Source organism: Microcystis sp. LE19-41.2A (assembly GCF_027530405.1).
GTDB classification, from domain to species: domain Bacteria; phylum Cyanobacteriota; class Cyanobacteriia; order Cyanobacteriales; family Microcystaceae; genus Microcystis; species Microcystis aeruginosa.
Map to the genome: position 1 here is coordinate 1 of NZ_JAPZQJ010000282.1, position 48699 is coordinate 48699.

At 39.8% G+C, this 48699-nt stretch carries 11 protein-coding genes; 8 read left to right on the plus strand and 3 right to left on the minus strand.

Features of this window, described 5'->3' with window-relative positions; all coding sequences use genetic code 11:
• The coding region (locus O9290_RS12000; protein ID WP_288059364.1) for a condensation domain-containing protein at positions 1-2333 on the minus strand (2333 nt) is incomplete at its 3' end.
• Positions 2334-2348: 15 nt separating this feature from the next.
• Positions 2349-10712 carry a non-ribosomal peptide synthetase gene (locus tag O9290_RS12005; protein ID WP_288059367.1) on the minus strand — a complete coding sequence of 2788 codons (8364 nt, stop codon included), beginning with the start codon at positions 10710-10712 and terminating at the stop codon, positions 2349-2351.
• A 722-nt stretch (positions 10713-11434) separates the two neighbouring features.
• Here O9290_RS12005 and O9290_RS12010 point away from each other — a divergent pair.
• From O9290_RS12010 to O9290_RS12040, 7 genes are all read left to right on the plus strand, one after another.
• Complete coding sequence (locus tag O9290_RS12010; RefSeq protein WP_288059380.1) at positions 11435-23140, plus strand: type I polyketide synthase; 11706 nt, start codon at positions 11435-11437, stop codon at positions 23138-23140.
• 166 nt (positions 23141-23306) lie between these two features.
• Positions 23307-33770: a non-ribosomal peptide synthetase/type I polyketide synthase gene (locus O9290_RS12015; protein ID WP_288087096.1), complete on the plus strand. Its 10464-nt coding sequence runs from the start codon at positions 23307-23309 to the stop codon at positions 33768-33770.
• Between the two features lie 31 nt (positions 33771-33801).
• Positions 33802-34557 carry an aspartate/glutamate racemase family protein gene (locus tag O9290_RS12020; protein ID WP_288056011.1) on the plus strand — a complete coding sequence of 252 codons (756 nt, stop codon included), beginning with the start codon at positions 33802-33804 and terminating at the stop codon, positions 34555-34557.
• A gap of 131 nt (positions 34558-34688) precedes the next feature.
• A complete protein-coding gene (locus tag O9290_RS12025; RefSeq protein WP_288056013.1) occupies positions 34689-42584 on the plus strand; it encodes a type I polyketide synthase in 7896 nt (2631 codons plus the stop codon).
• Positions 42585-42666: 82 nt separating this feature from the next.
• Positions 42667-44424 (plus strand): ABC transporter ATP-binding protein/permease, encoded by a 1758-nt coding sequence (locus tag O9290_RS12030; RefSeq protein WP_287692352.1) that lies wholly within the window; start codon positions 42667-42669, stop codon positions 44422-44424.
• A gap of 68 nt (positions 44425-44492) precedes the next feature.
• Positions 44493-45476: a hydroxyacid dehydrogenase gene (locus tag O9290_RS12035; protein WP_288031938.1), complete on the plus strand. Its 984-nt coding sequence runs from the start codon at positions 44493-44495 to the stop codon at positions 45474-45476.
• Between the two features lie 76 nt (positions 45477-45552).
• On the plus strand, positions 45553-46488 hold the full coding sequence (locus O9290_RS12040) for a class I SAM-dependent methyltransferase (protein WP_288056015.1): 936 nt from the start codon (positions 45553-45555) through the stop codon (positions 46486-46488).
• 764 nt (positions 46489-47252) lie between these two features.
• Here O9290_RS12040 and dnaN read toward each other — a convergent pair.
• Positions 47253-48401, minus strand: coding sequence for a DNA polymerase III subunit beta (gene dnaN / locus O9290_RS12045; protein ID WP_002761694.1), 1149 nt, complete (start codon positions 48399-48401; stop codon positions 47253-47255).
• A gap of 91 nt (positions 48402-48492) precedes the next feature.
• Between dnaN and O9290_RS12050 the strand changes: the two genes are divergently transcribed.
• The coding region (locus O9290_RS12050; protein WP_288087098.1) for a helix-turn-helix domain-containing protein at positions 48493-48699 on the plus strand (207 nt) is incomplete at its 3' end.

Sequence of the window (48699 nt, forward strand, 5' to 3'; positions counted from 1 at the left end):
GGCTGACAGCACCAGATAGTAGTCTCAACCGCTACTTCTGTTGGTCCATAAGCGTTATATAATTCACAGTTTAACTGCTGAAAAAATCGTTGATTGAGTTCATAAGATAAGGCTTCTCCCCCGACAATTACTCGTTTTAAATAGTGGCAATCTTTGCTCTTGGGATGTTGCAGAAAAACTCGCAATATTGAGGGAACACAAGTGAAATAAGTTACTTGTTCTTGCACAATTAAATCTATTAAATAATCTATATCTTTATACCCGTCAGGTTTAGCCACGACTAGAGAAGCACCAGATATTAAAGACGAAAAAATTTCCCAGACTGAACCATCAAAACTCAAGGAAATAATTTGGAGAATGCGATCTTCAGAGGTAATATTATAATGACCAATAGTATATGTCAGAGTATTACAAATTCCTCTATGAATATTCATCACGCCTTTGGGTTTTCCCGTTGAACCTGATGTATAAATAACATAGGCTAAATTCTCAGGAGTCGTTAGATTGAAGGGATTTTCTGGACTATAGGTAGCTATCTTTTCCCAATCCCTATCTAAACACAGTAACTCGGCCCCAGTTTGGGGAAGAAAATCCCCTAAAGATTCCTGAGTTAACACCAAAGAAACCCCCGAATCTGAGAGGATATCCCCCAAGCGCTCGGTAGGATAATCCGGAGCTAAAGGTACATAAGCTCCCCCGGCTTTTAATATCCCTAATAAACCGATGACCATCTCTAGGGAACGCTCCATAAAAATCCCGACCAAACTTTCTGGACCTACACCCTTATCTCGTAAACAGTGAGCTAACTGATTTCCCCGGTTATTTAACTGTTGATAGGTTAATTTTTGTCCTTCAAAAATAACCGCTATTCCCTGCGGATTCTGTGCAACTTGTTCTTCAAATAATTGATGTAAAGACTTATCTAAAGGATAATCTGCCTCGGTATTGTTCCACTCTACTAATAACTGATGTTGCTCTTGTGTTGTCAATATAGGTAATTGTGTTACCCGTTGCCGAGTATCAGTAACAATCCCTGTTAAAATAGTCTGTAAATGTGCTGCCATCCGTTCAATCGTATCCTGAGTAAAACGGCTAGTATCATAGACTAACTGAATCAGTAACTCTTGTCTAGGAATAGCAACCACCGTCAAAGGATAATTAGTTTCCTCAAAATTCTCCACATCCTTAACCCTTAAGGATTGACGAGAATCTCTCGATAACGCTTCTCTAGGATAATTCTCAAAAACGACCAAACTCTCAAACAGGGGAATCCCCGGTGGAATATCACTTAATCTCTGTATTTCAGCCAGAGAAACATAAGCATAATCCTGAATTTCTGCTTGCTTTTGCTGTAATTCCTGTAACCAAGATAGCAATAAATCTGATTCTCTGATGGAGACTCGCAGCGGCAATGTATTAATAAATAATCCTACCCTATGTTCTACCCCTGATAAATCATGGGGGCGACCAGAAACCGTAACCCCAAATAAAACTTCTGACTCCCCACTATAGCGACTGAGAAGAATCGCCCAAGCGGCCTGTACTAAAGTAGATAAGGTCAGATTATGCTTTTGCGCCAAAGATTGCAGGTCTTTGGAGTGAGAAGCCGATAAATGACAGTTATACTCTTTATAAGTCGGCTTACCTTCAGATTTCATTAACTGGAGTCTGTCCACCCTCAGGGGGGTGGGAGTCATAAACCCTTCAAGAGTTCGCTGCCAAAAACTCTCAGCAATAGATGGGTTTTGCTGCTGTAACCAAACAATATAATCTTGATAAGGACGCGGCAAAGGAAGATGATAACTTTTCCCTTGAATACCTGCCTCATAAAACCCTAAAACTTCTTGATAAATAATAGGCATACTCCAACCATCCAGAATAATATGATGATGATTGCAGAGGAATTTATAAGTTTGGTCCGATAGTTGAATCATCAAGCAGCGCATTAAAGGAGCAACTTTGAGTTCAAACCCTTGTTGACGCTCTGTTTCTAACAATAAATCTAAACGTTGTTGTTGTTCTGTGGGGGAAAGATTGCGCCAATCTTGATAATCCCAAGGCAAATCAACCTTTTTTCGCACAATTTGCAGAGGGTTTTCCCGTTTTTCCCAAAGAAATAGAGTCCTTAATACCGAGTGACGCTCTACAACTTTTTCCCACGCTTGCCTAAAAACTGCAAGGTTAATTTCTCCCTCCAGAGTAATTAGAGTTTGACTACAATAAATCCCTGAATCAGGAGTATAAAGACTATGAAAGAGCATCCCTTCCTGCATGGGGGAAAGAGGATAAATAGACTCCACATTTTTGGCGGGTTGATTTTTTGTGTCTGCCATGAAAGATTCTCCTTATTAGTCAATTTCTGCCAGAATATCGTCTAATTCCTGTTGATTCAAGTGCGCTACTGGAAAATCTGAGGGAGTGTAACCCCCAGCATCAGGAGATAAACAATGCTCAATCAATTTCAGCAAAGCTTCTTTATAGCTGCGCCCTAAATATTCTACCGTCGAACGTTCATAGATGAGATCGCTATAAGTCCAGTGTACTTGTAACTGTCCCTCTATAACTCTGGCCGTAATCTCTAATAAATGACTACGATGTCCCTTAAGACTGTGATTAGGCCCCTTAGACTCATCCGCTAATTTCCAATCCCCTTTTTGCAATTGTCCTTGCTCAAATTGACCTAAATAATTAAACAAAACTTCTCTGGCAGGAATTTCAGCTAATTGAGACTTAATATCAGCATCATCACTCAAATATCGCGAAATTCCATAGCCAATTCCCCTGTGAGGAATAGCTCGTAACTGTTCTTTAATAGATTTGAGCCGCTCCCCGGGGTGATTTTCGGGGGGGAGTCGCAAAATAACCGGAAAAAGACTGGTAAACCAACCTACCGTCCTCGATAAGTCAACCTCACTGAACAAATCTTCTCGTCCGTGTCCTTCTAAATCAAGAGATATGGTCAAATTTTCTGTCCATTGTGTCAAAGTTTCCGCTAAAGCGGTTAACAAAACCTCATTAATTTGAGTGTTATAGGCAGCGGGGACTTTTTGCAAGAGGGCCCGGGTTTGTTCTTCATCTAGAGTCACCGTGACATCATTTGCTGTCGCTACTGTATTGTATTGTTTTCCAGCCTCGTCATCTACAGGTAAATTTCTCGCCTCTAACCAAGGTTGAGTTAACCAATAGTCTAATGGCTCTTTCGCTTTTTCCCCTTGTCCATAATCCCTCAAGAGAAGCGCCCAATCCTGAAAGGCTATGGTTTTAGGTGGAAGTTCTACATTCTCCCCCCTTTCTAGCTGTTGATAAGTCATCAATAAATCTTCTAACAAAATTCGCCAAGATACACCATCAACCCCCAAGTGATGAATAATAATCAGTAACCGACTGGGTTGATAGGGTGCCAATTCCAATAGTACCGCCTTGATTAATAGTCCAGTAGAGAGGTTTAAACTTGCCTGTTGAGTTGTTGCCATTGCTAAGAGAGTTTCCCCTTGCTGAGATTGAGGAATAGAAGACAAATCAATCACTTCAAAAGGTACTTCCTCCGGCATTCCTTCATTAACTTGTTGCCATTGTCCTTCCTCCACAGTAAACCGTAACCGCAAAGCGTCATGATGTTCAATTAATTTTCTCAGAGATTGAGCTAACAAATCAGCTTTCAGGTGACGGGGAACTTCTAAGAGGACAGACTGATTAAAGTGGTGCATTTCAGCGCGATTTTGCTCAAAAAACCACAGTTGAATGGGAGTGAGAGGCACAATACCCGTCACTAAACCCTGTTTAGCTAATTCGGCTGTGGAATAATCGGCAACTGTAGCTAGTTCAGCAAGAGTAGGATATTCAAATATCTGTTTAGGGGTAATCTTCAACCCGGCTTGACGAGCGCGAGCGACAACCTGAATACTGAGAATAGAATCGCCCCCAACTTCAAAAAAGCGGTCATAACGACTCACTTGTTTAATTCTGAGAACATCTTGCCAAATACTGGCCAAAATCTTTTCTTTCTGAGTATGCGGGGGGACAAAATCCTGCTCAGATGTCCAAGGTATCTCAGGGAGGGGTAAACTGGAACGGTCAATTTTTCCATTGGGAGTCAGAGGGAGAGTTTCTAAGGAGACAAAAAGAGCCGGAATCATATACTCTGGCAATTTCTGTCCCAAGAAACGACGCAAATCCTCAGTATTTATCGGACCATTTTCTCCTACTAGATAAGCGACTAATCTCTTATTCCGATAGGAGTCTTCCCAAACCTTCACCACCTTTTGCTTAACTTGGGGATAAGTCCCTAGAGTTGCCTCAATTTCTCCTAATTCAATGCGGAAACCCCGCAATTTTACCTGATTATCACCCCGCCCCAAAAAATCAATATTTCCATCGGGTAAATATCGGGCTAAATCTCCTGTTTTATAGAGTTTGGCATTGGGTTCATTGCTAAACGGATTGGAGATAAATTTCTCGGCGGTTAATTCAGGTTGATTCAGATAACATCGAGCTAACCCTTTACCCCCGATATATAAATCACCAATAGTTCCTAGAGGAACCGGTTGCTTAAAAGAGTCCAGAATATAAACTTGAGTATTGGCAATAGGCCGGCCGATACTCGGTTGTCCATGGTGTCCTTTAGGCACTAAGCTAAAAGTGGAATAAGTGGTATCTTCTGAAGGACCGTAGAGATTATAAACATTCTTAATGTTTTCCTGCTGGTAAAGCTTCTGGACTAATTGATTAGACAAAGCTTCTCCGGCGAGGTTTACCGTTTGCACAGTCTCAGGTATTGCCTCAATTTCCAGCAGTTGAGCGATCGCTGTAGGTACGGTATTAATTAATGTTACCTCTTTGGCTGCACTTAAACTAGGCAAATCTAGAACATTCTGGGCCAGAATAATCTTACCCCCCACAGCCAAGGGCAAAAATAGTTCAAATACTGACAAATCAAAACAAATAGAAGTAGCTCCCAAAACCCCCGCTAATTCCTCACTGCTAAAGACTTCCTTGGACCAATTCAGTAAGGTTGTGGTGCTGTGATGCTCAATGACAACCCCTTTTGGTTTCCCCGTTGAACCGGAGGTATAAATCACATAAGCGGTATTACTGGAACTTACGGGTAAAGAGAGGTTTTCGGGACTTTCTAGGGCTATATTTCTGGCTTCTGCCTCTAATATCACCAGATTCCCTGGATAATTCCCTAATTTCTCTACTAATTTTGCTTGTGTTAGCAACAAGGAAACTTGAGCATCTTCTAAGATAACATTGAGGCGTTCAGTTGGATAAGCTGGATCTAAAGGTACATAAGCTCCCCCTGCTTTGAGAATGGCTAATAACCCTATAACCATCTCAGGGGTCCGTTCTAGGCAAATTCCCACCAAAGACTCCGTTTTTACCCCTTTTTTGCCTAAATAATGCCCTAATTGATTCGCTTTTTCGTTTAATTGACGGTAGGTTAATTGTTCATTTTCTGTAATAATAGCGATCGCATCAGGACTGCGCTTAACTTGCTCCTCAAACAATTGATGAATACACCCATCTGGATAGTGAACCTCGGTATCATTCCATTCTTTTAATAATTGATGTTGTTCTTGCTCAGAAAGTAAACAACAAGTTTCATAACGTTCTAACCCTTCCGTTGCCATAGCGAGGAGAGTTTTCTCGTAGTATCCTCCGATTAACTCCATCTGCTTTTCCCCTAGATAATTCCCATCATATTTAAGGGTAAGTTCTATTTGAGATGAAAGGGGATGAAGACTAAAATTAGCTAACAATGTAAAATTAGTTTGATTAAAAAACTTCCCTCCTAGGATCTCTAAATCTTTCACCCCGATGATACCTTGATAAACATGGAAATGAATAAAATTAAAAGCCGTATCAAACAAAGGTTGACCTGATTTTTGTAACTCAGCGAGGGGATATCTTCGCCAAGATAAGCATTCTCTTTCAACATCAAAAGCTTGCTTAACTAAATCGCTCCAAGGGCCTCCAGATAACTCTAAACGTAGGGGCAAAGTATTCAAAAATAAACCTAATATCTTTTCCCCATCGGCTGCTTCTAACCGTCCATTAGAGACTAAACCCGTAACAATATCCCTCTGATTATTCAGTAAACTTAATACCCGAAAATGAGCCGCCAATAAAACACTTTTTAGGGGGACTCCCACTTGTTTACCGAGTTGTTTTAATCCCTGAGATACCTGACTAGATATAGGAACTAACCAATCCCAATCTTGATTAACTTGATTAGATTTCGACCACTGAGGAAGTTTAGTCAGCGTCACATCTCTGAGTTTTTCTTGCCAATAATTCTGGCATTCTGGCGATTGGACAGTTTTCTTTTCTAAGGCAACAAAATCCCTAAAACTAAGAGCGGGAGTTGGAGAGAGAGGGAGAACTTTTTTGTCGAGAAGATAGAGATACTGTTGTAACAATTCTGTGAGCAACGAAGCCACACTCCAACCATCTAAAATAGAGTGATGAAAACTGAAAGTTAGGTTAAAGTTATCCTGACTGCGGCGATGGAGATGAAAGCGAAATAAAGGAGGACTATTCCAGTCAAAAGTGCGGATTTTTTCCCGCTCAATCCAATCATCAATAGCCGTATCTTGTTCAGAAGGAGATAAATGGGTTAGGTCATCTAATCCTAAAGGAACATCGATTTGTCGGTGAACTAATTGTAGGGGTTCCTGATATTCAAAGAGTGCGAAACTGGTTCGTAATACCGGATGCCGCTGGACAATCTCCTGAATAGCACTATGTAAAGCGGGAAAACTAAAATCAGCACGAATATGATAGGTAAACACATCATGGTACACCGATAGATTCCCCTGATATTCACTATGAAATATCATCCCCAATTGTAGAGCAGTTAGAGGATAAGCATCCTCCACTTCCTCCAGTAAATTGAGGCGAACTTCTTGAGAAATTAAACTAAAAACTTCCGTTTTTTCAGTCCCTAAAGTATCAATTTCATAGCTAACGCAATTGGCCAATTCTTGAATGGTTTGATGTTGCAATAATTGGGGTAAAGAAAAATGAAAACCCATTTGTCGCGCCTTAGCGATCACTTGTATGCCCCGAATCGAATCCCCCCCAAGTTCAAAAAAATTATCGTGAATACCAACCTCTTCGATGCCCAAAACTTCAGCCCAAATCAGTGCTAAAATTTCCTCAAGAGGGGTACAAGGTGCTACAAAATTCTCCGAATTCCTTAAACTGTTATAGCTTGGAGAGGGTAGGGCGCGACGGTCAATTTTTCCACTATTTGTCAGAGGAATAGCATCCAATTGCACAAAGGCATGAGGTATCATGTATTCTGGGAGTTGGTTTTGCAGATAACTCCGCAGTTGGGGAATCAGTTTACTGTTTAACTTAGACCTTAAAGGGTGATTTGCATAAAGTTGCCATTCAGGTTTTGCGGTGTGGGTGGGGGTAAAAGCGATGTAATTTCTACGGGAATTTTCCAGCGGGGCAAAAATCACATCGTAACGGTCTGGAGTATCCGACCAAGTTACCCCAACCGAAAGGGATAAATCCTCAGCTAAAGCCGAAAAATCTTCAGGTTCTACGGCATTTTCCGGTATAATGTCCGATTTAATGGCTTGAAATTCCTCGGTCGTCCCCAAGTCTTGAGAATTCCTCAACAATTCCGCACTTTTTAAAGGTCTGAACAAGCGAGAATTAGGGACACCTATCACCCTTAACCCCTCAGATTTCCCCAGTTGATTTCTTACCTCAGATAAAGTCAGCTGCTGTTCAGTCCAGTTTAATTCTGGAAAGTCGGTGCTAAAATCCAGAATCGTTTCAATCCGCAGAACAACATTATAACGGAATTGAGTTAATTCGTTGTGGTGTTGACCTCTCTCTAGATGAATCTCGACTTCAGTAATCTGAGGAAAATAGGACTGAATTGCTCTAAAAAAATCTGGGTCAATGAATAACTCATTTTCTTGCTCAATTTTTCTCTGTACACGCTGTTTAAAATCCTTAATCGAATCTTCAGGGTTAGCCTTATAAAGTTCTACATCAGCGTGAAAAGCTTCCATGAGTTGCAAGTTTCGCACATCTCCAAGGAAAATACACCCCCCCGGAGTTAGTACCTTGATAGCTCCCTCTAAAACCCGCAATAAGTAATCTATATGGGGGAAATACTGCACAACCGAGTTAAGGATAATTGTATCGAATCCTTCTGACTCCAAACCCTCAAAATTATCGGCTGTGCTATGCAATAGCCTGACTTGCTCTAGCTGAGGCCCTTCTTGATTAATTCGCTGAATATCGTCTAAGGCTACTGATGAAATATCGGTTCCCCAATAACACTGGCAATGGGGAGCAACTTGGAATAATATTAACCCGGTTCCACAACCTATTTCCAGAACTTTTTTAGGTTGTTGAGCCAGAATAACCTTAACTTTATCATCTAGCCATTCTCGCATCTGAGCAACTGGGATAGGTTCCCCCGTGTAACTACTATTCCAGCCAACAATATTAAATATACCCTCAGAATCTGCCGATGTTTGGCTGTAAATTTGGTTATAGAGGCTTTGCCATTGCTCGATTTGCTCATCGAATAATTGCCCTTTTTCTGAAGTCGCCAAGAGTTCCCCCTCTTGAGACTGACCCACAACATAAGCAATTAGTGTTTTACTCCCTGTTTCTGTCTCCGATGCAATGACTACCGCTTGCTCAACTGCTGGATGTTCACTGAGTATAGTTTCAATTTCCCCAAGCTCAATCCGGAAACCTCGAATCTTAACTTGATGGTCAATACGCCCCAAAAATTCAATATTTCCATCGGGTAAATACCGGGCTAAATCTCCCGTTTTATATAATTTTGCCCTAATTTCTCCCCCTCTTTCTCCTTCGACCTTAGCAAAAGGATTAGGGATAAATTTCTCGGCCGTCAATTCGGGACGATTGAGGTATCCACGAGCTAAACCTATGCCACCAATGTGTAATTCTCCCACAATCCCTATAGGAACTGGTTGTAAGTGCGGATTAAGAATATAAATCTGAGTATTGGCAATTGGTTGACCAATACTCACTAGAGCTTTTTGATTCTCCGGCAAACAGGGCCAGTAAGTCACATCAATCGCCGCCTCAGTCGGACCGTAGAGGTTGTGAAGTTCACAGTCAAAATGCTCAAAAAAGCGTTGTGTTAAGTCTAATGACAAAGCTTCCCCACTACAGAAAACCCGCTTGAGAGAACTACATTCTTTTAGCTCTGGTTCTTGCAGAAACACTCGCAACATTGAGGGGACAAAATGAAGGGTAGTGATTTGCTGCTTTTGGATCAATTGTATTAAATAGGTACTATCTTTATGACCTTCTGGTTTAGCGACCACTAGGGTTGCACCGGCTAATAAGGGCCAAAAGAATTCCCAGACTGAAACATCAAAACTAAAAGGGGTTTTTTGTAAAATGCCATCACTCTTAGTTAACTGATAAGTATCCTGCATCCACAACAAACGATTCCTAATCCCCTTATGATTATTCATTACGCCCTTAGGCTTACCTGTGGATCCCGAAGTATAAATAACATAGGCTAAATTTTCCCCCGTTACGCCACTGTCACAATTGTTCTGACTTTCTTGAGAAATTGCTGGCCAATCTGTATCCAAAGCAACAACAATTCCCCGGTATTCCCCCAACAATCCCCGCAGCGATTCCGCAGTAATGATCACTTTTACCCCAGTATCTTCTAATAGATAACTTAGGCGTTCTTGAGGATAATTAGGATCTAAGGGGACGTAAGCTCCTCCAGCTTTCAAAACAGCCAATAATCCTACTACCATTTCTAAGGAACGCTCTAGATAAATTCCTACTAATTCCTCTGGTTTTACTCCTAATTTTTGTAGGTAATGACCAAGTTGATTGGCTTTTTCATTTAATTCTTGATAAGTTAATTCTTGATTTTCAAAAATGACCGCCACTCTCTCAGGGTAAAGTTTGGCTTGCTCTTCAAATAGCTGATGAATCCATTGCTTTTCAGGATATTGAATGGCCGTATCATTCCAATCTCTCAGTAATTGTTCTCGTTCTTTTGTCGTTAATATATCAATTTCTGACAAATCTATATCGGGATTACTCGTCACTGTTTCTAAGATTTTCCGGTAATGTCCTAGCATTCTCTCGACAAAATCTCTGGGAAATTTATCTTTAATAAAAGTGACAGAAACACCACTATCATCCGCTGCTATGGCAAAAACTAATTGAAACCGATTTAAGGAAGAAATGTCGGCGCACAGTCCTTCTTTGATCACAGCAACGTCAAAAATATTCTCTAGATTTCCTCCTCTTGCTGCCAAGGTTTTGACCAAACTATCCAGAGTATAGTTTTGATGGCGATATCCTTCTTGTAAATCTTTACGAATGATTCTTAGTAAATCTTTAAATGAACTAAAATTCTGTTGATTGAATCGGCAGAATATCAGGCTATCTAATTTTTCTGTATTCAAAGCTCCTGTAGCCGTGGCAAACTCGACTTGAGCAGTATATTTAAACATTAAAACTTGGACAACAGCCAGATAAAATGCTAATTTATTAACGGAATTGTTTGCCGTTAAACTGTTGATTTTTTCCTGTAAATCTGTAGAGATAACTTCAATAACGCTATCTTGCTCCCCGGTTTTATTCTGACTTACATTACCAAATAGAGTAGTTACTGGATCTATTTCTTGAAGTTGCCGAATTTGGTAATCAATTGAAACCAGATGTGCTTCCATTGCTGTTCTAACTTTTTCCCTAAATAGTGGTTGATGGCGGTATTCAGAGTCATGGGGTACAATGCTTTTTTCCCCGTTCCCTTAAAGCGATAATTCCCGTCTCTGACGAGTGGGATTATTGCTATTTGAACTACAGGAAACCCGACTACGGCTAAGGTCGAGGTTTCTGTCGCTTGTTCAAAATTGTTCTGAGCCTCGACATCATAGCATATTAACCGACATTCTGCACATCTTCATATACTTTTACATATTTTTACATTCCCCAAGCTGTTTTGACGAAAAATCTTCATTGTAGAAACTACTGTGGGAGCAATAAATTAGTAAAAATTATTAATTGAATATTAAGAAGTGCGGAAAGTGTGACATTTAAAGATAGATTAGCGCAAGACTATCAGATCTGAGGATGCCACACCCCATAAACGTTTATTGCAGATGTCTATTGACAATTACTACCTTGATCAGGTACGATTAGCTGTCTGGTCGTAATAGCTGAAGGGGTGACAACGAGGTTGAAGTTTAAGTGAGGTGGGGGAAAAATTTCCTCACTGTGATCCATCAAATTAATCGACTTACTAGACAAAAACCAAATTCCCTCGTTATCTTTCGGCGAAAGTCTAAAGCTTTTTCCCTACACCCGACACTCTACACCCTGTTTCACTTTCCATCTGCTTGTCACCCCGTCAGTCGCAATAATTATTCTTTTCCAAGTCGATTCTAACACTATGGACTTTCAAGATAAAAAGAACTTATCCGAAAACGACCAATCAATCCAAACTAGAGTTTTTAAAGCTCTTAGTGAAGCTAAAGAAAAATTAAAAGCTTTCGAGTCTCAACAAAGCGAACCCTTAGCTATCGTCGGTTTAGGTTGTCGTTTCGGTCATAATATTGCGACACCTGAATCCTTCTGGTCTTTCCTCAAAGCGGGTAAAAATAACCTCAGAGAAATACCTAAGGAGCGCTGGAACCAGCAGGATTTTTATGATTCAGATCGGAATAAAGTGGGTAAAATCTATGTTTCTCAGGGGGGGTTTCTTGATGATGTCTCCCAGTTTGATGCCCATTTTTTCGGAATTGCTCCCAAGGAAGCCGTCGCTATGGATCCTCAGCAAAGGTTGCTTTTAGAGGTAGCCTATGAAGCTTTGGAAAATGCAGGAATGGCAACAACGACGGCTAGAAGGGGAAAAACAGGGGTTTTTATCGGGATTACCAACAATGACTATGCCCGTATTCTTACCTCAAATGAGGACTATAATGCCATCGGAGCCTATCATATTTCGGGTAATCATACTAATGCGGCAGCTGGGCGTATTTCTTACCTTTTAAATCTTAATGGTCCGAGTTTGGCAGTAGATACCGCTTGTTCTTCTTCCTTAGTCGCTGTTCATCTCGCTTGCCGTTCCTTACGTTCCCAAGAATGCAGACAAGCTTTAGTCGGAGGAGTGAACTTAGTTTTAACTCCAGAAGTGGTCATCGCCTTGTGCCGCAATCAGATGTTGGCCCCAGATGGCCAATGCAAAACCTTTGACGAAAGTGCCGATGGGTTTGGAATCGGCGAAGGATGCGGAGTCATCGTCTTAAAAAGACTCAGTGACGCTCTTCAAGATGGTGATCACATTTGGTCCGTGATTCGAGGGACCGCAGTCAACAACGATGGAGCCAGTGGCGGCTTTACCGTTCCTAATGGGCCTGTGCAGAGAGAATTAATCAGAGAAGCTCTGGCTGACGCTCGTTTAGATGCCGAGGCTATCGATTATGTTGAAGCTCACGGTACAGGAACATCTTTGGGAGATCCCATCGAAATTAAAGCCATAGCCGAGGCATTATGCGTCAATCGTCGCAAATCTAACCCTTTATTAGTCGGTTCTCTCAAAACTAATTTAGGTCATCTGGCGGCGGCGGCGGGAATTTCAGGATTAATTAAAACCGCATTATCGCTACACTACCGTGAAATTCCGGCTCATCTAAATCTCAAAAAACCCAATCCTCATATTAATTGGGATGCCTTACCGATTAGTATCGTCACGCAAAATTGTCCTTGGAATGTTAACAATGGCAAGCTCAAAGCGGCTGGAGTCAGTTCTTTTGGAGCATCGGGAACCAACGCTCATGTTATTTTAAGCGAACCGCCTCAACCGCAACCCCAAAAACCCAAAATATCCCCCATTCTCGTTACTTTTTCGGCTAAAGAACCCGAACGTTTACGTCTTTTTACGACTCAATTTGTGGATTATCTTGAGCAGAAAACATCTCTCAACGTCAAGGACATTGCCCTATCTTTAAATACCGGTCGTTTTCCCCATAAACATCGTCTCGCTCTTTTAGTTTCTAATCAAGAGAATCTGCGCCAAGGCATTCAGGCTTTTCTTAAGAGCGATGGGGATGAAAAGCAATTTCAAAATATTCAAAATAATAGCTTCGACATCATTTATGGAGAAGCGCAAAGCCATCCTAAAGTTGCTTTTCTCTGCAATTACGAGGAAGAAATTAGTCCAGAAATCATTGAAAACCTGCTTAATAATGAGCCAGTATTTCATGAGGCTTTTAGGCAGTGCGAGCATCTGTTTAAAAAATATTTAGAATTTTCTCTTCAGGAATTATTGTCATCTAAAAAAGCCTTAGAGCCTCAGATTTCTTTGTCTGTACAACCGGTATTATTTGCCTATCAATATGCTCTTTGTGAACTCTGGAAATCGTGGGGAATTTCTCCTTCTGCGATTTTAGGTTCTGGATTAGGGGAATATCTCGCCGCTCAACAAGCGGGCGTTTTTTCCCTTGAAGATACCGTCAAGCTGGTGGCGAAACGCGCTCAAATTAGCCCACAAAACCCCAACTCAGAAGACCTTTTATCCTTGCTCAAAAGCACCCCAGAAGTCGATTCTAACTCTCCCGATATTACCCTAATTTATCAGGGTGAAGTGGTGAAAAAATCTCTCAAAAATTCCGTGAATAGAGGGGAAAGGATTAGGCAAAAATCCGACGAAATCGCCCAGGGAATTTCTACTTTGCATCAAATGGGATATCAAATCTTCCTAGAAATGGGAATCAGTGCCAATCTCATTAATATAGGTCGTCAAAAGTTAGGGGTAAATTCAATTCTATGGTTATCTAGTTTAGGGGAAGATTGTCACAGTGATCAGCATGAGCAAAGGGTGCTAGGTCAACTCTATGTAAGAGGATTTAATATTAACTGGGAAGCCTTTCATCGCTCACATCCCGGGCAAAAAATTAGTTTACCTAATTCGCCTTTTATCCGCAAACGCTACTGGATAAATTCTGGCAATAAATCAGAGTCTTCTAGCTATAAAAACCCTAATTATTACTCTGGACATCCCTTACTAGGCGATCGTTTTCCTTCTCCCTTAGCTCTCCTTCAATATCGAGGGAGCATTAGTCAACATAAACCTGCATTTTTAGGAGAACATCAGGTTTTTGATCAGGCCATATTGCCAGCATCTGCCTTGATAGAAATGGCTTTAGCTGCCGGGGAGAATCAAAGAGTTATTTTAGAAAATGTTGAATTTAAGAAGGCATTAATTTTAAAAGATACGGAAGACACATTACAGTTAATCATTGAGCAAAAAAGCTTTAAAATTTACCATGAACTTGAGCCAAATTGGGAAATATTAGTTACTGGAAAAATTGAGGAATTGAAATCAACTAATTTAACCCATTGTCATCTAGAAGAAATCGCCAAAAATTGTTCCGAAGAAGTCGATATCAACTCCTTTTATGAAACTTATCAAAAATCAGGGATAAATTACGGGAGTAACTTTCGGCTCATTCATCAACTGAAGCGGGGGGAAAATACAGCTTTTGCTCAAATCAAATTAACCGATAGGTTAGAGCGGGAAAAATATCATTTTCATCCCGCTATGTTAGACGCTTGTTTTCAAGGGATTGCTGCCATTTTATTTAAAGAAGAATCCTCAGTAACTTATGTTCCTGTTCGCCTTGGGCAATTGGCATTTTTTCACCCTCCTGATGAGCAGGTAATCAGCGCGGTTCGACTGAAAAACTCCTCCCCTAACCCTAACATTATCATCGCTGATATTGATATCTATTCCCCCCAAGGTCAACCCTTAGCATCCCTCACCAACTTAGAACTAAAAGCCGTTCAATCTCAAGAGATTATCCCCCAAGAAATCCCCCCTCAAATCTATCTAGAAGAATGGATACCTTGCGAGGAATTATTAGGGAATGGCAGAGACACTTTAGTAGCTCCCCAGGTGATTAAAAATCAAATTCACCCCGCACAGTTAGAACAACAACTAGGGGAAAAATTGGCGCAATATGAGCGCTTAATGGAAGCTTTGGAAAAGTTAAGCGTTGTCTATATCTGGGAAGCCTTAACAAAACTTAATGGACAGCCAAAATTAGGTCAAACTTATTCCGAAGCACAGATAGCAAATCAGGGTCAAATTGTCGATTTTTACCGACCTTTATTATCTCGATGTTTAAGCATTTTAGCTGAAGAAAAAATCGTTAATCAGACAAAAGATGGCTGGTTATTCGTCAAAGAATTAGAAGCACCTTCATCGCCATCGCAAATTAAAATTCTCCGCCAAGAATTTGCCGATTATCCAGCAGAAATTAGTCTCATGGAGCGTTGTGGCTCTGCTTTGGCAGCAGTCATGAGTCGTCAAGTTGAGCCATTAGAATTACTCTTTCCTCAAGGGGATTTAGAAGCGATCGCATCAATTTATTCGGAAGCTGCCGGAGCTAAATTGATGAATCAGTTAGTCGCCACCACAATCCGCCGTGCTATTGAGAATTTCCTCCCCCATTATCCCCTAAGAATTCTCGAAATTGGAGGAGGAACAGGAGCCGTTACTGCTGGCATTTTACCTCACTTACCCACAGAACATATCGAATATGTATTCACCGATATTTCCTCTAGTTTCTTAACAAGAGCCAAGGAAAATTTTAGAAACTATCCCTTTATTAAATATCAAACTTTAGACATTGAAAAAAATCCCTTTACTCAAGATTTTCTCCCCGGCAGTTTTGACATAATCATCGCCGCTAATGTTCTTCATGCCACAGCCAACCTTCAAAAAACCCTGGAAAATGTGCGCTCTCTCATCGCTCCTAAGGGACTACTAATCCTCTTAGAAAGTACAGGGGCAAGACGTTGGGTAGATTTAACCTTTGGCTTGACAGAAGGATGGTGGTTATGTAGTCAAGATCTGCGGCGGAATGGTTATCCGTTAATCAGCACAAAAGATTGGCAAAATTTACTGATTGAGAATCAATTTGAAGACATTAATATTATCGAACCAAGCCAAGCAAAAACCCGAAATTTATTAAAACAAAGTGTCATCATTAGTCGAAGCAGTGAGCAATTACCTTCTCTTCTGGCAAAATCTTACTATCATCAAATAATCTGGGCAGATAGTCAAGGAATTGCTAACGGTTTAATCCCTCTATTCCAACAGAGAGGAATAAGTTGTTCTTGCGTCTTTTCCCAAGATATTAACCCAGAGATGGCTGAAGATTACCTATCAATATTGAGAAACTCGATAACTTCAGAAACTCGTCAAATACTGTACTTCTGGGGCTTAGAAAAAATCCCTGGAGAAATGGATCAACAAGTCGAGATTCATTGTCAAAGATTTCTCTTTTTCTTACAAGCCTTATTGCAGCAAGAAAATCCGCCGGCTCTGATTTTAGTGACTCAAGGAGCAGTACCAGCAAAAGCCATTAAAACCCTGACCTCTCCCTCTCAAGCATCCTTATTAGGAATAGCCTTCAGCCTAGTCTTAGAACATCCTGAACTTAATTTTAAGGCGATTGACCTAGATCCAGATGAAGTAAACTCAGCCGACAAACTGCTGCAAGAAATCTACAGTAATCCCCAAGAAAACCGGGTTGCTTTGCGGGGGGAACAGCGTTTTTATCCCCGTTTAGTGCAGAGAAAACTTGAAGATGGAAATATCAATTTTAGTCCTGATGGCTATTATTTAATCACAGGAGGCACAGGGGGGTTAGGATTAGCAACAACCCGATGGATGATTGAAAAAGGGGCGCGGAATTTAGTTTTGTGTAGTCGTCGAGGGGCAGAAGGAGTTAGCCCTGAAATATTAGCCAATCTCTCCTCTAGTGGGGCAGAAATTACCCTCAAAAAACTTGATATTACCGATGCTGAAAAACTGCACACTGTCTTAGAAGAATGCCGTTCTAAATATCCTGTACGAGGCGTTTTTCACATTGCTGGAACCTTAGACGATACCACCTTATTAAGACTAACACCAGAGCGCTTTAATTATGTTTTAGCTCCCAAAGTTAAAGGAACTTGGTTGCTTCATCAACTCACCCTAAATGACCCATTGGAATTCTTTGTCTGTTATACTTCTGCTGTATCTTTAATTGGCTCGGCAGGACAAGCTAATGCTGCGGCAGCTAATGCCTTTGAAGACGCTTTTATCTATTATCGTCAGGCGCATCATTTACCCGGAACGGTCATAAATTGGGGTCCTTGGAGTGAAATAGGTGCAGCAGTAGATCGCAATGTTTTGGAGAGATTAGCCGCTAAAGGATATGGGGCTATGAAACCCGATTTAGCCCTTAATGCTCTGGAAAAAATTCTTCTAAATCAGATTATCCGCGCTGGTGTAATTAAGATTGACTGGCAACAATTTCCTTATATTCATCAAAGCTTTTATAAAAACTTTCTGCCTCAAGGAAAACCCCAAGCTGCCCCCTCATCTGAGTTTTTAAAACAATGGCAAAATTTAACCTTAAAAGAGCGTCCTAATTGGCTAACTAATCATATCATCATGCGTGTTTCTACTGTCTTAGGACGCTCAAATGATGAAACTTTTTCCCCTCAACAAGGCTTTTTTGATTTGGGGATGGACTCTCTCACTTCTACAGAGTTACGAAATCTGTTACAAACTGACTTTAATTGTTCTCTCCCTTCGACAATTACTTTTCGTTTTCCGAATGTTGAAGTCTTAGCTAATTATTTACAGCGAGAAGTTCTAGATAATTGTCAACCGGTATTTACCCCTCAAATAAAAGCAGAAATTTCTCAAAAACAGCCAGAAAAATCACAACTCGATGATGATCCTATTGTTATTGTCGGCATGGCTTGTCGATTCCCCGTCGGTGCTAAGAATTTACAATCTTTCTGGGAACTTTTAGAACAGGGAAAAGATGCTATAACAGAAATTCCTCAAGATCGCTGGGATCAGGAAACATGGTATGATCCTAATCCCGATGTCCCTGGCAAAATATACGCTCCTTACGGTGCATTTCTAGAACAAATTGAGGAATTTGATGGAGAATTTTTTGGCATTATTCCTAGAGAATCTGTCGCCATGGATCCTCAGCAGCGTTTACTCTTGGAAACTACTTGGCAAGCTTTAGAATCTGCTGGACAAAATCCCCAAAAATTACGCAACAGTCAGACGGGAGTTTTTATCGGTTGCATGACTCAAGATTATGCCCAATTAAGTTATTCTCCTCAAGCCATTAATGCTTATACTGGTTCAGGGACTTCTGTTAGTATGGCGGCGGGTCGTCTTTCTTATGTCCTTGGTTTACAGGGTCCATCAATGACTATTGATACCGCTTGTTCCTCCTCATTAGTAGCGATTCATTTAGCTTATAATGCCTTACTTAATGGTGAGTGCGATCTGGCTTTAGCCGGAGGGGTTAATATTATTTTAACTCCCATTATTTCTTTAATCGAAAGTCGCGCCCATATGCTTGCCCCTGATGGACATTGCAAAACCTTTGATGAGAGCGCAAATGGCATGGTGCGAGGAGAAGGCTGTGGAATAGTTGTTCTGAAAAGATTGAGCCAAGCAGTGAAGAATGGAGACCAAATTTTGGCGAAAATTTATGGCACAGCCGTCAATCATGATGGTCCAAGTAGTGGGCTAACTGTTCCTAATGGTCAAGCTCAAGAAAAATTATTACATCAAGCCCTTAAACGTGCTAATCTCAAGCCTGAACAAATCGATTATATTGAAGCTCACGGCACTGGAACAGCCCTTGGTGATCCGATTGAATTAGAAAGTATGTCAGCCGTTTTTGGTCAACGCTCCCCTAATCGGCCTTTAATTATTGGTTCAGTAAAAACAAATTTAGGCCATTTAGAAGGTGCTGCTGGAATTGCCGGATTAATTAAAACCGTTCTAGCGTTACAACACCATAAAATACCTCCTCATCTTCACTTTAAAAATCCTAATCCCCGCTTTGATTGGAGTTCTCATATTTTTGAAGTTCCTGTACAAGGAAAACCTTGGGATATCAGCGAACGTCCAAGGATTGCTGGAGTAAGTTCCTTTGGATTTAGTGGAACGAATGCTCATATCATTGTTGGGGAAATTGACGCTGATTTACCTCAACCTTCGGAGAATAATTTTTATCTATTACCCCTTTCGGCTCGTTCTGAAAAATCGCTGCAAGAGTTAGCGAGAAATTATCAAGATATTTTGACTGAGTCTATCAATTTAGCTGATGTTTGTTTTACCGCCAGTACAGGGCGGGGGATTTTTCCGCAACGAATCTGTATTTTAGCAGACTCAATAACCACGGCACAACGAGCATTAATTGATTACCAAGATGGTGAAAATTCTGACTCATTAATCCGACCGATTTTATCAGAGACTCCGCCAAAGATAGCTTTCCTCTTTTCTGGACAAGGCTCTCAATATTCCGGCATGGGAGAAACCCTTTATAACCGAGAAGTTGTTTTCAAGGAAACATTAGATCTTTGTGATCAAATTCTAGAACCCCTTTTAGAAAAATCTCTCTTAGATTTAATCTTTGAAGAGCAAAATAGTGAGTTATTAGAGGAAACCCAAATCACTCAGCCGGTGATTTTTTCCCTTGAATATGCACTCGCCAAATTATGGCAATCTTGGGGAATACAACCTTCAGCCCTTTTAGGACATAGTATTGGGGAATATGTGGCGGCTTGTTGGGCAGGAGTCTTTTCTTTAGAAGATGCCTTAAAATTAGTGACTCAACGGGGTAAATTAATGGGAAAATTGCCCCACAATGGCAGTATGTCCGCTATTTATGCTGATTATGAGACGGTAGCAAACGCTCTAACTTCGTATGAAAATCAAGTTAATATTGCTTCAGCCAATGGCTCAATTACCGTCATTTCTGGATTTAAAGAGATTGTTGAGCAACTCGAAAAAGACTTTATTGATCAAGGGCATAAAACTAAACGTTTAGCGGTATCTCATGCTTTTCATTCGCCTTTAATGCAGCCCATTCTTGATGATTTTTCCCAGGTCTTAAAAACAATTTCTTTTCATGAACCTAGCTTAACAATTATTAGTAATCTGACAGGGAAAGCTGTAGGTTCAGAAATTACAACTCCTGATTATTGGGTAGATCATCTGCGTAATACTGTACAGTTTAGTCAAGGATTTCAGTCTTTAATTGATCAGGGTTATCGTTGTTTTCTAGAAGTCGGTTCTAAGCCTGTATTACTGAGTATGGCTCGCCTTATTGCTGCCAACCAGGATCTATTATGGTTGCCTAGTATTGTACCCGGGCAGGATGAACAGGCACAAATGTATAGAAGTTTAGCGACACTTTTTGTTAATGGTTATTCTGTAGAGTGGACTAAAGTATTTAAACAAGGTAAGCGAATTAGTTTACCGACTTATCCTTTTCAAAGAGAACGGTATTGGCTATCTAATTCGGAATTTTCTCTAGGGTCAATCAAGACTCAGTTACATCCTTTCATTAGAGATTTTAAAAAGTTAGCAACGGGAGACATGATCTTTGAAGGTGAGGTGAGTTCTCTTAACCCTAGTTATTTAGAAGAACACAAGGTATTTGAGAACATTGTATTTCCAGCTACTGGTTTTATTGAAGCTATTTTAGCCGCAAGTCAGAAAATATTCAATGGGCATTTTGTCACCCTTGAAAATGTCTCTATCCATCAGGGATTACTCTTATCTCCAACTCCCTCAATAATCCAAATAATTTTTAGACCTAAAAAATCATCTCAACTGATTTATACTTTTGAGATATTTAGCAGTGATTCTGCACAAGAACAATGGGTTCTTCATGTTACAGGTGAAGTCAAACCTAAGGATATACAAAGCTTGGCTGTCTCAGAATTAACCCAAACTAAATTAGAAAGGGAAAACCCTAAAGAATCGATTTCTATTCGTGAATTCTATCAGCTTTATCAGCAGATGGGTATCAGGTATGGGGAGCAGTTTAAAGCGATTCAAGAGTTATATTCTTTCAAAAAAGGCTCTCAAGCTAAAATTAGTATTAACCCTAGTTTAGCGGATCGGCGTTATTATTTTCATCCAGTTCTTTTGGATGCTTGCTTACAGAGTATTGGGGCAGCTTTCCCCGAAATTCATGGTCAAGAATTGCATCTACCTTATGGATTCTCTTCCTTGGAAATATTCCTAAATCCAACTTCGCAAGTTTGGACGGAAGTTCAGGTCATCTCAGATACTAATGGTGAAATGAGAGTAAATGTTAATATTTATGATGAACAAAGACAGCTTTGCGCTCGCTTTACTGACTTAACAGCACGGCGCATAAATCCAGCTATTTTACAGAGTTTATGGCAAGAAAAGTCAAATAATTGCTTTTATAAAGTGGAATGGAAAAAACTTTCTTCAATGCCAACTGTTGCCGTTGATCCTCAAAATTCTTGGTTAGTCTTGGTTCGTCCAGAAACAGACTTAAATTCCCTAATTAATTTATACAAAAAGGCGGGAGAAAAAGTAATTACTGTAGAAATGGGGCAGAATTATCAATGTTATTCTCAAGATTCTTTTGTCATCAATGCCGCTCAAAAATCTGATTTTCAGCGTCTCTATCAAGAAGCTTATCCATCTGGAGAATTTCCGACTGGTGTTGTTTTTTGTTGGGAATCTTCAGAAGCTGAAGAAGTTCTAGATACAGTATATCAGAGTTCTCATGCCGTCTTAAATTTAGTGCAAACCCTCACTAATAACTGGGAGAAATTACCCCATTTATGGCTGATTACTCGCGGGGCTAATAAGATTAGCAATGATACGGCTTTATCTCCTCAACAGTCCCATTTATGGGGATTAGGAGCAGTCATTAATCAAGAGTATCCTAAAATGGGTTGTGTTTGTTTAGATTTACCAATCCATAAAGAAGCTAATGAAGCTGCACTTTTATTCAATGAATTAAAGTGTTTCCCCCATGAATTCCGTTTGGCTTTACGTCAAGGAAACCGCTACGCAGCCAGGTTAGTTTCTGCATCTCTTCCTACCTCAGAAAAACGACAGTTTATTAATCAGTCAGGGGCTTATTTAATCACGGGAGGGGGAGGAAAACTCGGCGGATTAGTGGCTCAATGGTTATCAGAAATGGGAGCAAGTCACCTAGTTTTGTGTAGTCGCCATGTTAAATCTTCAACAGAATTGATAGCCCCATTAGTAGAGAAAGGAACAAAAGTAACCTTGATTGAAGCTGATATTACTTCCCCCACAGATATGAAAAATTTATTCTCTCGTTTTGGAGCAGACTTGCCCGTCTTACGAGGAATAATTCATGCAGCAGCGGTCTTAGAAGATGGGCTTATCAGTAATCAAAGTTGGCAAAAATATCAAAAGGTAATGAGTCCAAAAGTAGCAGGAACTTTATTATTAGATCGTTATACTCGCTCTCTATCTTTAGACTTTTTCGTAAGCTTTTCTTCTGCGGCTGTCATCCTTGGTTCACCGGGTCAAAGTAATTATGCGGCGGCTAATGCTTTCATGGATGCTCTAATGCAGCAACGGCAAAGTTTAGGATTACCTGGTATTAGTATTAATTGGGGAGCTTGGGAGACGAGCAACCAAATTGATCAACAACGTTTCGCTAATTGGGGTTTGCAGATGATGCCTTCTGAGCAAGCGTTTCAATATCTCAACCAGATAATTTTAGATGATATTACCCCAGGGATAGTTCTCGATATTAATTGGTCGATTTTTAATCAAACTTTCAACATTAGTCAACCCTTCTTTAGCGAGGTATTAACCCTAAACAATCAAAAACAAACAAGTCCAGCAAAACTATTAGAACAATTAAAATCTGTCTCTATAGACGAACGAATAACCGCTTTAGTAGAAGGACTGGAGAAAATATTAAGAGAAGTGACAGGGTTAAATGAGAATAAGGTTATTCCTCAACAAACATCATTCTTAGACTTAGGTTTAAACTCTCTAATGGTCATAGAATTTAAAAATCGCTTAGAAAGAGATTTAGGGTGTAAATTGCCATCCTCGATCATTTTCGATTATCCTAATCTTCTCAGCTTAAGTACCTATTTAAGGGAAGAAATTCTAGCCAATCATCTCGATTTTGAGATTAAAATAAATCCAATTCCTGACAATCATAATCCCTACGACAGCCTCAGTGAAGACGAACTCGCAAGATTACTTAATCAAAAATTAACGGAGCTTGATCAATATGGAGGTTAAACTTTAAAAATAATGTTTCAAAAGCCATGAGATGTGGTAGGATAGGTAGATGAACATGAGTAAGCTTAACTCTCTGGAGTTAAATTTGGGTTTATATTTACTGATAGCACAGCATCCTAATTTATGTTTAACGGCTTATAAACTTAGAAATTATAGAGAATAGGGCATGGTTGAGAGTATAGATTACAAAAAATTAATGGCAACGACCTTAAGCAAAATGGAGGTAATGCAAGCTCGTATCAATGAATTAGAGACGAGACAAAGTGAAGCTATTGCGGTGGTTGGGATGGCTTGTCGTTTTCCTGGAGGTATTAATTCCCCAGAAAAATATTGGAGTTTTTGTCAAGCCGGGCTTGATGCTATAGTAGAAGTTCCTAAAAGCCGTTGGGATATCTCAAAACTGTATTCTCAAGAACCAACTTTAGGAAAAATGAACACCGCTTATGGTGGATTTCTTCAAGAGAATATCACAGAATTTGATGCCCGTTTCTTTTCGATCTCAGCAAGAGAAGCATCCTCCATGGATCCTCAACAAAGGTTACTCTTAGAAGTTGCTTGGGAAGCGTTAGAAAATGCCAATTTACCTCTGAAAAATTTAGCCGATAATAAGGTAGGGGTATTTGTGGGGATTACTAGCATTGATCATGCTCTGAAGGTTTACGGCACAAACTATGATCAAATTGACTCTTTTTTTGGCACCGGCAATGCTCTAAGCGCAGCCGCCGGAAGGCTATCTTATTTTCTCAATCTTCACGGTCCTTGTCTCTCGATTGATGCAGCCTGTGCATCCTCATTAGTAGCCGTCCATCAGGGGATTCGTAGCCTGAGAAATCGTGAATGTGAACTCGCTTTAGTGGGTGGGGTAAACCTCATTTTAGAACCCGCAATTACGATTAGTCTTTCTCAGTCGGGAATGATGTCCCCCGATGGGCGTTGCAAAACCTTCGATGCCTCTGCTAACGGATATGTGCGAGGGGAAGGCTGTGGGGTTTTAATCTTAAAAACTTTATCAGAAGCCCAGAAAAACGGGGATCACATTCTTGCCCTGTTGCGAGGTTCGGCGGTGAATCATAATGGGGCTGCTGCCGGTTTAACCGTACCCAGTGGACCCGCCCAGCAAGAATTGCTCCGTCAAGCTCTAGCTGATGCCAGAATAGTCCCTGAAGATGTCAGCTACATAGAAGCTCATGGCACAGGCACTTCTTTAGGAGATCCCATCGAATTGAATGCCATTGCCTCAGTTTATGGAAAGCGCTCCGACCCCCTTTATGTCGCCTCAGTCAAAACCAATATCGGTCATCTTGAAGCCGCAGCTGGCATGGCTGGAATAATCAAAACAATTCTGATTCTTCAACAGGGTGAAATCCCCTCCCATCTTCACTTCCAAAGCCCTAATCCTCTGATTAATTGGGAAGATCATCCTATTAAAATTCCTACTCAAAATATACCTTGGCCGAATAACAATAAAGTCCCTATAGCTGGGGTAAGTTCTTTTGGTTTTTCAGGCACAAATGCCCATGTCATTGTTCAACAGGCACCCGTCAGCAAAATCTCAGAAATTCAACAACAAATTCCCAGTCATCTCTTAACCCTTTCAGCCCACAACAAAACCGCTTTAAAAGAATTAGCCACACGCTTCCATACCCTCCTAGAATCTCATCCTGAAATTGGAGATATTTGTTATAGTGCAGCTGTCGGAAGGATAGATTTACCTGAACGTTTAGCCATTGTTGGCGATACTTGTCCAGAATTACAACAAAGATTAACCGCTTTTGCTGAAGAAAACCCGCTTGATGATTTGACTTTTTATCAACGTTTTACATCGGAAAAATCCCCTAAAATTGTTTTTCTTTTTACAGGGCAAGGGGCTTGTTATCCTGGCATGGGACATCAACTCTATCAAACTCAGCCGACATTTCGTCAATATATTGATCAATGTGCCGAAATATTAGCGAAGTATTTAGACCATCCTTTAACTGAAATATTATTTGGTGAACAGACCGATTTACTCAATCAAACTGCTTACGCTCAACCGGCTATATTCGCCCTAGAATATTCCCTAACAATGCTATGGAAATCTTGGGGAATTACCCCCAGTTTACTGATTGGCCATAGTGTGGGAGAATATGTAGCAGCTTGTATCGCAGGAGTATTTAGCTTAGAAGCTGGACTCGCCTTAGTTGTCAAACGGGGGCAATTAATGCAAACCACGACCTCTGGGAAAATGGCTTCAATTTTTGCTGATGAAGAGACAGTAATTTCCCTAATTAAAAATTATACTCAAACAGTTTCAATAGCTGCCATTAATCACCCTCAACAGATTGTTATTGCTGGAGAAAGTGCCAGCCTTGAGGAAGTTATTAGCACCTGCAAAAAGCAAAAAATTCCCGCTCAATATCTCCCCGTTACTCAGGCTTTTCATTCCCCTTTAATGGAGCCAATTTTAAAAGAATTTGAAAAAGAGGCTCGTCAAATTTCTTATCAACGCCCCCAAATTCTCTTACTTTCAGGACTTGATGGAGAGGTTTTAGAAAATGCACCAGATGCCACTTACTGGAGCAAACAATGCCGAGAACCAGTAAGATTTTTGTCGAGTTTAATAACCGCTTTCAACAAGGGATATAACCTATTTTTAGAAGTGGGACCAAGACCAATACTAGCAGAACAAGGTCGTCGTTATAAAGATGAGTTCATCTGGTTAAGTTCCCTCAATCGTGGCTTAGATAACTGGCAGACAATTCTTTCAGCCTTGGGACAACTCTACCTAAATGGCGCACCTTTCAATCCAGAACAATTCAATCGAAATTATGGCTATAAAAAAGTCAGATTGCCGAACTATCCCTTTCAAAGGAAACCTTTCCAATTTCAGCCTAATCCTCGAACAGAAAATCAGAGCATTGACAAAATATTCCTAGACGCACAAACCTCTAACCTTACCGATACCGAAACCACAGTTTTCAATATGCAAAAACATCAACAGGAAATCCGTAATCAATTAAAATCAATTTTGGCTTTACTTCTGAAAGAAGATGAGAACGAACTGCCGGAGGATGAGACATTACTAAACTTAGGAGCAGACTCAATTATCTTGACTGACTTTTCTCGCAAAATTGAAGAAAAATTTCAAGTCAAAGTGAAAATAGATCAACTCTTTACCGATTTACAAACTCTTGTTGATATCGCCGAATACCTCTGCCAATTTGTCAAAGAAAAACCCTTAGAAAATGCTTCAGAAATAACAGCTAAAGTTATCGATGACGAGACAGAATTAAGCAATTATCTGCAAGTCATTGATCAATTGCAACCCATCGCTACAGCCTATATCATCAAGGCTTTAGAGTCCTTAGGGAAAAAACTTAATCAAGGGGAACAATGGACAATAGAAACCCTAAGACAAACCTTACCTGTTGCCCCCAAATATCACATTTTGCTCAATCGTTATTTGCAGGATTTAGAGCAAGCTAATATTCTTCACAATCAAGGGAATATTTGGACTGTCAAAAACTTGCCTGAGTCTTTTTCCTTGCCCCAAGCCCTACAAAAGCTAGAAAAAACTTGTCCATCTGCAAAACCTGAATTAGAAATGTTGCAACGCTGCGGCGAAAATTTAGCAGAAGTTCTCAAGGGAAATATGGACCCCTTGACATTAATTTTCCCAGAAGGTTCCGTTGCTCATGCAGAAAGTATTTATGGCAATTCTCCCGTATCTCGATTGATGAATCAACGAGTTGCCCAAGCTATTAACCAGATTTTAACGAACTTTTCTAATAGTGATCGCCCCTATCAAATTCTCGAAATAGGAGGAGGAACTGGTGCCACTTCAGAAGCAATTCTTCACCACTTAAACCTCGATCATGTCACTTATTCTTTTAGCGAAGTTTCTCCCTTCTTACTGCATCAAGCTAGGCAAAAATTTCAGAAAAAATATAACCTAAACTTTCATCAACTAGACATTGAAAAGTCCCCCATTTCTCAGGGGATACCTGCCCATAATTATCATATTGTTGTCGCCGCTAACGTCCTTCATGCGACCCGAAATATTACAGAAACTCTAACCCATATTCGGGAACTTCTGCGCCCCGGCGGTTACTTAGTTCTCCTCGAAACCGTAGAAAATAACTCATGGCTGAATTTAACCTTTGGATTAACCCCCGGATGGTGGCGCTTTCAGGATCAAGAATTACGCTCAGACACTCCCTTATTAAGGGGTGAAAATTGGTGTTCCGTTTTAAAAAGTTGTGGGTTTGCTACGGCGAATAGTTTCTCTAAACAAAACAATATTCCCATTAACAATGGCCAAGAATTAATTCTTGCTTGTGTGCCAGATGAACCCCTCTCAATTCCTGCAAGGACTAAGCTTACTGTCTCCGGTGAAAGCTCCGGTAAAGAAGCCTTAATGATGGCTCAATTACAATCTTTAAAAGACCTAAAAGACCTCCATGAGAAAACCATTATCAAGCAATTAGAAGTTCTTCAAACTGCCACCGTCTCCCCCAGTATAGCCCCCGAAATATTAACGAATCAGACTCAAATCATTCCTGCCCAAAGCTCTAAAATAGAAACTTACCCGCCGGTTTCTCAAGAGAAGCCCAAATCTCCTGAGAAACCTAGTTCTCCCAATTTAAACCCCTTAGCCTTAAAGCTCACTGAGAACAAATCCTTAACCGAACAACAACAAGCCTTTATTCAAAATTTACAGAGTATTTATAACCAGAAAACCGCCAAATCAAAAGCCTATTCACAAAATAGCCGTAAGACAATGGTAGATGTTAAACCGACCATTGACTTCCGCATGGCCTTAAAAGAATTTCAATATCCGATTGTTTCAGAATCCGCTCAAGGGGCTTATTTTAAGGACATTGATGGCAATAATTACATTGACTTAGCTATGGGGTTTGGGGTTAACTTTTTTGGGCATAGTCCTGATTTTGTCATTGAAGCAGTTCAAGAACAAATGAATCGAGGAATAGGCTTAGGAATGCAGTCAAATCTGGCCGCCGAAACCGCCGCTTTAATTAGTGAAATGGGCCGAGTCGAAAGAGTCGCTTTTAGTAATACGGGAACCGAGGCGATTATGGCGGCTGTTCGCATTGCTCGCTCCCGGACAAAACGTCAAAAAATCGTTATGTTTGCCGGCTCCTATCATGGAACTTTTGACGGCATCTTAGCACGAGTAGGAGAAGATAAAACCACTGCTCAACCCTTAAGTCTAGGCACCCCTTTAGGAATGGTTGAAGACGTAATAGTCTTGAGTTATGGAGTTGAAGAAAGCCTCGATATTATTGCTACTCATGCTGATGATTTAGCCGCCGTATTAGTCGAACCAGTTCAAAGTCGCAAACCCGATTTACAGCCTCAAGAATTTCTGCAAAAACTACGACAAATAACCCATAAAAAAGGAATCACACTCATTTTTGATGAAATTATTACCGGCTTTCGGATTGCTCCGGGAGGAGCGCAAGAATGGTTCAATGTTGAAGCTGATATAGTCATTTATGGTAAGGCCATTGGAGGAGGTTTACCAATTAGTATGATCTGCGGTAAAGCAGATTTCTTAGATACCGTTGACGGCGGTTTCTGGCAATACGGAGATGACTCTCATCCGCAAACCGAGTTAACCGCTTTTGGGGGAACTTTTTGTCGTCATCCTTTAGCCCTTGCTGCTTGTCGTGCTGTGCTGTTACATCTTCGGGAAAACAGCCCAACGATTCAAGAAAAAGTGAATCAATTAACTCATCGATTAGCCACCCAAGTCAATCAATTCTTTCAAGAAATAGGCATTCCGATTCGGGTTGTTAATTTTGGGTCTTTATTCCGCTTTGAACCCTTTGGAGCTTATAGTATCTTTTTACAACCCATCGAATTACCCCTCTTTTATTACCTATTAAATCTTAAAGGAATCTACACATGGGAAAAACGAGTTTGTTTTCTCTCCACCTGCCATACTAATGAAGATATAGACAAAGTTATAGTAGCCGTCAAAGAAGCGATTACGCAATTGCAGCAAGCCGGTTTTTTTGCTGATGCTAAACGCCCCCAAGTCAAGAAAGAAGAAAAAAAGCCGCTTTCTGAAGATGAAGATGGTAGGGGACATTTACCATCTTTAAATCAATCCTTTCCCACCAGTGAAGCTCAACGTCAGCTTTGGTTATTAGCTGAATTAGACCGTAATGCTTCAGCATCCTATAACGTCACAACATCTCTAGAATTACGAGGTTCTTTAGATGTTTACATTTTAGAAAAAACGATTAATCAAGTTATTAATCGCCATGAAGCTTTGCGAACCCAAATTATAGAACAAGGAGAATTACAGGAAGTTGTCAATCAAGTTAAAATTAAATTAAACTTCATTGATTTGAAGGATGAAGATAATCCCGAAGCGACGGCCTTAGCGTTAAGATCTCAGTTTTCCCAAAAACCCTTTGACTTGTCGATTGCTCCCTTATTTGCTGTGATTTTAATGCGCTTAAAACCTGACCATTATCTGCTGTCTTTAAAAACTCATCATATTGTGGCAGATGGTTGGTCACTAGGATTAATTTTGCAGGAAATTGGTCAACTTTATTCATCCCAAAATAACACAACTAAAGAGGTTCTCACACCACCGATGCAGTTTCGGCAATATTTAACTTTGCGAGCGCAAGAGACGCAAAGTCCACAAATGTTAGAGCATCGGGATTTTTGGTTGAAAACCTATCAGGAAGATCTCCCAACCTTTGAGCTTCCCACCGATTTTCCCCGTCCCGCCGTTAAAACCTACACTGGCGGACAAGAAAGTCAAGTCATTCCCTCGGAAGTTGGGCAAAATTTGCAGAAAGTAGGACGCAAAAATAAAGCTACATTATTTATGACGATGTTCGCCGCTTATACTGCTTTTTTGCGTCGAATTTCTGGTCATAAGGATTTAGTCATTGGTATTCCTATTTCTGGGCGACAAATAGAAGGCAGTGACAACTTAGTAGGCTTTTGTTCTCAATTTTTACCCCTGCGGATACAAGTCGATGCTACCACCTCTTTTATTGAACATTTACAACATACTAAACAAACCCTGATCGACGCTTTTCGCCATCAGAGTTATACTTTAGAGGATTTATTAGCAGCTTTACAATTACCTAGAGATTTTTCTCGTTCTCCTCTCATTTCTGTATCTTTTAACATGGATCCTAGTTTAACTCTGCCTGAGTTTAAAGACTTAAAAGTATCCTTGCCACCGTCACCAATTAGTTACACCCCTTTTGATCTAGGATTTAACTTAATTGAACTTAATGATAACCTCATTATTTACTGCAATTACAATACAGAACTATTTAAAAAAGAGACAATTAAACAATTTCTTGAAAGCTTTGAAATTTTGCTGAGGGGAATCATTGACGATGCTAATCATCTCCTTTATCAGTTACCTTTATTAACCCCAGTCCAACAAGAGAAGTTACTCAGACAATTAACGGGAAAAACTCGCAAACTCCCAGAAAAAGCCACCATCATTGATGACTTTGTAGCTCAAGTTAAATTAACCCCTAATGCTCCCGCCTTAATTGCGGGAAAAATTAGCCTTAGCTATCAAGAATTAAATGAAAAAGTCAATCGTCTTACTCATTATTTACAGCAGGAATATCAGCTAGGTGTAGGAAAAGTGATTGGGGTCATGCTCCAGCGTAATCACAACTTAATCATCGGGATTCTGGCTACCTTTAAAACTGGAGCGACTTACGTTCCTATAGACTCTCAATATCCTAACAGTCGCATTGAGTTTATTTTAAAAGATAGTGGCTGTCATGTTTGCCTAACGGAGAGTAATTTTATCTCTAAGTTACCTGAAAAAATGGAAAAAATTTGCTTAGATAAAATTGATCCTATTGTTGAAAAATATGACAAAGATGAGCCTAAAATATTTCGCAATTATAGCCAAACCGCCTATATTTTTTACACTTCAGGTTCAACTGGTAATCCTAAAGGAGTCATGGGCCGTCACATCTCAATTTTGAATGTTATTCAAAGCTTACGACTTACCTTTGATTTAGATAAACATCCTGAATGGCGCTATATTTTCACAGCTGCTGTTACTCATGATCCATCTATTCGTAATATTTTTCTCCCCTTAACCATAGGTGCATCCCTATATATGTACGAAATAAAATATATAGGACATTTGGTTTCTTTCCTACAGGAAAATCAAATTAATGCCCTACACACCACCCCCTCTATCTATCGAGAAATCTTGGGGCTACTTGAACCAGGAGAAACCATTTCCAGCTTAAAATATATCTCGGTAGGAGGGGAAAAATTAGATCGGGAAACTGCCTTAGCTTTGCGGAAACGTTTTCCAGCAGAAATTATTAGCAATGTTTACGGATCTACAGAAACTTGTGTAGGAGTATCCCAGTATGAAATCAAGGAAAACTTAGACAGCGAAATCCCCCTCGGTCAAGTTTTCCATAACAATCGCTTAGGGGTTCTTGATGAATTTAATAATCCCGTTCCCCTCCATGTAATCGGCGAAATTTGTGTAGAAGGTGCCGCCCTAGCATCGGGTTATCATAACCAACCCGAAATGACTCAAGAAAAATTTAAACCTAGCTTTCTTGATGAGACACAAACTCTCTTTAGAACCGGCGATTTAGGCAAGCAAACTGCTCCGGGTATCATTGAGTTTATGGGACGAAAAGATAATCAAGTTAAGGTCAATGGTTATCGAATTGACCCCGGAGAAATTGAATATCAATTGACTCGTTATGCTCCCATTGAAAGAGCGATTGTTTTACCCGTTCAAGTTAATAATCAAACTCAATTATCTGCTTACTGTCAAACAGACAAAACTCTAGAAATTGCTGAGATTCGAGAATTACTTGCCAAATTTTTACCAGTTTATATGATTCCGAGTTACTTTATTTTTTTAAAGCAATTCCCCTTAACTCGACATGGGAAACTTGACCTGCACTCCCTGAGAGAACTCAGAGAAACTGGTAAATCTCTGGTGAATTCTAATTATGTTGCACCCCGGAATTATTTAGAATCCAATCTCGTTAGTATCTGGGAAAAAATTCTCTCTAAACATCCTATCGGTATTTTTGATAACTTCTTTGAAATTGGCGGTCATTCTCTACTCTTATCAAGGGTTGTAACCCGGGTTCATAAAGAACTAAATGTATCCGTAAAATTGGCTGACTTCTTTAAAGTTCCAACCATTGCTGGATTGGCGACTTTAATCTCCCAGACTCAATACAATTATCAAGAACCCATTTCGGCAATTCCCCCCCAAAAATCCTATCCGATGTCTCATGGTCAGCGTCGTCTTTGGGCTTTAGAATTTCTAGCTCAAAATCATAATGCTTACGGAATGCCCAGTGCTTATCAATTCAAGGGCAATCTCAATATTGATGCTTTTGAAAATGCCTTTCAACAGTTAATTCAACGCCATGAAATTTTGCGAACCACCTTTACTTTAATCAATAATCAACCCCGTCAAGTTGTCCATAATCAAATGAACTTTGTCATTAAACAAATAGACCTGACAGCTTATGTTAGCACAGAACAAGAAAACTTGATCGAAGAAGCGATCAGCCATAATGCCAAAACGACTTTTGATTTAGAAGTCGGACCGTTACTTAAAGTTAACTTACTTAAACTAAGCCAAGAGAATTACATCGTCTTGTTTAATATGCACCATATCATTTCTGATGGTTGGTCAGCCGGGGTTTTAATTAAAGATTTCCTCAGCCATTATCACGCCTATGGACAAGAAAATTCCCAATTAATGCCCCCTCTCAGAATTCATTATAAAGACTATACTTCTTGGCAAGAAAGTCAATTAGAAACCTCGAAACTTCAAGATCAACGGGATTACTGGTTAGCTAAATTAACTCCTGTCCCTGTGCGTCTTAACTTACCTGTTGATTATCCGCGCCCACCTGTTAAAAGTTTTCAAGGAAATACAATTACATGGCAACCTGAACCCGAATTGATCGATACTTTTGAGAAGTTAATTAAAGCACAAGAAGCCAGTTTATTTATGGGTTTAGTTAGTTTGGTTAAGAGTTTTCTATTCCGTTATACTGAGCAAAATGAAATTACAATCGGCTCTGCTATCGCCGGCAGAAATCATCCTGATTTAGAAGATCAAATCGGATTTTATGTTAACACTCTCGTCCTGCGGGATCAGATAGCAGATCACGACAGTTTTACGGATGTCCTTAGCAAAGTAAAAACCACCACTTTAGAGGCTTATGATAATCAAGACTATCCCTTTGATCAGATAGTATCTGATTTGAATTTACAACGAGATCCTAGCCGGAATGCTCTCTTTGATGTGGCAATTGTCCTGCAAAATAATCAAAATATAGATCTGGCATTGAACGGAATTACAGTTAACTCCATTGACCCCAAAATGATGACCGCTAAATTTGATTTAGAATTTATCTTTGTTGAGGAAGAAGAACTTTATCTCAAGCTAATCTACAACACAGATATATTTATCCATGAGCGAATTTTATTGCTCATAGATTTGTTCAAAAACTGGCTAGAGCAAGTTTTAAAATTTGCCCATGAACCTTTGATCAACTTATCCTTAGCTTCCTCAGAAAATCTTATTCAAGAGGGGCAGGATCTGTTCACAGAAGATTTTAATTTTTAGTCAACAGCAATTATACGAGCAGGAGATTTTAATGAAGACAAAACTACCGATTCTTGGCGTTTTAGGGGGTATGGGACCAGTGGTTACCGCCGAATTTCTTAAGTCGATTTATGAATATAATCCTTTTATTGATCAGGAACAAGAATCCCCTAATGTCATCGTTTTTTCTTTTCCCTCTGCACCCGATCGCACAGGTTCTATTGATAGTGGAAAAGAAAGAGAATTTATTGATTTTATCCAAGTCAATCTGGAACATCTCAATAAACTGGCTGATTGCATAGTCATTGGCTGTTGTACGGCTCATTATGCTCTACCCCAGATCTCCGAAAATCTGAAGGATAAACTTCTTTCCTTAATTAAAATAGCGGATCAAGAACTCCAAGAATATAATGAACCTACCCTTTTACTTGCTAGTACAGGGACTTACCAGAAAAAATTATTTCAGGAAGGCTGCACCACCGCAGATCTGATTATTTCTCTCTCAGAAAGCGATCAAAAGTTGATTCATGAAATGATCTATAAAGTGCTAAAAAGAGGACACGATCCGTTAAGTATTCTTAGGGATATAGAAGCATTATTAGAGAAATATAACACTCGCTCCTATATTTCTGGGTGTACCGAATTTCATCTCTTAACAAAATCTCTCAAACTCAAAGGAATTGACTCCATTAAAGCGATCGATCCTTTAAGTACCATCGCTCAAAACTTTTCTCAGTTAATCATCAAACAAGCTCAGGTAGACCGAGGGACCGACTGCCATCAACCTTCAACCCCAAAAAGCCCTTGACCATCGCAGCCCTAGGAGGTACAATTCAAACTTGAATTGGCCACTTCTGACTTTTAACTTGCGCGTAGCGATATACTGATTCATAGGGTTTTCGAGATTGGTTCTATTTTTGATCAAGAGGTGTAAAAAAAGTGTCTAAGCATTCAATCAGTTTTGGAGGACAATTGGAAGATAATTGGCGGACTCTGTCAGAAGTCTTAGAAACTGCCACTAAACATAATAATCATGGAATTACTTATATCAAAAATGACGCAACTGAATATTTTCAGAGTTATCAAGACTTATATCAAGATGCTCTGGTTATTTTAAATGGACTGGAACAAAAAGGAATAAAATTAGGGCATAAAGTCATTCTACAAATTGCCAAAAATCAAGACTTTATTCCCGCACTCTGGGCTTGTTTTTTAGGGGGAATTATTCCAGTTCCTTTGACCGTTGCTCCTAGCTATGATCTGGAAAATTCTGCCGTCAAAAAACTAGAGAATGTTTGGAAAATTTTAGACAATCCTTTGATATTATCCGATAGTGAACTAATTACTGAAATTGAAAAATTAGGAACTTCCTCTCATCTAGAAGGGTGGCAAGTTATCTCAGTTAATGAACTCAGAAAAGCCCCCTCTAAAGTCCATCAATTGCCGATTCTTGATCCACAAGTTCCAGCCTTATTACTCTTTACTTCGGGTAGTACAGGTATGCCCAAGGGAGTAATATTAACTCATCATAATATTCTGTCCATGACTGCTGGTACAGTGGCAATGAACCACTTTACCCAACAAGAAGTTACCCTTAATTGGATGCCCTTAGATCATGTAGGAGCTATCGTATTTTTAGGAATTATGGCGGTAGATTTGGCTTGTCATCAAATTCATGTTCCGATGGAATTAGTCCTACGCCAACCCCTCCAATGGTTAGAACTCATTCAAAAGCATCAAGTAAGCATTTCTTGGTCCCCTAACTTTGCATTTTCCTTAATTAATCAACAGGCAGAAGAACTTAAGCACGCCTCTTATAACCTCTCCTCAATGAAATTTTTAGTGAATGCTGGCGAGCAAGTTTCAGTAAAAACGATTCGCCTATTCTTAGAAATTCTTGAAAAACATCAACTACGGGAGAGAGCGATTAAACCAGCTTTTGGCATGACTGAATCCTGTTCTGGGATTACTTGGTCAGCCGGTTTAAGTAAAAATGAACTCACCGAAGAAAATAGTTTTGTCTCTCTAGGAAAGCCGATTCCTGGAGCAACTATCCGGATAGTCGATCAGGAAAATAATCCTTTACCTGAAAGAGAAATTGGAAAGCTTCAAATTCAAGGTAATTCTGTTACTAAAGGATATTACAATAATACTGAACTCAACCAGGAAGTTTTTCAAGAAGGGTGGTTTACTACGGGAGATTTGGGGTATTTATTTAAGGGCGAACTCTTTATTACTGGGCGAGAAAAACAAGAAATTATAATTAATGGTGTTAATTACTTTGCCCATGAACTTGAAACAACAATCGAAGAATTAGAAGGGGTTAAAGTATCTTATACAGCCGCCTTTGCCGTCTTTGATCAAAGTCGAGAAACTGACTTATTAATTATTACTTTTAGCCCAGAATCTGATCAATTTGAACACTGGATAAAAGTTGTTAGAAAAATTCGCAGTCATTTGACCCAAAAATTCGGAATTGCTCCAGCTTATGTCATTCCCTTAGAAAGAAATTTAGTTCCTAAAACCTCTATTGGCAAAGTTCAAAAATCCAAATTAAAAAAGGATTTTGAACAGGGATTATTTAGCAGCCGTATCCAAGAAATAGATCAATATTTAGCAAAAGAGCGTCAGAAAAATCAAACCTTACCTCAATCAGAAAATGAACGTCAAATAGCAGCAGTTTGGAGTGAAGTTTTACAGTTAACCTCAGTTGGTTTAGAGGATAACTTCTTTGAACTAGGGGGACATTCTATACACTTAATCCGAGTTCAAAATGAACTTGAAAAACTTTTTAACCGTCAGCTATCCCTTGCTGAAATGTTTAAAAATCCTACCGTTGCCACCCTAGCCCGTTGCTTAAGCGAAGAATCAAATACCACTCAAGTTATAGCACAAAAAAGCCGTCAACGTGCCGAAAATCGGACCCGTCGCCATAATGAAACCCATGACATTGCAATTATTGGTATGGCGGGGCAATTCCCGGGAGCTAAAAATTTAACAACCTTCTGGGAAAATTTAAAAAATGGAATCGAAACTATCTCTTTCTTTTCGGAAGAAGAATTACAAGAATCGGGAGTGTCTCCAGAACTCTCGAATCAGCCTAATTATGTTAGAGCTAGACCAATTCTCGAGCAAGTTGAATACTTTGACAGCGAATTTTTTGGCTATACAGATAGAGAGGCAGAATTACTAGACCCTCAGCAACGTTTACTTCTTGAATGTAGTTGGGAATGTTTAGAAAACGCCGGTTATAATCCCAGTAATTATCAAGGATCAATTGGTATATTTGCTGGCGCAAGTATGAACACCTATTTGATCAATAATTGTTATCCTAATCGGGGTCAATTAGATAGTAATGACGAGTTACAACCCTTCACACTAGATTCAACGGGAGGGTTTCAAACAATGGTAGCTAATGACAAAGACTATTTAACAACGCGAATTTCTTATAAACTAAACTTACACGGCCCAAGCGTTAATGTTCAAACTGCTTGCTCTACTGGATTAGTTGTAGTTCATCTCGCTTGTCAGAGTCTAATTAGTGGAGAAAGTGACATGGCTCTAGCTGGAGCTGCTTCAATTAATTCTCCTCAAAAAATTGGTTACTTATATCAAGAAGGACTGATCATGTCTCCTGATGGTCATTGTCGCGCCTTTGATGCGGAAGCAAAAGGGACTATTTTTGGCAGTGGAGTAGGAGTAATTCTGCTCAAAAGATTGTCAGATGCTTTAGCCGATCATGACCATATTTATGCAGTTATTAAAGGCTCTGCTATTAATAATGATGGTGGCCAAAAATTAGGATTTACTGCGCCTGGTGGAGAGGGTCAAATTGCTGCCGCTACGGAAGCCCTAGCCTTTGCCGGTGTTGATGCTAATACAATTAGTTTTGTGGAAGCTCATGGCACAGGAACCCCCCTTGGAGATCCCATTGAAGTTGATGCTTTAGCTAAAGTTTATCAGGGTGCAAATGAGGGAGAATGTGCTTTAGGTTCAGTAAAAACCAATATCGGACATATGCAGATTGCTTCCGGTATTGCCGGTTTAATTAAAGCGACTTTAGCCCTCAAATATAGAGTTATTCCGCCTACATTACATTTCCAAAATCCTAACCCTCAAATTAATTTTTCTCAGACTCCTTTTTATATTAATAATGAAGCTATTTCTTGGACTACTAAGCAAGACAAGGACGAAAAATTACCCCGACGGGCAGGGGTAAACTCTTTAGGTATTGGCGGGGTTAATGCTCATGTTATTCTAGAAGAAGCTCCTCCCATTATTCCTCAAGACAATCAGAGCAAACGTCCCTATCATTTGCTCACCCTTTCCGCTCGAACCGAACCGGCTTTGAAAGAGTTAGTAAGTCGCTACATAGACTTTTTAGAAAGTCAACCTGAAAAGGATATGTCTGATGTAGTATTTACGGCAAATACAGGCCGAGTTCATTTCTCAAATCGTTTAGCCTTAACTGGCTATAAAAACAGTGATTTTATTGAACAATTACGTCAGTTCAAGCAACTAGATTATCAGTCAACTATTCATGGTATAGCTGATGAAAAAAGACCGCCTAAAATTGCCTTTTTATTTACAGGACAAGGGTCTCAATATGCAGGGATGGCTCATCAACTCTATCAGACTCAACCCACCTTTAGAAAAACTTTAGACGCAGGGGAAAACTACTATCAAAAACTAACGAGTAAATCCCTGCTAAACGTCGTATTTGCTGATACAGATGACCCCTTAAACCAAACCGCTTATACCCAACCGGCACTATTTCTGATTGAAGTTGCTCTCGCTCAATTATGGCATTCTTGGGGAATTCAACCAGCCGCCATTTTAGGGCATAGTTTAGGAGAATATTCTGCTGCTTGTTTTGCTGGCGTTTTTGATCTTGAAAGTGGCTTAAAACTGGTCACCCATCGAGGCAACTTGATGGGGCAATTACCCCAAAATCAAGGGGAAATGGCCGCTATTTTTCTCGATAAGAACTCAGTTATTGAGCAGTGCCAAAGCCAAGGCATAAAAATCGCTATTGCTGCCATTAACGCGGAACAACATACCGTTATTTCTGGAGAAAAAAGCGTAATTCAAGAACTCTGTAACCATTTCACTAATGCCGGGGTGAAAGTTCGTCAACTCAAAGTTTCCCATGCTTTTCACTCCCCTTTAGTAGAGCCAATGGTTGCAGAATTTAAAACGATTCTTCAAGAGATTTCTTTCAGTCAACCTCAAATTTCTCTGGTCTCTAACCTAACAGGAGAAATTGCTGATGACAGCATTATGACTCCTCAGTATTGGCTTCAACATTTACTAAATACGGTACAATTTCATCCAGGGGCTTTATTCCTACAATCTCTCGGATGTGATACCTTTATTGAAATTGGACCTCAACCTATTCTCTCAGGAATTGTTCAATCATCCCTATCTTCATCTGAACCTCTAACTCTACCCAGTTTACGCTCAGGATTTTCTGATTGGCAAGTTTTATTAGAAAGTCTGGGCAAACTTTATGTTCGCGGTGCAAAGATAGACTGGTTTAGTTTTGATCAAGACTATCATCCTAGACGATGTGCTTTACCTACTTATCCCTTTCAAAAACGTCAACACTGGATTCCTTTAAAAACCCCATCTGCAACTGTTCCACAGGAATCTAATCTAGTCAAAATGTTATCTGAAAAGGACAAAAATACTTTGATGCAAACCCTCTTAGAAACAGGTCATTATTCTGAAGATGAAAAACCAACAATATCCGCCATTGTTCAACAGTTGATTAAACTCTATTATCAGGAAAAAGAGGACTTTAATTTTGCCAAATTACTTTATCAAGTAGCTTGGCTTCCCTGGGATTTAGCCAACGGTAAGCTACAAAATTTGACCCCCCTTAAAACTGATTTAGAGGTTTACTTAGAACCCCAATTACACTCCTCAGAATTGATGGGAGTTTCTCGCGCTTTTTCCGAAATGGAAAAACTGGCAGCTGACTTTGTTGTTAAAGCTCTGAAAGATTTAGAACTCTTTCAAATGAATACCTTTCTTGATCCTGATCAAAGTTTTATTCAAGCTGAACTTAAACAAGAATATAAATCTTTCTGGAATCATCTTCTAGAAATATTAGCGAAAGTCGGCATTTTAGAAAAGCAAAATACCCTATGGAAAATTGTTAAAGAACCCGAACAGTCTAATCCTGATTTAGCGGTAGAGGATTTAATCAATCATTATCCTAATGCTCAAATAGAACTCAATCTATTTCGACAAGTTGCCACAAATTTAGCAGCCATTATTACGGGAAAAATATCTCCTTTATCTATCCTATTTTCTCAAGATGGACAAGGAGGAGCCAGCGAGTTTTATAAAAATACATCTTCGGCAAAAATTCTCAATCTGGGTATCTCTAAAACCGTTGAACTTCTCCTCTCAAGTTATGCCCCCTCAGCTTCCATCCGCATTCTCGAAATTGGCGCGGGAACTGGAGCTACAACCCAACAGGTTCTTAAAGCTTGTAAGTCTCGTCAAATTACCTACACATTCACTGATGTTTCCCCCTTCTTTCTAGAGAAAGCTAGAGATAATTTGGCTGAATTTTCTGGACTAGAATACAAAGTACTCGATATTGAAAAAGAGCCGAAATTACAAGGGTTTTGCTGTTATTCTTATGACTTGATTATCGCGGCTAATGTCTTACACTCTACCGCCAATTTACAAGAGGAAACCTTGCCTCATATTCAAAGTTTACTACGTCCAGGCGGTCATTTATTACTGTTAGAATTAACTCAGCAATCTCCCTGGATTGATTTAATCTTTGGTGTGACTCAAGGTTGGTGGCGTTTTAGCGATTATCATTTGCGCCCAAATCATCCTATAATTACAGCATCGACTTGGGAATCTATTCTGCTTAAATCGGGGTTTTCTCAGGTAGAATTTGTTTCTCCTGATCAAAAAATAGGTACTGCTTTATTTCAGCAAAGTATTATTCTGGCTCAAAGTTTAGAAATCTCCCCTAACACCGCTAAAAACTGGCTAATTTTTACTGATATTGAACCCCAGCAAAATACTTTTGTCTTAGGGATTCAAGAGCAACTACTGAAAAAGTGTGATTCCTGTCGGATAATTTATCAAGGGGAGAAAAATACACAAATATCATCTTCTGAGTCTTGTTTGAATGCTAATCAACTACAACAATTAGAGGAATGGTTTGCGTCCAATCCATCTCCAGATCGGATTATTTATCTTTTGAATAGTGATGGCAAAGAGCAACCAGAATCCATTTTATTGAATCGCTGTAACTATCTTTTAAATCTTCTCAAAGCTATTCAAACAATCCCTAATCCCCCTCAATTATTCCTTGTCACTCAGGGCGCCCAACCCTTTGAATTAGAACAGCCTTCTTTAGGGTTTCAGTCTCCTCTTTGGGCAATGGGGCGTGTTATTGCCCTAGAAAATCCGCAATTATGGGGAGGTATGCTGGATCTTGATCCCGACGTTGATATTAATCAAAATATTACCGCATTACTATTAGGATTAACTCATGCTCACGATGAGGATCATTTGGTCTTCCGCAAAGGTCAAGGCTATATTGCTCGTCTGCTTCCTCTCAAGTCTCTAGAGACAAAAACCGTTAAGATTCAACCTGAGGCTACCTACCTAATTACGGGAGGAATAGGACATCTAGGCTTAGAATTGGCGGAACATTTAGTCAATTTAGGAGCAAAACATCTCATTTTAACGACACGCCGCTCATTACCGGCTCGCTTCCTGTGGGATTCAGCAACCGAATTAGCCCAAATATCAGAAAAAATCAGAAAATTAGAGGCAAAAGGAGCATCAATCGAAGTTATTTCGGCAGACGTTGGCAATTTTGAGGCTATGCAGGCCATATTTACCCAGATTGAAAAAACCGCTTATCCCTTGCGTGGCATTTTCCATCTTGCTGGAATCTCAGGCCGACAAGCTCAATTAAAAGACTGTACTTTGCAGGATCTCGAAGCAGTTTTTCAGGCAAAAGTTAAGGGTTCTTGGAATTTACATCAACTATCTTTGGGTACTCAATTAGACTATTTTGTGCTGTTTTCTTCGGCGGGTGCAATTTGGGGGGCAAAGGAACAAGGCTTATATGATACTGTTAGTCATTGGCTGGATGCTTTGGCTCATTTCCGTCATCTTCAAGGGCTTCCTGCAACGGCTTTAAATTGGGCATTATTGGCGGGTAATGGTATAGTGTCTCAAGACTATGAGGACTGGCTCAAACAGATTGGGATCAGGGAAATTGCTCCCGATATGGCCTTGAGGGTGATGGATGCTATTATGGCTTCTAATCAAACACAAGTTTTAATCGCTGATGTGGATTGGGTTCGTTTCAAAAATATCTATCAATTTAAAGGCGAGAAACCACTCCTAAAAAATTTAGGACTCTCAGAAATTCCCATTAAGTCTGTTCAAGAATCAGACTCTGTACTGCATCTTTTAGAGGATATTCCTTTAGGAGAACGTCGGGAATATTTGTTAGAATATGTTAGCAAACAAGTCAGAATTATTTTAGGGATTAAATCTATGCCAGATTCAGAACAAGGATTGATAGAAATGGGGATTGATTCCTTATCCTCTATTGAATTGAAAAATCGTTTAGAGAAAGGATTAGAAGTTCTCTTACCAACTTCTTTAATCTTTGACTTTCCTAATATTAGACGCTTAGTTGATTATCTGTTTGACCGTATTTTCGGTGAAAAAGTTCAAAAAACAGCCGAGAAGATGATTAACTTCACTGAAGTCCAGCAGGAGATTAGTGAGGATTTAATCTTACAAGAACTTACTGATTTGGAGGCTTTTTTAGGAGATTAAATAATCCTAAGCCTTGAAGTTAGAAAGCTTGAAGTTAAAAAAAATTCAAGGCATTTCCTAAAAGTTACCCTATATTCAAACTATGCAAACTCCATTTTTTCAACAAGAAACCGTTAAAAGTTCTCATCAATTTTTTGATAATTTGAAATTGATTGCCGCTCCTTACTGGTATCCAACCGATCCTAAAGGAAGGACATTTTCAGAGGTAATAAGTTCATGGGGAATGCTGTTTCTCCTTGTTTTAGTAATTGTTGGACTGGTGGCCTCTAATGCAGTTAATAGCTTCGTTAATCGCTATTTGGTTGATGTCATTATTCAAGATAAAAATGCCTCTAAGTTTATGACAAGTTTATTACTTTATGGCTTAGGATTACTTTTAATTACCCTGTTTACTGCATTTTCTAAATTTGTTAAAAAAAGAATTATTCTGGATTGGTATGAATGGCTAAATCAGCAGGTTGTTACCCAATATTTGAGCCATCGCGCTTATTACAAAATTAATTTTAGATCCGATGTGGATAATCCGGATCAAAGGATAGCCCAAGAAATAGAACCCATTGCTAGAAATGCTGTTAATTTTGGAGCTATTTTATTAGAAAAAGTCTTAGAAATGACTACTTTTTTAGTAATTCTTTTCTCAATTTCCCGACTAGCCGCCTTGATTCTAGTGGCTTATACAATTATCGGCAACCTAATTGCTGTTTCTTTAAGTCGAGAATTAGATAAGATTAGTCAAGAAGAATTGGAATCCAAAGCTAATTACACCTACACTTTAACTCATGTTCGGAATCATGCTGAATCTATTGCCTTTTTTCAAGGCGAAAATCAAGAGTTGAAAATCATTCAACGTCGATTTAATAATCTCGTCAGAAATTCTCTCAGTAAGATTGATTGGGAGAGAAATCAAGACATTTTTAGTCGAAGTTATCGCTCAGTTATTCAAATATTTCCCTTTGTCGTCTTTGCTCCAGCCTATATTCGGGGGGAAATTGATTTCGGACAAGTTAATCAGGCTATCATTGCTTGCAGTATGTTTGCTAATGGTTTTTCTGAGTTAATCCTTGAATTTGGTTCTTTGGGCAGATTTTCCAGTTATGTTGAGCGTCTATCTGAATTTTCGTCTGCCTTAGAAGAAATGGACCGACAACCCAAGGATGCTAGTACCATTAAAACCCTTGAACAAAATGAGATCGAGTTTGAGGATGTTACTTTACAAACACCGGATTATGAAAAGGTAATTGTTCAACATTTATCCCTATCTATCGAACCAGGCGAAGGTTTATTAATTGTCGGACCGAGTGGACGAGGTAAAAGTTCTCTATTAAGAGCTATTGCTGGCTTATGGAATGCAGGAACTGGTTGTTTAAAACGACCTCCCTTAGAAGAATTTCTCTTTTTACCTCAACGTCCTTATATTATTTTAGGAACTCTAAGAGAACAGTTACTTTATCCTAAAACAACCCGTGAAATGACCGATGGAGAACTTGAATCCGTTTTACAACAAGTTAATCTTCAAAATATAGCCACAAAAGTTCATGGCTTTGATGCGGAAGTTCCCTGGGAAAATATATTATCTTTAGGAGAACAACAACGCCTTGCTTTTGCCCGATTGTTAGTAACCCATCCCCGCTATGTAATCTTAGATGAAGCCACAAGTGCTTTAGATTTGAACAACGAACAAACCTTATATCACCAGTTACAAAAAGCACAGACAACTTTTATTAGCGTAGGTCATCGAGAAAGTTTATTTAAGTATCATCAATGGGTCTTAGAACTTTTAGAGGATTCTAGTTGGCGACTTGTTTCCATAGATGATTATCGAGCCTCAAAATCTCTGTAACTGTTTCATTGCTAAAACTCAATTTAGGAAAAATTACGATGACTACTACTTCACCAAAAACTCTGACTATGGATATTCAAAAACACAGGGTTCTTTTAATCGGAAAAATGTATGATGAAGCGGGGCAAAAACTTCTTGAAGAATCTACTAATATAGAGATTTTGTCCAACCCTACACTGGATAAAATTAATGAGGCCATTCAAGAAGTATCTGGCGTATTTGTGCGTTATCCTAATAAGTTAGAGGCTTCATCAATCCGATTAGCAAAACAATTAAAAGTAATTAGTACCTCTGGATTTGGCACAGATTCTATTGATATTATGGCAGCAACAGAACAGGGGGTTATCGTTGTTAATAATCCCGGAATGTCAACTACAGCTGTAGCAGAACACACCTTATCTATGATTTTAGCCCTTGCCAAAAAGCTCCCTTTTTTAGATCATTGTGTGAAAAAGGGTAACTATTTAATTCGCAATCAGATGCAACCGATTCAACTCGAAAACAAGACCCTTGGTATTGTAGGTTTAGGAAGAATTGGTACTCTGGTGGCTCACAAATGTAACCTAGCACTGGGGATGAGAGTATTAGCTTATGATCCCTATGTTCCAGCCAGCAAAGCGGAGACAGTAGGAGCAACTTTGGTCAAAGATTTAGATGTTCTTCTGGCTGAATCGGACTTTGTTTCTTTGCATACTGAACTAACAAGTGAAACGCGGGAAATGTTTAATATCTCAGTTTTTAAAAAGATGAAACCAACAGCTTTTTTAATTAATACCTCCCGGGGAAAAGTCGTTTGTGAAAAGGATTTAGGGATCGCCCTTAATCAAAAATTGATAGCTGGATGCGCCCTCGATGTCTTTGAACCAGAACCGCCGGCTTTAGATAATCCTTTATATAATTTTGAGAATGTCATTCTCTCACCTCATTTAGCCGGAGTAACCCCTGAAGCGAGTCTAGCGGCTGCTGTTTCGGCGGCGAATCAAATATTACAAGTGCTTCAGGGAGAGAAGCCTCCTTATATGATTAATCCGGAGGTGTGGAATCTTTTTTAAAGCATCTAGAGAATCTCAGGGATTCGGTTAATTAAAAATGGCAATATTTCTGCAAAATCCTTAGGAGGATAATAATTTGGAAAACATCGGCAAAATTCCCCTCAAAGATGAATGGCGTAATCGCTGGGCAACCATCAAACAATTTATCCTTAATCCAGCTCGAGAAATGGCGTTTTTGCAAGATCAGTTTCAAGTTTCTGAACTGTATACTAATATAGCGAAACGCGATCCTCATCTTCATGATCCTAATTTTCCCCAATGGCTTAATTTTGGTTATTGGCAAGAAGAAACAACTTATAACGAAGCTTGTGCCGCTTTAGCGCGTAAATTAGCCGAAGTAGCCGAACTTAAAGCCGGAGATCACCTTTTGGATGTGGGTTTCGGTTTTGCTGAACAGGATTTACTCTGGGTAAGAGAAAACAATGTTGGCTCAATTATCGGTCTAAATACAACCGAGTTACAAGTAGAAATTGCTCAAGAAAGAGTAGCTAAAGCAGGTTTATCGGACAGGATAAAACTTCAAGTCGGCTCGGCTACTCAAATACCTTTTCCTGAGAATTCTTTTGATAAGTTGACCGCTTTAGAATGTGCTTTTCATTTTGACACTCGTGAGGATTTTTTCGCGGAAGCTTTTCGAGTTTTGCAGCCCGGTGGAAGGTTGGCTATAGCGGATTGTTTGCCTAGAGTGGGTCGAGAAATTAACTTCTGGCTGCGGGTTAATAGTAAGAAAATGTGTATTCCCTTTGCTAATCAATACGACCGACATACTTATGTAGAAAAACTCAAAAAGCATGGATTTGTTAATATCCAAGCTTTATCTATTAGTGAATATGTTTGGCCGGCAATGGTTCATTATTTTGCCCAGATTAGCCAAGGAATTAGTAAGCATGATTTAGTTATCGATCTCCAGAAAGATAACCCAGGACTTGAAGCTTGGTCAAGAAATCGGGGTTGGTTTATGGCGTTTGATGATTATCTTTTGTTTTCGGCAGAAAAGCCTAAATTAAACTGAGTTCGGTTTAAGCAGATTGAGGTAAAACCCAGTCCATCGGTAGGGAGGACTTCTTGTTAGCGATCGCCTATTAATCAAGGAGTTGAGAATCTAGAATTGGCCAAGGTTTTCTAACAGTCTCTTCTATAGCGTTATCCCGAACGCAGGTTAAGCTAGAAATCGCTAGTCACCCCCCAGATGTAGGGCTGATTCATTCTCTCTTATGTCATTCTCTCAACTCCTTATCTGGCAACGTTTTTAGTCGATTTCTCGGAAATACATAGGGTTTGCGGCAAAAAGTTTTTCGTGGTAGGGTGTGGGGTGTGGGGTTTTACCCATTTTCAGGTGGTCAATTACCTAATTTTCAGGGAAAAAGTCCAGGGATTTTCCCCCCAATCACTCCAATGGTCGGCACTTTTTGAGGGAAAAAAAATCTAACAACCTTATCCAACAAGGTTGTTAGATTTATTCAGCAAGCCCTACATAGCTGAAAATTTGTCAAAACGTCGTGCTTTGTAGGTTGATTCATGAATCAACCCTACCCTGCCCTAGGGTCGTTTCATTCTCTCAAATGTCATTCTCTCAAGTCCTTATCTGGCAACGTTTTTAGTCGATTTCTCGAAATACATAGCTGAAAATTTTTAAAAACGTCGTGCTTTGCTTACCTCATAAGCGATTAAAGGTAGCAAAAAAAGAATTAGATTCGGAGAATGAATCAGCCCTAGGGGCCGGGGGGGTCTTATCTCTTGCCTCGTCTCAACAAGCAATTTAAATGCGCGGACAGCTTACTGACGAATTTGTACCGGCATCACCAAATAGGTCATCTTTAAACCTCCCAAGGGGGTAAAAATAACCGGTTGGGTACTAGCATTTAACTGCATTTGGATATCATTATTAGGTAAAGCCTTCAAACCGTCCATCAAATATTTAACATTAAAGGCAATATCGCCACTTTCTCCCTGAATTTCCGCCGCCATGGACTCTTTGGCACTACCTAAATCGGGAGATTCCACCGCTAGGGATAAACGGTCATTTTCGCTATCGAGGCTAAACTTGACTAAATTATTCTTTTGGTCCGATAAAACCGCCACTAATTCCAAACAACGGATTAATTGTTTGCGGTCTAAAACCAAAGAGCGCTCGAAGGATTTAGGAATTAACTGATTATAAGTGGGATAGGCCCCTTCTAACTTACGACTGGTTAACCTCTGTTCCCCCATTTCAAAGATGACTTGAGAATCATCCACATGCAGAGTAATAGTCTCGATATTTTGTTTTGTTGACATCATTCTTTCCAATTCTCGCAGGGCCCGGGCCGGAATGGTGACATTAAAGCCACCAGAGGCACTTTCCACCTCCTCTAGGGGAGTTTGTACCACCGCTAAACGATGACCGTCTGTAGCGGCAAATTCTAGACAATCGACGGTTTTAGTTAAATGCACCCCCGTCAACACCTGTTTAGTTTCATCGCCACTAGCGGCAAACAATGCACCTTTTAGTCCCTCTGTCAAGGCAACTACAGGTAAATTAACAATTTCCCCATCGGCCACCGTGGGCAATTCTGGGAACTCATCGGCTTTCATGCCGCGAATTTGGAACTGTGCCGAGGCAGTTTTCAGGAAAGCGAGACTATGCTCCTCATCATTCTCGTTTTCTTCCACAGAGATGGTGATTTCCCCCTCTCCCAAACGAGAGACAATATCGTTAAGCAATTTTGCCGGCAGGGTAATTTTGCCCCCTTCCACCACCTCGGCCCGAAAACTGGTGCGAATCCCTAAACTCAAATCAAAAGCAGTCAGGCTAATTTCGCCCTTTTCCTCATCGGCACAAAAGAGAACATTTCCCAACACCGGATGGGTAGGACGACTGGCAACGGCCCGACTAACTAGGGATAAATTGCTGTTGAGTTCGCTTTGACTACTGGTAAATTTCATCGAAAATTTTGGGTCTGAAACCCCGTCGTTCTACGACGGCTTTACTGTTAAATATTAGCACATTTACGAAATATATGCTAAAATGTGAGACATGGAAAAAGCCTACTCGTTTCGATTTTACCCCACACCAACACAAGAGTCGCTATTGCGGCGCACATTGGGCTGTGTAAGATTAGTTTACAACAAAGCTCTCCACGAACGAACACAAGCATGGTACGAAAAGCAAGAAAGAGTAGGCTACGCTCAAACTTCTTCAATGTTGACCGATTGGAAAAAACAAGAAGAATTAGACTTTTTA

Bases quoted from the DNA above. Each gene is read 5' to 3' on its own strand.
- O9290_RS12015 (WP_288087096.1), top strand. From the start codon at position 23,307: ATGGTTGAGAGTATAGATTACAAAAAATTAATGGCAACGACCTTAAGC.
- O9290_RS12035 (WP_288031938.1), top strand. From the start codon at position 44,493: ATGGATATTCAAAAACACAGGGTTCTTTTAATCGGAAAAATGTATGAT.
- O9290_RS12005 (WP_288059367.1), bottom strand. From the start codon at position 10,712: ATGGAAGCACATCTGGTTTCAATTGATTACCAAATTCGGCAACTTCAA.
- O9290_RS12030 (WP_287692352.1), top strand. From the start codon at position 42,667: ATGCAAACTCCATTTTTTCAACAAGAAACCGTTAAAAGTTCTCATCAA.
- dnaN (WP_002761694.1), bottom strand. From the start codon at position 48,401: ATGAAATTTACCAGTAGTCAAAGCGAACTCAACAGCAATTTATCCCTA.
- O9290_RS12020 (WP_288056011.1), top strand. From the start codon at position 33,802: ATGAAGACAAAACTACCGATTCTTGGCGTTTTAGGGGGTATGGGACCA.
- O9290_RS12010 (WP_288059380.1), top strand. From the start codon at position 11,435: ATGGACTTTCAAGATAAAAAGAACTTATCCGAAAACGACCAATCAATC.